Raw genomic sequence first — 56,005 nt, forward strand, 5'->3', positions numbered from 1 at the left:
GCGCGGACCGTGCCGAACGGCGCCTGCCCGTCGCCGAGAGTCGTTGAGCCGGAATGGTTCTCGTAGCCGACGACGTCGCCGAAATCGGTGCTGAGGACCACCGGGCCGATCATCCGCTTGGCGTTGCCCTGGGTGGTCACGTCGAGGATGCCGAGGCCGGGGAGCCGCTTGCCCTCCACGGTGATGAACGCGTTGCCGAAGAGCTGGTACATGCCGCAGATCATGAGCATGGGTGTGCCCGCGTCGGCCATCGAGCGCAGCCGGTCGGCGATGCGCTCGAGGTCGTCCTCGACCCGCACCTGGCCGGAGTCCTGGCCGCCACCGCCAAGGATGAGGTGCGCCTGCTCGGGGAACTCGCCACCGGGGTGGTGCTGGTGCACGACGGGCACGTAGCCGTGGCGGCGGATGCGGGCGGCGATGGCCCGGGTGTTGCCGAGGTCGCCGTAGATGCTCATCTCGCGCGGGTAGAGGTGGACGACGTGGATGACCCCCTTGCCCTCGTGGTCCGCGTCTGGGACGCGGGCGGAGGTCGCCGGTTCGCCGGGGATGGGGACGTCGCCCGGTATGCCGCCAGGCTGGGTCTCGTCGTGGGCGGTCACTTGGCCTCCTCCCCGATGTCGGGCAGGTCGTAGCGGGCGGCGAGGGTGCGGCGCAGGGCCATCATCGCCGTGTAGGTGCAGAAGATCCGCTTGGGCTCGTCCGGGTGCCGGGCGAGGAAGGCGTCCAGTGCGCGGTCGAGGTCGGTCTCGACCGCGTCGACCGTCACGTCGTCGTAGCTGAGCCGCAGCGCCATGTCATAGCCGCGGACGCCGGAGGTCACCGAGACGCCGCGATCGCGCAGCGACTCGAAGCTGACGTCGTAGAGCCACGACACGTCGCGCCCGTCGGCGTAGTTGTCGTTGATCGCGACCATCGTGGCGACAGGTGTCGACCCGTAGGTGCCGAGGGCGACGGTGAAGCCAGCGGGGTTCTTCACGAGCACCAGCTCGAGCGGCTGCCCGTCCACCATCACGACCTCGCCACGCCCGAACGGTGGGGTGACCGCGGCCAGCGCCTCGGCAGCCACGCGCGGGTCGAAGCAGGTGCCGAGGAGCGAGCGCGCCGTCGTCGTCGCAGCGGTCGCGTTGATCATCGCGGCCAGCCCGCGCTGCTGGAGCTCGAGTGGCCCGACCGCAGCAGATCCGTTCTCCCCGAACAGGATCGAGAACGAGCGCTCGTCGTGAGGCTTGAGCAGGCCGTCATCCGGACCGGCGGTCGGCGGCGTGAAGTCGTCCTCGAACCGGACGTCCTGCTCCTGCAGCTCCGGCAGCCGGTCGGCGATCGACTCGTCCACACCGAACCACGTCACGGACACCCCGCTGGCGACCCGGTCGCGGATGCGGGAGATGAACGAGTCGTCGAGGTTGAGCACCACCCCCTGAGTCGTCTGCTCGGCCAGCGACGCCAGCAGCCCTGCCGTGTGGTCGATCTCGGCGAACCGGTCGAGCTGGTCACGGGCGACGTTGAGCAGCAACGCGTGGGTGGGCTTGACGGTCGCGGCGAACTTCAGCGCGTGGGCCTCGTCGAGCTCGAGGACGGCCAGGTCGGCGCGCAGCCGGCCGTGCAGCGGCAGCTCACCGAGCATCGAGGAGATGACGCCGCGGGTGAAGTTGGAGCCGGTGGGGTTGGTGAAGACGGTGCGGCCGTGCGCGCGCAGCACCGCGACGAGCATCTTGGTCGTCGTCGTCTTGCCGTTGGTGCCGCTCACCACAACGATGCCGTCGCTCACCCGCGACAGCGCGTGGGCCAGGAAACCGGGGTCGACCCGCTCGGCCACCAGCCCGGGCAGCGCCGAACCGCCACCACGCAGCCGCGACGCCATCCGCGCCGCCTTGCCTGCGACCACCGCCGCTCTCGTCCGCACCACGCCCCAAACCCTAACCGGACGGGGCCGCCCTGCCCGTGCACGGCATACCCCGACCCTTGCGCACGGAGGCAATAGGGTCGACGGGTGACCACGAGCGACGCCGTTGCCCCCTTCTCCCCTGACGCCGACTGGCTCGCTGCCGAGCGCACGCGGCTGTGGGAGTTCGCCCGCGGCGCGGTCCACCCGAACGGCGGCTTCGCCTGGCTCGATGACCACGGCCAGCCCGAGCTAGACCGCCCCGTCGAGGCCTGGATCACCTGCCGCATGACCCACGTCGCGGCGCTGGAAGTGTTGCAGGGCAACGAATCCGCGCGCACCGAGCTCGACCACGGCGTCCGCGCCCTGCGCGAGGTCCTGCACGACGACGAGCACGGCGGCTGGTTCTCGGCCGTCGACGCGAAGACGCACGCGCCCGTCACCGGCGACAAGACGGCATACGAGCACGCCTTTGTCCTGCTCGCCGCCGCGAGCGCGACCGCCGCCGGCCACCCCGATGGGCAGGCGCTGCTCGACGACGCGCGCGCCATCTTCGAGACCCACTTCTGGAACGACCGCGACGGCCTCGTCGTCGAGAGCTGGGAGCGCGGCTGGACCACGCTGGAGGACTACCGGGGCATCAACGCCAACATGCACAGTGTCGAGGCGCTGCTCGCGGTCTACGAGGTGACCGGGGACCTCGCCGCACGCTCGCACGCCGCCCGCATCATCGAGCGCGTCGTGCACGGGTTCGCCCGCCGCAACGACTGGCACCTGCCCGAGCACTTCACGCCGGACTGGACGCCGCTGTTCGACTACAACCGCGACAACCCGGCCGACCCGTTCCGGCCCTACGGCGTGACGATCGGGCACCTGCTCGAGTGGTCGCGGCTGGCGCTGCACCTGCGCACCGCCCTCGGTGACGACGCCCCCGACTGGCTGCTCGAGGACGCCGTGGCGCTGTTCGAGCGTGCGGTCGGCGACGGCTGGCACGCCGACGACGCCGACGGGTTCGTCTACACGACCGACTTCGACGGGGTGCCGGTCGTGCGCAACCGCCTGCACTGGGTCGTCGCCGAGGGCATCGCGACCGCGTGGGCGCTCGGCCGTGAGACCGGCGAGCAGGGCTACACCGACTGGTATGCCGCGTGGTGGGCCTACGCGCAGCGTCACCTCATCGACCGTGAGGGTGGGTCGTGGCGACACGAGCTGGACGCGTCGAACCAGCCGGCGTCGACCGTCTGGGCGGGCAAGCCCGACGTCTACCACGCCTACCAGGCGGCACTGCTCCCGTCGCTTCGGCCGTCGGCCTCGTTCGCCGGAGCGCTCCTGCACCGGTAGCCACCCCGCTACGCTCCGAGGGTGCCAGCGATCGAGGTCACGACACCGGGCCGCCAGCCGGTGCGGCTCCCGGCGGTCTGCGTCAAGACCGGCGAGCCCACCGAAGAGCTGGTGCGGCTGCGCGGGTCGGCCGCGCCCGGCTGGGTGCTCGTGACGCTGCTGTTCGGCGTCATCCCCTACTTCTTCGTCCACGCCATGACGTCCCAGCGGTACGAGCTGGTCGTGCCGCTGCGCGACGAGGTGATCCGAGCCCGCCGCAGGTGGCGACGACGGGGCGCCGCCGTGGTGCTCGGCAGCATCGTCGCGTGGGTCGTGGCCGCCATGGCGAACCTGCCCGCCTGGGCTGGGTGGGTGTTCGTCGTGACCTTGGTCGGGCTGGGCCTGCTCGTGTTCGCCGAGTGGCGGTATGCCGTGGGCGTGCGGTTGGCGCCCAGCGGCGCCTTCGAGCTCACCCGGGTGGATGCCCGTTTCGCCGACGGCGTCCGGTCGACGATGGAGCCGGCCCGGCGCTGAGGTCGCCACAGCGGTCGCCGCCGCGATCGGCGCCGATGCGGCCGGTGTCGGTGGTCGTCGGCAGGCTGCCGCCATGACGAACCCGACCCTCGAGCAGGTGGCCGCTGCCATCAGGGCCAGCTGGTCTGCCGACACCTGCGACCCCACCGACCGGCCGACCTGGTCCGCGGCCAACCCGTCTCGCGGGCAGTGCGGCACCACGGCGTTGGTGCTGCACGACTACTTCGGTGGCGACCTGATGTTCGCGGACGTGTTGTACGCCGACGGCACCAAGCAGGGGCACCACTACTGGAACGTGTTTCCCGACGGCAGCGAGCTGGACCTCGCCGGAGACCAGTTCCTGCCCCACGAGGTGCTCCAGACCGGTCGCGTGGTGGTGCGACCACCGGGGCCCCCGAAGCGCTGCGTTGAGGAGTATGCACTCCTGAGCCGACGCGTCACGGCCGAGCTGAAGCTCGTCACGGCAGCGACAAGGTGACCACGTCTGGCAGGGCCATCGCCTCCCAGAAGCGGGCCGCCGGCTGACCACCCTCGACGTGGCCGACCGACACGAGCCACGCGGTCAGCACCATGCCGTGAGTGGCCATCACCATGGTGTCCGAGCGGTGTTCGGCGATGGCCGCCGCGAAGCGGGCGGCCGCATCCGACGGTGACTCCCAGCCGCGGTGACGCTGGTCGAGACGACCGGCCACCCAGTCTCGCCGCACGCCACGGAAACTCGCATCGACCGGTTCGGGAGGGCGGCATACCTCGCCCAACCGGGCATCGACCATCGCGGGGCCCGGGCACGCGAGCGCGAGGGTCTCGCGAGCCTTGGGCTCGGGTGACGTGAGTCGTATGCCGTCGCGAGGCAGCGCGCGCCCGATCGCCTCTGCGGCGGTGCGGCCCTGCGCACTCAGGGGCCAGTCGGCCGACGGGGCGGTCTCGTCGAGGACGGGCATGGCGTGCCGCAGCAGGTAGATCCGGCTCACGACGCCACGGCTCTGGATCAGGCCTGGGCGGTGGCCTCGGCTTGAGCCTTGAAGTCGGAGGCGTAGATGTCGGCGCGCTCCTGGCCGGACAGGGCGGCGATGCCGTCCATGGTGGCGTCGGTGATGGCGCGCAGCAGGGCGGCCTTCTGGAACTCCTGCGAGAGCCCTGCAACGTCCACCGGCGTCCCGAACTTCACCGTCACCTTGCCGGGGCGGAACCCGTTCGAGCCGGGCGGCTGCACCTTGTCGGTGCCGATGACCGCCGCCGGCAGCAGCGTCGCACCGGTGGCGACGGCCATCCGCGCGACCCCCGTGCGGCCCTTGTAGAGGCGGCCGTCCGGTGACCGCGTCCCCTCGGGGTAGACGCCGAACGCCTCACCACGGCGCAGGACCTCCTCGCCGAGCTCGAGCGACTTCATCGCGGCGCGCGGGTCGCGGCGGTCGACCGGGATGGTGCCCGCAGTGGAGTGGAACCACCGCACCGCGCCACCGCGCAGGCCGGTCCCCTCGAAGTACTCGGACTTGCCGAGGAAGTGCACCTGCCGGCCGCTGGCCAGCGGGATGACGATCGAGTCGATGAACGACAGGTGGTTGGAGGCCACGATCAGCGCGCCGGTCTTCGGCACGTTGCGCAGCCCCACCACGGTGAGCCCGGTCGCGAGCGCGAGCGGCGGGCCGATGAGGACGTGCCGCATCACCCAGCGGCTCGTGGCGTCCTGGACGCCGGCCCGCGTCAGCTGGTGGCGCGCCGGCAGCCGGCCCGGCAGCCCGTCCGGCAGCTTCATCGCCGGCTCACTCCCACTCGATCGTGCCCGGCGGTTTGCTGGTCACGTCGAGGACGACGCGGTTGACCTCGCGCACCTCGTTGGTGATGCGGGTGGAGATCTTGGCGAGCACGTCGTAGGGCACGCGGGTCCAGTCGGCGGTCATGGCGTCCTCGGACGACACGGGGCGCAACACGATCGGGTGGCCGTAGGTGCGTCCGTCGCCCTGCACACCCACCGAGCGGACGTCGCCGAGCAGCACCACCGGGCACTGCCAGATGTCGCGGTCGAGACCGGCCGCGGTCAGCTCGTGCCGCGCGATGGCGTCCGCCGCGCGGAGCACCTCGAGCCGCTCGGCCGTCACCTCGCCGACGATGCGGATGCCGAGGCCGGGCCCGGGGAACGGCTGACGCCACACGATCGCCTCGGGCACGCCGAGCTCGAGCCCGACCTGGCGCACCTCGTCCTTGAAGAGCGAGCGCAGCGGCTCGACCAGCTTGAACTGGAGGTCGTCCGGCAGCCCGCCCACGTTGTGGTGGGACTTGATGTTGGCCGCGCCGGTGCCCCCACCGGACTCGACGACATCGGGGTAGAGCGTGCCCTGCACGAGGAACTCGACCGGGTGCTCGTCGTCGCCACGCGAGCCGACGACATCGCGCGCCGCCTGCTCGAAGACGCGGATGAACTCGCGGCCGATGATCTTGCGCTTCTCCTCCGGGTCGCTCACCCCGGCCAGCGCCGACAGGAAGCGCTCCTTCGCGTCGACGACGACCAGGTCGACCCCGGTCGCGGCGACGAAGTCCTTCTCCACCTGCTCGGCCTCGTTCGCCCGCAGCAGGCCGTGGTCGACGAAGACACAGGTCAGCTGGTCACCGACGGCCTTCTGCACGAGGGCCGCCGCCACCGAGGAGTCGACCCCGCCGGACAGCGCGCACAGCACGCGCGACTCCCCGACCTGCTCGCGGATCGCGCCCACGAGCTCCTCGACCACGTTGGCCGCGGTCCAGTCGCCGGTGATGCCGGCACCCTTGTAGAGGAAGTTCTCCAGGACCCGCTGGCCGAAGGTCGAGTGCATCACCTCGGGGTGCCACTGCACGCCGTAGAGCCGGCGCTCGTCGTCCTCGAACGCGGCCACTGGCGCGCCGGCGGTCGATGCCGTCACCTGCATGCCCTCGGGCGCCTCGGTGACGGAGTCGCCGTGGCTCATCCACACCGACTGCTCGTGCGGCTGCCCGTTGAACAGCGTCGAGGTGGCGTCGGAGACGGTGGCCGGCGTCGAGCCGTACTCGCCGAGACCCGTGTGCGCGACCGTGCCGCCGAGCGCCTGCACCATCGCCTGGAATCCGTAGCACATGCCGAACACCGGCACGCCTGCCTCGAGCACGGCCCGGTCGAGCTCGGGCGCGCCCTCCTCGTAGACCGACGACGGCCCGCCGGACAGCACGATGGCGGCGGGGTCCTTGGCGAGCAGCTCGTCGACCGACGCCGTGTGCGGCACGACCTCGCTGTAGATGTTCGCCTCGCGCACCCGGCGCGCGATGAGCTGGGCGTACTGGGCGCCGAAGTCGACGACGAGGACCGGCTTGCCCTGCAGCGGCGTGGCCGGGGCCTCGACCCGGTCACCCTCCGGCGCCTCGACGCGGTCGTCGTCCTGCGCCTGGGTGATGTCGGAGGTCACGGCGTCGGGGGGCGTGCCGTCGGAGGCAGCGGTGCTGGCGTCGCTCACACGGCAAGGCTACCGGGCGAGCTGGGGCTCCACTTCCGCCGCCACCTTGCGCTCGATGACGAACGCGACGAGCGGGATGCAGGCACCGATGACGATGGCGACCATCTTCCCGAAGCCCCAGCGCGCCTTGAGGCCGAGGTTCCACACGGTGAAGACGAAGACCATGAAGATGACGCCGTGCACGGGGCTCCACCAGGAGAGGACGTCGTTCTCGAAGCCGTACTTCAGCACCATCTCCGCGATCAGCACGAACATGGCCAGACCGGCCACGATCGCCATCACCTTGAACCACGACAGCGCGCGCGCCGTACCGGCCTTGTCCCTGATCTCACTCGTCGTCACGCTGGGCATCATCCCTCACCATCCTGAACCACATGAACAGGGCGAACCCCGCGAAGACCCACCACTGGAGCGCGTATGCCGCGTTGCGCCACTTGAGCCCGCCCGTCACCTCGGGCGGGGGCACCCGCCGCAGGCCCTCAAGTGCCTGGATGCCCGCGCCCGTCGCGGACTTCTCGGCCTGGGCGAAGACGAACGCGTTGTAGAGCTGGCCGGTCCACTGGTTGACGAGGAGCGCGGTGTCGATCGAGCCCATCGCCGGCTTGGGCCACCCGGGCGCACCGCTCGGTGCAGCTGCCGGCGACTCCCCCGGGGCGAGGGTGCCGTCGACCGAGACGCTCCCGGCCGGTGGCGTGATCGGCGCGACGGCCGGTTTGCCACCGGACTCCGTGACGAACCCTCGCACCACGGCGATCCGTGCGCCCGTCTCCTTGACCACGATCGGCGTCACCACCCAGTAGCCCGACGTCCCCCCGAGCCGGCGCGGACCGACGAGGAACTGGTCGTCCGCGGCATACTCGCCGACGGCTGTCACGGCCCGGTTGGACTGCTCGTTCGGGAAGGACTGGTGCGGGCGGATCACGGTGTCCAGCAACACCGGTCGCGCTTCGTGCGCCTTGCGCAACGCCTCCGCGAGCCCCTTGTCGCGCGCGACGTTGAGCTGCCAGAAACCGAGCTGGACGCAGACGATGCCGGCCGCGATGACCACTGCGAGCAGGCCGAGCCACTTGGGCTTGAGGGCGGTCCGCAGCACCCGGTCAGGTTACGGGAAGCCTCGAGTCGTCGAACACGAGGATGCTGCCGCCGTAGCAGGCGACCCACACGGCCTTCTTCGTCGGCTCGTAGGTGATGCCGATCGGGTGCTGGTCGGTCCTGACCTCATCCACCACCGCGAGGTCGGACGTGCGCAGCTTGGTGACCGACGACGACGAGTAGTTCACCGTGTAGATCGCGGCGCCGTCGGGCGAGATGGTCATCGACCGGGGCTCCTTGCCGACCCGCACCACCTTGAGGATCTGCCCGGACTCCCGGTCGAGCTTGGACACCGTGTTGTCGTTGTTGTTGGTGACGTACAGGTACTTGCCGTCGGGGCTCTCGACGATGTGCCGCGGGCCGTCACCGGTCCGGGCGTAGTCGTAGACCTTGCGCGCGTCGAGGTCGACCCGGACGACGCGGTCCGAACCCATGACGGCGACATAGGCCTGACGGCTGTCGGGCGAGACGGCGATGCCGCGAGGGTTGTCTCCCCCCAACGGAATTCGCGCCGTCTCCTCACCCGATGACGCGTCGATGACCGAGAGGTCCATGCTGCACCAGTTGGTGACGAGCACCCGCTTGCCGTCCCGCGTCACGGCCACGTACTTCGGCACGGCACCCACGGGGGTGACCTTGTCGATCTTGTGGGTGGTCGTGTCGACGCGGTAGACGGTGCTCGGCGAGGTGCCGTCGCCCTTGGTGCAGCTGTCGAGCCCTTCCGGCCCGAATCCCTTGCCGTACATCGAGTAGTTGGAGACCCACGCGTAGCGGCCGTCGGGGGTGAACGCCACCTCCACCGGAGAGCCCTTCGACACCCCGGGGTGCCCCTCGATGCCGAACTTCGACAGGTCGACCGAGTCGCCGATCGTCGCCAAGCGGGCACCGTCCGCCCGGAACGCCACCATCGTGTGCGTGTACATCATGTTCTGCGCGAACACCTGACCCGTCGACGAGGCGACCACCGACTTGGGGGTGAGCCCGCCGGTGAGCCGCAGGACCTGCACCATGGCGGTCTTCTCCGACGGCCCCGGATCTCCTTGTGCCTCAGCCGGACTCGGCTTGGGAGCCGGAATGGTCGGCTTGGCCTTGGTGGGCGTGGGCTTGGCCGCCGGGGCGGGTTTCGGTGCGGGTGCAGCCTCGGCGGGCTCGCCGCCGACCAGGCCGAACACCTTGGTCGACCCCAGCACCACCACGGTGAGGATGCCCACGACCGCAAGCAGCGCGATGCGCCGCCGGCGCACGAACACCGCGTCCTGACGGACGACCAGACGATGCTTCCCTCCAGTCCGCACACCATGACCGTATGCCGCGTGGCCGCGCCGTGGGCGGAAGCCACACCGATGAGCCCCCGATCCGTCGGCGACCGCGGGCCCGCGCGCCGAAAACCGGTGTCGGGGAGGCACGCCCGCGGCATACCGTGAGGACCCTCATGCAACAGATGCCCTTTGCCGACCCGGGCCGCCCGGACACCCGAAGCGTCCCCCGGTTCATGCTCTGGATCGCGGGGCAGCAGTGGCGCAGCCAGACGCTCGGGATGATCGCCGGCGCGGCCTGGATGCTCGCGATCGCGCTCATCCCGGCGGCCGTCGGCAAGGGCGTGGACGAGGGCATCGTCCCCGGCAACCCGCGGGGGCTGTTCACGTGGGCGGCCGTGCTGCTCGGCCTCGGCGCGATCTGCGCCGGAACCGCTGCCATCCGCCACTACTTCGCCGTCTCCAACTGGCTCTACGCGTCCTACCGCGGCGCCCAGCTCGTGGCCGAGAGCAGCGAGAAGGCCGGCCCCGCCGTCACCCGCACGATCCCCTCGGGCGAGGTGGTCGCGGTCTTCGCCAACGACGTCATGCGTCTCGGGGGCCTGTACGACGTCATGGGGCGGCTCACGGGGGCTGTGGTCAGCTACGTCGCAGTCGGCATCATCCTGCTCACGGCGTCACCGGCGCTGGGCTGGCTGGTGCTGCTCGGCGGCCCGGTCATGCTCGCGAGCCTGACCCTCATCGTGCGCCCGCTCCAGCGACGCCAGGCCCGCCAGCGCGAGGAGGCCGGGCGGCTGACCACGCTCGGGGCGGACACCGTCGCGGGTCTGCGGGTGCTGCGTGGCATCGGCGGCGAGCAGACGTTCCTGCGTCGCTACGAGGCGCAGTCGGCCCGGGTGCGTGAGCGCGGGTTCCGGGTGGCGGGCATCCAGGCGGCGCTGGACTCGGCGCAGGTGCTGATCCCGGGCGTCTTCGTCGTGCTCGTCACCTGGCTCGGTGCGCGGCAGGCGGTGGACGGCACCATCACGGCCGGCCAGCTCGTGGCGTTCTATGGCTACACCGCCTTCCTCACCATGCCGCTGCAGACGGCCGTCGAGGTCGTGGACCGCGCGGTGCGCGCGCACATCGCGGCGGGAAAGATGTTGCGGGTCATGGCAATTCGCCCCGACCACGACCCTGACGCCGCTCCGCGGGCGCCCCTTCCCGACCCGGCATCCGACCTCGTCGACCCGATCTCCGGCACAGTCGCTCGCGGTGGCCGGCTCACCGCGATCGTGTCGGCCCGGCCGGAGGAGTCGGCCGCGGTGGCCGACCGCATGGGACGCCACGGTCCGGGGCCACACCAGACCACCTGGGGTGGGGTGCGGCTCGACGACCTGGGCATCGCCGACGTCCGACGCAGCATCGTGGTCAGCGAGCCCGACCCGCGGTTGTTCACCGGGGTGCTGCGCGACCAGCTGCTCGGTGCGCATGCAGGTGCAGGGACCTCCGACGCTGCCGTCCTCGAGACCATCGAGACGGCCAGCGCGGCGGACGTGCTGGACGCGATTCCCGAGGGCCTCGACGGCACGGTCGAGGAGCGTGGGCGGTCCTACTCCGGTGGCCAGCGGCAGCGTCTCGCGCTGGCCCGCGCGCTGCTCACCGACGCGCCGGTCCTCGTCCTCGTCGAACCCACCAGCGCCGTCGACGCCCACACCGAGGCCCGCATCGCCGAGCGCCTCGCGACCCACCGCCGCGGCCGCACCACGGTCGTGACGACCGTCAGCCCGCTGCTCCTAAGCCAGGCCGACGAGGTCGTGCTGCTCGAGGACGGCCTCGCCACCCGCTCGGGCACCCACCACGACCTCCTGGCCGACCCGGCATACCGACACGTCGTGCTCCGCGGTGAGGATGAGGACCAGTGATCACCGACCACGCCCGCCGGACCCTGCCGATCGCCGACATGCGCACGGTCGGGGCGCAGACCCGCACCCTCGTGCGCGAGCACCGTGGCCTCGTGAGCTGGGTCCTCGGGTTGCACGCGCTGGCCGCGCTCGCCGCCCTGGCCGGGCCGTGGCTCGTCGGCCGGCTCGTCGACGTCGTCAGCGGGAGCCGGGACACCGGCTCGGTCGACCGGATCGCCCTCGGCCTCGCGGGCGCGATCGTCGTCCAGACCGCCCTGACGTGGGGCGCCCGCCGCATGTCGTTCATCCTCGGCGAGACGGTGTTCGCGCAGCTGCGCGAACAGTTCGTCGGGCGAGCGGTCAACCTGCCGCTGTCGACCGTCGAGCGCGCCGGCACCGGCGACCTGGTCGCCCGCACCACCAATGACGTCGAGGCGCTGTCGCACGTCGTGCGGTTCGGCATCCCGTCGCTGTTCGTGGCGGCGATGACGGTGCTCATGACGATCGTCGCGGCCCTGCTCACGTCGCCGTTGGCGACGCTGCCGATCCTGCTCGGGGTGCCGTTCTACTGGTTCTCGACCCGTCGCTACCTCAGGTATGCCGCGGACGGTTACCTCTGGGAGCGCGCGACCTACGCCCAGCTCAACGGTGTCATCGCCGAGACGGTCGACGGTGCGCGCACCGTGGACGCGCTGTCGCTGACGGGCATGCGGCGCAAGGAGTTTCGCAAGGCGCTGCACGAGTGCTACCGCGCGGAGCGGTACACCCTCGGGCTGCGGCTGCACTGGTTCCCCTCGGTCGTCTTCGGCTACTACGTGCCCACCGCCGGAGCGATCGTGTGGGGTGGCTGGCTTGCGATCAACGGCCACATCACGGCCGGCGCGGCGACCGCGGTCACGCTCTACATCCAGCAGATGACGAACCCGCTCGACGAGGTGCTGAGCTGGCTCGACGAGATCCAGGTCGGTGCCACGTCGCTGGCCCGCGTCATCGGCGTCGGCGACGTGCCGCCGGACCGGCGTGCCACGGGCGAGCACCCCGACGGGTCCGAGCTGGTCGTCGACGACGTCCGCTACGCCTACCGCCTCGGTCACGACGTCCTGCGTGGGGTTTCGCTGGACCTCCAGCCGGGCGAGCGCCTCGCCATCGTCGGTCCGTCCGGTGCGGGCAAGTCGACCCTCGGCCGGCTCATGGCCGGCATCGACGGCCCGCGCGAGGGACGCGTCGACGTGGGCGGGGTCCCCTTGGTGGACCTCGAGCTCGGCGAGCTGCGCGGAGAGGTCGCGCTCGTCACCCAGGAGCACCACGTCTTCGTCGGCACGCTCGCGGACAACCTGCTGCTCGCCCGGCCGGCCGCGAGCCGCGACGACCTCGAAGCCGCGCTGGCCGCCGTGGACGCCCTCGCGTGGGCGCGGGGGCTGCCCGACGGGCTCGACACCATCGTCGGCAGCGGCGGCTACGTCCTCACCGAGGCGCAGTCGCAGCAGGTCGCGCTCGCCCGGCTCGTCCTCGCCGACCCGCACACCCTGGTGCTCGACGAAGCCACCTCGCTGCTCGACCCGCGCGCCGCGCGGCACCTCGAGCGGTCCCTGGCAGCGGTGGTCGACGGGCGCACCGTGGTCGCGATCGCCCACCGCCTGCACACCGCCCACGACGCCGACCGGGTGGCCGTCGTCGAGGACGGACAGGTCAGCGAGATCGGCACCCACGACGAGCTGGTCGCCGCAGACGGCGCGTATGCCGCGTTGTGGGCCTCCTGGCGCGACGAACCCTCGCGCGACACGGCGTCGGCCACCGAAGGCTGACCCGCCGGCCGCGTCCCCGGTTCAGCGGCTTACCGAAAAAGTTGGGAGAAAAGTTTCAGGCGGCGCGTAACCCCCGCCATGAAGCGTCGTTGTTCCGGATGGTGTGACCGGGGACCCACCCCCGGCTCGTCCCCGGTCACACCATCACAAACGCCAGCGGCTGGCGAGGCGCAGGGGTCCTCGCCAGCCGCTGTCTTTTGTCCTCGCGCCGTCGCGGCTGCTCCTCGGTGCCGACCCGGCACTCAGGCGGTCACGGCCCCGAAGCGTTGCACGACCGGCATACCCGCCGGCACCGGCTCGAGCCGCGCGTAGGCCTCGCCCTGCGCGGGTCGCCCATCGACATCGCCGCGGTTCGGCCAGAGCGACATCGCCCGCTCGGCCTGGGCGGTGATGGTCAGCGAGGGGTTGACGCCGAGGTTGGCCGACACGGCCGAGCCGTCGACGACGTGCAGGTCGGGGTAGCCCCAGACCCGGTGGTAGGGGTCGACCACGCCGCGCGACGGGTCCGCGCCAATGACGACACCGCCGAGGAAGTGCGCGGTGAGCGGGATGTTCGCGATCTCGCCCAGCGACCCGCCGGGGAACGCCCGCAGCCCGGTCGCCTCACCGAGCCGGCGCGCGATCGCCTTCATCGCCTCCTGCCCGGCCGGGATGTACGCCGGGTTCGGCTCGCCGTGCCCCTGGCGCGAGGTGAGCGAGCGCCCGCCGAAGCGTCCGCGCCGGCCTCGCACCTGCAGCGAGTTGTCGCGGCTCTGCATCACCAGCCCGATGATGGTGCGCTCGCTCCACCTGTACTGCGACAGCGACCGGACGAAGACCAGCGGGTGCCTGGCCGCCTCGACGACGAACTGCACGGGCCTCGGCAGTCGCCCGCCCGGCACGAGGATCGTGGCGAGCGCACCCATCGCGTTCGAGCCCTTGCCGTACCGCACGTTCTCGACGTGGGTGTCCTCGTCGGGGTGGAACGAGGAGGTGATGGCCACACCGTGGGAGAGGTCGACGTTGCTCGGCACGCGTTCGACCATCGACCCGCCGAGCGCCTCGGAGTTGGTGCGGGTCAGCCGCCCCAGCGTCGCCGACAGCCGCGGCAGCACCCCCTCGTCGCGCATCGCGTGGAGCAGCTTCTGGGTGCCCCAGGTGCCGGCGGCGAAGACGACCTGCTCCGCGCTGACGGTATGCCGGTCACGCCGGACCCAGGCGCCCGTCGCCTCGTGCGTCACGGCATACCCGCCGCCCGGTCGCGGCTCGACCCGCACCACGGTCCGCATCGGCTGGATGGTGACGCCGAGCTTCTCGGCGAGGGCGAGGTAGTTCTTGACGAGGGTGTTCTTGGCACCGACCCGGCACCCGACCATGCAGTTGCCGCACTGGGTGCAGCCCGTGCGTTCTGGCCCCGCTCCGCCGAAGTACGGGTCGGGGACACGGCGCCCGGGCATGCCGTAGAAGACACCGGTGGGCGTCTTGCGGAACGTGTCACCGACGCCCATGTCGTGGGCCGCCGCCCGCATGACGTCCTCGACGACGCCTTCGCACGGGTTCTCGACGACCCCGAGCATGCGGCTCGCCGTCTCGTAGTGGGGCGCCAGCTCCGCCTGCCAGTCGGTGATGTCGGCCCACTGCCGGTCACGGAAGAACGGCTCGGGCGGCACGTAGAGGGTGTTCGCGTAGTTGAGGGACCCGCCTCCGACTCCCGCCCCGGCGAGGATCATGACGTCCGGCAGCTTGTGCACCCGCTGCACCCCGAAGCAGCCGAGCCGCGGCGCCCACAGGTAGTTGCGCACGTCCCACGACGTCTTGGCGAAGTCCTCGTCGGCGAACCGGCGGCCGGACTCGACGACGTGGACGCGGTAGCCCTTCTCGGCCAGCCGCAGCGCCGCGACCGAGCCACCGAACCCCGACCCGATGACCAGGACGTCGTGGTCGAACGCGCTCATCGGCGACCGAGCGACTTCAGCGCACGCAGCGCACCGGTCATCACGCGGGCGTAGGTCTGCTGGTCCATGCCGAACGACGGGGCGATCGGCACGACGTACTGCGCTGTGACGTTCTGCGACTCGGTGTACTTGAGGATGCCTTCCGAGCCGTGTCGCCGCCCGACGCCCGACGCCTTCATCCCACCCATGGGGGCGGCCACGCTCCCCCACGCCGCGGCATACGCCTCGTTGACGTTGACCGTGCCAGCCTGGATGGCGGTGGCGATGCGGCGCCCACGCGCGACATCGCGGGTCCAGACGGAGGCGTTGAGGCCGTAGTCGGTGTCGTTGGCGAAGCGGATGGCCTCGTCGTCGGTGTGCACCCGGTAGATCGACACGACCGGCCCGAACGTCTCGTCGTCGCGCAGGTCCATCGCCGCCGTGACGCCCTCCAGCACGGTCGGCTCGTAGAAGTAGGGGCCGAGGTCCGGGCGCGGCCGGCCACCGGTGAGCACGCGAGCGCCCTTGGCGCGGGCGTCGTCGACGTGGGCGGTGACTCGGTCGAGCTGCGGCTTCCCGACGAGTGAGCCCATGTCGGGCCCGAAGGTCAGGTCGGCGGACAGGCGCATCGCCCGCACCGCCTCGACGAACCGGCGGGTGAACTCGTCGGCCACCCGGTCGTGCACGAGCAGCCGCTCGATCGAGATGCACAGCTGCCCGGCCGAGGAGAAGCACGCCCGCACGGCACCCTCGACCGCCTTGTCGAGATCGGCGTCCTCGGCGACGTACATCGCGTTCTTGCCGCCCAGCTCGAGCGAGTAGCCCACGAGGCGCGGGGCGACGGACGCGGCCACCGACCGCCCGGTCGCGGTCGAGCCGGTGTAGCAGACGTAGTCGGTGAGGTCGACGACCGCCTGCCCCACCGTCGGGCCGTCACCGAGCACGACCTGGAGCACCGACTCGGGCAGCCCCGCCTCGGTGAGCAGCTCGACCGCCATGAGGGCCGTCAGCGACGACTGGAGGTCGGGACGCAGCACCACCGCGTTGCCGGCCATGAGCGCGGGGATCGCGTCGGTGATTGCCAGGCTGAGCGGGTAGTTCCACGGGCTGACGATGCCGACGACCCCGCGCGGGTGGTGGTACTCGGTGCTCTGCGTGAGGACGGGGAAGAGCCCCGCCCTGCGGCGGGGACGCAGGTATGCCGCCGCGGAGCGGGCATAGTGCCGCGCCACGATGGCGACGTCGGCGACCTCTTCGAACGCCTGGGCCCGGGTCTTGCCCGACTCCAGCTGGACGAGGTCGAGCAGCTGCACCTGCCGCTGGAGGACGAGGTCGTGGTAGCGCAGGAAGATGCGCTCGCGCAGCTCCATCGGCGTGCGCGACCACGCCCGCTGGGCGGCACGGGCGGCGTCAACGGCGACCGCGACGTCCTCGCGGGTCGACAACGGCAGCGTCGCGAGGGGTGCGCCCGTGAGCGGAGTGGAGCTCCGGTGCTGCTCGGCCCGCGGCGCGCTCACGACGCGGCGGGCGAGGCGGCGCACCGTCCCCGGGTCCACGGCATACGTGGCGGTCGGGTCGGTCTCGGGATCGGCGATGGTCTCCGGAGCCATGGACCAACACTAGGCGCCGACCCAAATCCTTACCAGAGGTAACTTAGGCGACCCGCGCCACATCACCTCGTGCCGCGCCACACTGGGGTATGCCGCGTGCGCGCCTGGTGTGGGGGACGGCCCTGGTTGCCGTCGTGGTCGCCGTTGCGGTTGGGGTGTTCCTCGTGGTGCGGCCGACGGCGGATGTGGCCGATCCCGGACCGAGCGCGACTCCCGAGCAGGTGGTTCGCGCCTACGTCGATGCGGTCAACGCGCGTGACTTCGCCACCGCCAACCGGATCGCCGGGGTCGAGCACATGCGATACAGCCGGTTCGACCGGGCCGGGCGGTTCGACGACCTGACGATCACGGGGGCGGACCGCATCACGCGGGCGTCCGACGGCTCCCGAAGCTCCGGTGACGACTACGCCCAGGCCTGGCACGTGCGGTTCACCGCGCGGCAGTCGGGCCACGACATCTCGATGGGTCCCGAGGGCACGATCCAGTGGGGCTACGTCGTCGTGCGCAACTCAGGCGCCCAGCCTTGGCGCATCATCGACGCCGGCCACGCCTGACGCTTGATCTCTGGCAGCCCAGTACTGCCCCTGGCCCGGCTCAGCCGGGCTCAGCTCTGCGCGTAGGGGGCGACGACGACCTCGACCCGCTGGAACTCCTTGAGGTCGGAGTAGCCGGTCGTCGCCATGGCCCGTCGCAGCGCGCCGACGAGGTTCGTCGTGCCGTCGGCCAGGCGACCCGGCCCGAAGAGGATCTGCTCGAGCGACGCGACCGCGCCGACCTCGACCCGCTCACCGCGCGGCAGCTCGGGGTGGTGCGCCTCGGAGCCCCAGTGCAGCCCGCGCCCGGGCGCCTCGGTGGCCCGCGCGAGCGCCGCCCCGAGCATCACGGCGTCGGCGCCGCAGGCCACGGCCTTGACGATGTCACCGCTCGTACCCATGCCGCCGTCGGCGATGACGTGGACGTAGCGGCCACCGGACTCGTCGAGGTAGTCGCGGCGCGCGGCCGCGACGTCGGCGATGGCCGAGGCCATCGGTGCGTGGATGCCCAGGGTGCGGCGGGTCGTGTGGGCCGCGCCGCCACCGAAGCCGACGAGGACACCGGCCGCACCGGTGCGCATCAGGTGCAGCGCCGCCGTGTAGGACGCGGCGCCACCGACGATGACCGGCACGTCGAGCTCGTAGATGAACCGCTTGAGGTTGAGCGGCTCCGCGCGCCCCGACACGTGCTCGGCCGAGACGGTGGTGCCGCGGATGACGAAGAGGTCGACCCCGGCGTCGACGACGGTCTTCCACAGCTGCTGGGTGCGCTGCGGGCTCAGGGCACCCGCGACCGTGACGCCGGCCTCGCGCACCTCGTGCAGCCGCTGCGCGACCAGCTCGGGCTGGATGTCCTCGGCGTAGATCTCCTGCATCCGCGCGGTCGCGGTGGCCGGGTCGAGCGTGGCGATCTCGGCCAGCAGCGGCGACGGGTCGGCATACCGCGTCCACAGTCCCTCGAGGTCGAGGACGGGCAGCCCACCGAGGCGACCGAGCGCGATCGCGGATTCCGGCGACATGACCGAGTCCATCGGTGCGGCGATGACCGGGATGTCGAAGTGGTAGGCGTCGATCTGCCAGCCGACGGAGACCTCCTCGGGGTCGCGGGTGCGCCGCGAGGGCACGACCGCGATGTCGTCGAAGGAGTAGGCCCGTCGTCCGCGCTTGCCGCGGCCGATCTCGATCTCAGTCACCGCGCAAGGCTATCGGCCCGCCAGGCATGAGGACGCCCCGCCGTCGGGTGAGGGGGCTGCCGACGGCGGGGCGTCAGGGGGCGTCGCTGCGCCATACGGCTTCAGCCGACGGTTCGTGTGGCGTCCCCTACCCGGCCATAAGACCGTGAACCGCAGGCTATGCGCGAAGGGCGCCCCAGCAACTCCGGCAGATGGCGTATGCCGCGCCGGACGGCCGGCGTCGGCCGTCACCGACCGCCGTAGTTGGGGGCCTCGACGGTCATCTGGATGTCGTGGGGGTGCGACTCCTTGAGCCCGGCCGAGGTGATCCGGACGAACTGGCCGCGCGCCTTGAGCTCGGGGATGGTGCGCGAGCCGACGTAGAACATCGACTGGTGCAGGCCACCGACGAGCTGGTGGACGACGTTGCCGAGCGGGCCGCGGTAGGCGACCTGGCCCTCGATGCCCTCGGGGACGATCTTGTCGTCGCTGCTGACGTCGGCCTGGAAGTAGCGGTCCTTGGAGTAGGACTTCTTGCCGCGCGAGGCCATCGCGCCGAGCGAGCCCATGCCGCGGTAGGCCTTGAACTGCTTGCCGTTGACGAAGATGAGGTCACCGGGCGACTCCTCGCACCCGGCGAGCAGCGAGCCCAGCATGACGCTGTCGGCGCCCGCCACGAGGGCCTTGGCGATGTCGCCGGAGTACTGCAGGCCGCCGTCGCCGATGACCGGGACCCCGGCCGGGCGGCAGGCCAGGGAGGCGTCGTGGATGGCGGTCACCTGCGGCACCCCGACCCCGGCCACCACGCGGGTCGTGCAGATCGAGCCCGGACCGACGCCGACCTTGACCGCGTCGACACCGGCGTCGACGAGCGCCTGTGCACCGGCACGGGTGGCGACGTTGCCGCCGATGACCTGCACGTGCCGGGTGGCGGGGTCGGACTTGAGGCGGCGCACCATGTCGAGCAGCAGCCGCGCGTGGCCGTTGGCGGTGTCGGCGACGAGCACGTCGACGCCGGCCTCGACCAGCGTGGTCGCGCGCTCCCACGCGTCACCGAAGAACCCGATGGCGGCGCCGACGAGCAGCCGGCCGTGGTCGTCCTTGCTGGCGTCGGGGAACTGCTCGGACTTCACGAAGTCCTTGACCGTGATGAGCCCGGCGAGGCGCCCCTGGTCGTCGACCAGCGGAAGGCGCTCGCGCTTGTGCTGGCGCAGCAGTGCCGTCGCTTCGTCCCGGGAGATGCCGACCCGGCCGGTCACGAGCGGCATCGGCGTCATCACGTCGCGCACGCGGGTGGTCGCCCACTCGGCCACCGGCGTGAACCGCAGGTCGCGGTTGGTGATCATGCCGATGAGCTCGCCATCGCCGCCGACCACGGGGAAGCCTGAGATGCGGTACTCGCCGGCGAGCTTGTCGAGCTCCTCGAGGCTGGCGTCGGGGCCGATCGTCACAGGGTTGCTGATGAGCCCGGTCTGGGTCCGCTTCACCAGGTCGACCTGGTAGGCCTGGTCCTCGATCGAGAGGTTGCGGTGCAGGATGCCGATCCCGCCCTGCCGGGCCATCGCGATCGCCATCCGGGACTCGGTCACCGTGTCCATCGCCGCGGACACCAGCGGGATCCGCAGGGTGATCTCGCGCGTCAGCCGGGCGCTCGTGTCGACCTCCGACGGGATCACGTCGGTCTCGCCCGGCAGCAGCAGGACGTCGTCGTACGTGAGCCCCAGCTTGCCGAAGGGGTCGGGCTCGGCGGCCGCCTCCGGGGCCGGCGCGGTGGGCGCGGCGGGTGCCGCCTGGGCGGTGAGGTCGGGCAGTCGGTCGTCCACACCAAGGCTCATGCACCAATGGTAGACCGGCCGGTCACGACGCCCGAACCGGGCGTTCGCGCTCACCTGAGCGGGCGGCATACCAAAATGTGGACAGCCGCGCGAAACGCTGTCCGCGCTTGAACAAGTCCTTACTTCCGCATGGATGTTTCGCAGGAAGCCCGGCGCTAGCGTCCCGAACGTGCGGCAAGGTGCCGCGGGGAGCAGAGGGACGACATGGCTGAGTTGTCACGGCTGCCAGGACCGGTCGCGGACCGGTGGGATTGGCAGCTCCAGGGGTCTTGCCGACAGATCAACCCCGAGGTCTTCTTCCACCCTGAGGGCGAGCGCGGCCCGGCCCGTCGCTCGCGCGACTCGAAGGCCAAGGAGGTGTGCCTCGCCTGCCCCGTGCTGGAGCAGTGCCGCGAGCACGCCTTGCGGGTCCGTGAGCCCTACGGCGTCTGGGGCGCCATGACCGAGGACGAGCGCGAGCGCCACTACGCCGGAACGGGAGTGCGGGCAGCCAGCTGACCGCGCGATACTCGAGGGCGTGAGCACCCTCGAGATCCCCATCCGGGACGAGTCGATCCGGCTCGGCCAGCTGCTCAAGCTCGCCGGTGTCGTCGACGACGGGGCGATGGCCCGCGCCGTCATCGAGAACGGCGAGGTGCGGGTCGACGGCGACGTCGTCGCGCGTCGCGGCAGCCAGGTGCGCCCCGGCCAGTCCGTGGAGTATGCCGGCGAGACGATTCTCGTCGTCACCGGCACCTGAGTGCCGAGTCACCTTCTGCCGCTGAGGGATTCGAGGTAATCCCCCACGCATCCCGGTCGGCCATCACCTCGACCGAGCGGGCGCGGGCACGCGAAAGGGGCGCCCCTTGTGGAGGCGCCCCTTTCGGTCAGGCGCGAGGTATGCCGGGTGGCTCAGTGGCCGTGGCCATGCCCGTGACCGGCGGCGGCCTCGGGCTCCTCTTCCTTCTTCTCCACGACGAGCGTGTCGGTGGTGAGGACCATCGACGCGATCGAGGCGGCGTTGGTCAGCGCCGAGCGGGTGACCTTGACCGGGTCGATGACGCCGGCCTTGACCAGGTCGCCGTACTCGCCGGTGGCGGCGTTCAGGCCCTGGCCGGGCTCGAGGTCCTGCACCTTGGAGACCGCGACGTAGCCCTGCAGGCCCGCGTTCTCGGCGATCCAGCGCAGCGGCTCGGCAGCGGCCTTCTTGACGATCGTCGCGCCGACCTCCTCGTCGCCCTGGAGCGACAGCGAGTCGATGACCGACGCGGCGTGGACGAGGGCGGAGCCGCCGCCGGCGACGATGCCCTCCTCGATAGCCGCGCGGGTCGCGCTGATGGCGTCCTCGATGCGGTGCTTCTTCTCCTTGAGCTCCACCTCGGTGTGGGCACCGACCTTGATGACGCAGACGCCACCGGCGAGCTTGGCGAGGCGCTCCTGGAGCTTCTCGCGGTCCCAGTCGGAGTCCGTGCGCTCGATCTCGGCCTTGATCTGGTTGACCCGGCCGGTGACGTCGTCGGCCGCGCCGGCGCCGTCGATGATCGTGGTGGTGTCCTTGGTGACGACGACGCGGCGGGCCTGGCCCAGCACGTCGAGGTCGGCCTGGTCGAGCTTGAGCCCGACCTCCTCGGAGATGACCTGGCCACCGGTGAGCACCGCGATGTCCTGGAGCATCGCCTTGCGACGGTCACCGAAGCCCGGCGCCTTCACCGCGACGACGTTGAAGGTGCCGCGGATCTTGTTGACCACCAGGGTCGACAGCGCCTCGCCGTCGACGTCCTCGGCGATGATCAGCAGCGGCTTGCCGCTCTTGACGACCTTCTCCAGCACCGGCAGGACGTCGGCGATCGCGGAGATCTTGCCCTGGTTGATGAGGATGTAGGCGTCGTCGAGGACGGCCTCCATGCGCTCCGGGTCGCTGACGAAGTAGGGCGAGATGTAGCCCTTGTCGAACTGCATGCCCTCGGTGAACTCGAGCTCGGTCGACGCGGTCGAGGACTCCTCGACGGTGATGACGCCGTCCTTGCCGACCTTGTCGAACGCGTCGGCGATGATGCCGCCGATCTCCTGGTCCTGCGCGGACAGCGCGGCGACCTGGGCGATCTCGTCCTTGCCCTCGACCTCGCGGGCGGTCTCGAGCAGCTTGTCCGAGACGGCCTTGACGGCCTGGTCGATGCCTCGCTTGAGCCCGGCGGGGCCGGCGCCCGCGGCGACGTTGCGCAGGCCCTCCTTGACCATGGCCTGGGCGAGCACGGTGGCGGTGGTGGTGCCGTCACCCGCGACGTCGTTGGTCTTGGTCGCGACCTCCTTGGCGAGCTGGGCGCCGAGGTTCTCGTACGGGTCCTCGAGCTCGACCTCGCGAGCGATAGTGACACCGTCGTTGGTGATCGTGGGGGCGCCCCACTTCTTGTCGAGGACGACGTTGCGGCCCTTGGGGCCGAGCGTCACCTTGACGGCGTTGGCGAGCGCGTCGACACCGCGCTCGAGCGACTTGCGAGCGGAGTCGTTGAACTCCAGCGTCTTGGCCATGAAAGTCCTTCTCTACCAATTGGTTTCAGCAGGGGTGGGAACAGGTATGCCGTGAGGTCACCACACGGGTGAGCTCACGGCATACCGGATCCGTTGTCAGCCGCAGGTGGGTCAGCCGACGATGGCGAGCACGTCGCGCGCCGACAGGATGAGCAGCTCATCCCCGCCGTGCTTGACCTCGGTGCCGCCGTACTTGCTGTAGATCACGCGGTCGCCGACCTTGACGTCGAGCGGGACGCGGTTGCCGTTGTCGTCGATGCGACCCGGGCCGATCGCGAGGACCTCGCCCTCCTGGGGCTTCTCCTTCGCGGTGTCCGGGATGACGAGGCCGGACGCGGTGGTCTGCTCGGCCTCGACGGACTTGACGACGATGCGGTCTTCGAGCGGCTTGATGGAAACCGACACGATGGTGACCTCCCCTTCGGGAATGTCGGAGTGGACAGGTTGGGGTGGAACTGGTGCACCCGTCCGGTCGCCGTCGCGGGGGTCGACCGAAGTGGCTGCGGGTTAGCACTCGGCGAACCGGAGTGCCAACACGAAATCTAGGCGCCAGTTAGCACTCGGTCAACTCGAGTGCCAAGGTTCCGTCGGCGTTCGCCGAGGGCCGACGGAGAAACCCACTTGTATGCCGCGTGGTCACCGCGCGAGGCTCGCTCCCGTGACCGACTCCTCCCCCGACGCCGACCCCACGGCTGGCCCCGCGGCAGACCCGGCGGCCAACCCCGCAGCCCTCCTTGCGGCCTACGACGAGCAGCTGCGCGAGGAGCTCTCGTCGGCGCTCACCGCCCCGCGGCTCGGCCCGCTGGTGCTCGCGACCTACCTCGGTGGGCGCGGCTTCGTCACCTACAAGAACCTCGAGGTGGACGGGCAGCCCGCCGACGAGGGGTCGGTGCGCGGGCTCGTCGAGGAGACACTCGCGCACTACCGGGCCATGCCCGACATCGTCCGCGTCGAGTGGAAGACCCGCGGCCACGACCACGCGCCAGGACTGCACGAGGCGTTGGTGCAGAACGGGTTCCAGCCCGACGAGCCCGAGTCGGTGATGGTCGGCGAGGCGCGCCTGCTCGCCTACGACGTGGCGCTGCCGGACGGCGTCGTGGTGCGTGAGGTCACCCACGACGACGAAGCCGTCCGCCGGATGCTGGCGATGCAGGCCAAGGTCTTCAACGACACCCCGGAGTTCGCCGCCGAGATGGAGGCGCAGATCTTCCACCGCCTGCGCACGCGCAACGACATGGAGATGTGGGTCGCCGAGGCCGACGGCGAGGTCGTGTCGGCGGGCCGGCTCGAACCGGTCGAGGGCACCGAGTTCGCCGGGGTGTGGGGCGGCGCCACGCTGCCCGAGTGGCGGGGCCGCGGCGTCTACCGCGCCCTCACCTCCGCCCGCGCCCGGTCCGCGATCGGGCACGGCAAGAAGTACATGCACAGCGACTCCACCGAGTTCTCGCGCCCGATCCTCGAGCGCTCGGGCCTGGTCAAGGTGACGACGACGACCCCCTACGAGTGGCGCCGCGACCGCGAAAGCTGACCACCCGGCATACGCCCAAGCTTGCGTCCAGCGCCGCCTCGGCGGGCCCTGACCGGCGGCTGCCACAATGCCGGGCATGGACCTGGCCCTGCTGCGACGGCTCACCACCGGCGAGGGCTGGGGCCTCCTCCAGTCACTGCCGCCCTACGACGAGTCGCAGGCACTCGGCTTGCAGGACCGGTTGCGGGCCGCGGGTTTCGACCCGGACCTGGTCGCGGCCGCGCTCAACCAGAGCCGCCTGCGGGCCAAGGCCGTCGACAAGTTCGGCGAGTTCGCTCGCGGCATGGTCTTCACCTCCGACGGGCTGGAGCAGGCCACCCGGCTCGCCGTCGCGGCCCGCCACGCCCAGCGGTTCCGTGCGGCGGGTGTCTCGACGGTGCACGACCTCGGCTGCGGCATCGGGGCCGACGCCATGGCGATGGCCGGGCTCGACCTGCGGGTGCGGGCGATCGACGCCGACGAGGTGACCGCGGCGGTCGCGGCGGTCAACCTGCGTCACTGGCCCGAGTCGGGCGCGCAGGCCGGCCGGGTCGAGGACTTCACGCCACCCGCCGGTGAGGGTGCCCGCGATGCCGGCGCCTGGCTCGACCCTGCGCGGCGCACACCCGGCGTCGCCGACGTACGCGGTCGCACGCGCCGGGTCTTCGACCTCGACTCGATCTCGCCCTCGTGGCAACAGGTGCAGGACATCGCCCGCCGCCTGCCCGCCACCGGAGCCAAGCTCGCTCCCGCCTTTCCCCATGCCGCGATCCCGGCCGGCGCGGAGGCCCAGTGGACCTCGCTCGACGGTGAGGTCCTGGAGTGCGCCGTCTGGTTCGGACCGCTCGCCCAGACCGCGGGCCGGACCGCCGCTGTCCTGCGCGACGGGGGTGCCGTGCTGGTGACCGAGGCGGGGGCCGACCCCGACCACGCGCGGGTCAACTCACTCGGGGAGATCGGCGCCTGGCTCTACGAACCGGACCGGGCCGTCATCCGGGCCGGGCTCGTGGGCGCGGTGACGGCGGCGGTCGACGGGCACGAGCTGGACGACGGCGTCGGCTACGTGTCCAGCGACGCCGCCCACGACGTGCCCTTTGCCCGCCGGTTCGTCGTCGTCGAGGCGATGCCGTTCAACGTCAAGGCGTTGCGCGGGTGGCTGCGCGACCACGGGTTCGACCGGCTCACCATCAAGAAGCGCGGCGTCAGCGTCGACCCCGACCTCCTGCGCCGCCAGCTGCGCCTGCCCGCCAAGGGGCGCACCGAGGCGACCGTCGTCCTCACCAGGGTGCGCAGCAACCAGGTGGCGCTGGTCGTGCGCCCGGCCTGACGGCACACCCGTCAAACCCCCTTCCCCTCCCACGTCGGTCGTGGCCATGCGGGGGTATGCCGCCGTGCCCGGCGGGGCGTGAGCCTCGCCACGCGCCCCGTGACCTGTTTGTGACCTCGGCGGCCCAGCCGGTACCGTGACCGCTTGGCCCTCGGCCGTCCGCTTGCCAGCTCACCCAGGACTCCCTCCCTCATGACCCAGCCCCCCACGTCCTCAGGTCGTCACCGCGTCCAGCTCCGCCGCAGCCCTGCGCTGCGCGCCGAGCTGACTGCGATGGTGCGTCGACCCAGCCACCGCGGCCTGGTCAAGACGGCGGGGTGCCTGCTGGCGGCCGTGGGGTTCGTGAGCGCCTGGTCGGCCCCCATCGCCAGCCCCGCACTCGCCCTGGTCGACTCGCCGCGTGAGGCTGCCCCGACCACCACGGTGACCGCGCCGGCGGCGGCCGTGGCCCAGCCCGAGACGTTCGGGCAGATCGGGTTCTCGGCAGTCGCCAAGCCCAAGCCGAAGCCGAAGGCCAAGCCCAAGGCGTCCGCCCCGAAGAAGGACACCTCCGCGGCAGGGGCCCTCGCCGACCGCACGCAGGACTCCGTGTCGCGTGGTGGCATCCGGCGCTCCGGCCTGCGCAACGAGCTCGGCCTGACGCCCAACGGCCTGGTCGTGCTCAACGCGATCCGCGACAACTTCCCGCAGGTGACGTCCTTCGGCGGGTTCCGTGCGGGCGACATGGACCACGGCACCGGCACCGCGGTCGACGCGATGGTGTCGAGCCGGGCGACCGGCGACCAGGTGGCGTCCTACGTCATCGCCAACGCGTCCCAGCTCAACGTGAAGTACATCATCTGGTACCAGCGGATCTGGTACCCGAGCACCGGCACGTGGAAGTACATGTCGGACCGCGGCAGCGTCACCCAGAACCACATGGACCACGTCCACGTCTCGGTGAACTGACCCCCTCCGGGCCGGCGTCAGGCCAGCTGCGGCGTGCAGACCCAGTAGTCGAACCGCTGCCTGCCCCGGGTGGTCCCGATCTCGACGGACAACGACCGGGTGACGCCCCGGCGCACGAGGACCGGCTCGCTGAAGATCGGGCCGTCGTGGACGAACGTGTGGTACTCGCCGAGCTCACCGCAGGGGTCGACGTCCGCCGGAAGCGACTCCACGAACTCGCGGTCGACGGGCACCCCGACGCGCTCCGGTCCGAGCACGGCGGCGTCGACGACGACCGTGACGGCTCGCATCCCGGTTGCGAGGAAGCGGTCGATGCATTCGCGAGAGGTCCACTGCCACAACGGTTCCAGGACCTGCAGCCCCAGCGGCCCGAACAGGTCGTCGCGGTGCACCCGGGCTCCCGAGACGGACAGGTCGCCGAACGCGACGGCATCGAAGCCTGCCTCGCGCAGCCGTGCCCCCACCGCGCCGATGCGCTCGGCATACCCCTCAAGCTCAGGCCCGGCCATGGGCACGACCTCCAGCGGTATGCCGATGGACTCCGCCTGCGCTCGCAGCAGGGCCGAGGGCACGTGGTGGACCGTAGCCACCGACTCGTCGGGCGCGACTGTCGTGACCAGCCGCTCGACGCTGATGTCGTCACGGGCCAGGAGGAGGCTCAGCGCCAGGGCCGAGTCCTTGCCACCACTCCACTGGAAGGCGACACGCAGCGGCCGAGTCACAACGACGGATCCGCTTGCGCCCCAACGCGGGTGACCGCCTCGGCACCCGCAGCAGCGGCACGTCGCACGGCCTCACCACGGGTGGACCCCGCCGCGAGCGAGGCTGCCAGTGCGCCGCAGAAGGCGTCCCCCGCGCCCGTGGTGTCGACGACCCGGTCGGCCGGCACCTCCTCGACCGCGAACGGCTCACCGTCCCACGTGCACCCGGCCGCACCGAACGTCACGAGCAGCGACCCCGGCACCACATCACCATCCGCGAGCTGGGCGGCCTCGTGCTCGTTGACGACCACGGGGTCGGCGAGCGCGGCCACGTCGTGCGGGAGGGCGGCATACGGTGCGGCGTTGACGACGACCCTCATGCCGCGACGGTGCGCGTCCCGCGCGGTCTCGGCCACGACGTCGAGGGGCACCTCCAGCTGCACGAGCAGCACGTCACCCTCACCCCAACCCGTCAGATCGGGCTGTGTGGCAACGGAGTTCGCACCCGGCACCACGACGATCGTGTTCTCACCCTCGTCGTCGACCGCAATCCACGCCTGACCCGTCGGCAGGTCGGGCGCCACCCGCACGCGGGTGACGTCGACGCCTCGAGACTCGAGCCGACGCAGGTATGCCGTGCCGTCACCGTCGTCTCCCACCGCACCGGCCATGGCGACATCGGCGCCCGCCGCGACTGCGGCGACGGCCTGGTTGGCGCCCTTGCCTCCCGCGTTGCGGATGAGACCGGGCTCGGCGAGCACGGTCTCGCCAGGGCGCGGATGGTGGCCGACCTGGGCCACGAGGTCGACGTTGAGCGACCCGAGGACGAGCACGCGACCCATCAGCGCAGTCCTCCGGTGACCGTCTGGAACCACAGGGATGCGTACCGTTGCGCGTCGACGTCGAGACAGACGTCGATCGTCGACCGGGCCCGCCCATGCGGGTCGTGGGTGAGGTCGCCGCTCCAGTCGCGACGGTCGACGATGGTGCGGCCCCGGGACCAGGTGCCGGCGAGCTCGACCCGGACCGGGAGGTTCTCGCGACGCACGCCCGCCGGCTCGATGACGGCGCAGACCGCACCGGCGTCGCCGATGGTGGCCGACGAGTCGCCGAATCGCTTGCACTGAAAGGCGATCAGCTGTGCAGCGAGGTCAGCGGCGTCACCCTTTCCCGCGGCAAGCAACGGCTCGATGCTGGCCCGGGTGACGCGCGGCCGGTAGAAGACGTCGAGCCCGTACATCGTGACCGCGATGCCCAGGTCGGCGCACGCGTCGAGGACGATGGCCGCCGCCTCGGGGTCGTGGAAGACGTTGAACTCGGCGGAGGCCGTGGCGTTGCCGTCGGCCGCTGCGCCGCCCATGAACACGACCTCGCGGATGCCTTCGGCGACCTCGGGGTAGGTGCGCAGGAGCAACGCGATGTTGGTCAGGGGTGCGAGCGGGATGAGCGTGACCTTGCGGCCACGGTCCCCAGTGGCGGCGGCTTCGAGCAGCACGTCGCGCAGCAGCTCGACGGCGTTGCGCGAGTCGGGGTCTCGGGTCGACTTGACCCAGTCGAGGTCGCCCATGCCGTCCTGGCCGTGGACGTGCCGGGCATCGACCGGGTCCTCCAGGAGGGGGAGCTCGGCGCCCCGCGCGACGGGCACGTCCTGGCGCTCGGCGGCGTCGAGGACGGTGAGCGTGTTGGTGACCACGGCGTCGACCGGGGCGTTGCCGCCGACGCAGGTGACGGCGCGCAGGTCGAGCGCGGGGTGCAGGGCGGCGAGCAGGATCGCGCAGGCATCGTCGACACCGGTGTCGACGTCGAGGACCACGGGAAGGGCGCCGTTCGCGGCATACGTCCGCACCATGCTCGCGATCCTGCCAGAGCGGGGCTTCAGCCCTCGGAGTCGACCCCGCAGGCCAGGTAGACGAGGTGCTTCACGCCGGAACTGACGTTGTCGTCGAGGCGAGTCTCGACCGTCCCCCAGACGCGCTTGGCCTCCACCTCGACCCGCGGCCCCTCTTCGGTGGTGCGAACCGCGGCGAGGGTCCTTGCGCAGTCGGACACGGTGAGCTGCAGGCGCAGCGGTGCCGAGCTGCCAGGACCGAGCCGCAGCGGTGCCGGTGTCGTCCGCGCCCCGGTGATACCGGGGGCGGCGATGGACACCGAGTCGATCGTCACGGGGACCAGCCCCCGGTTGACCAGGGTCGCCTCGAAGACCACCACCCGCGTGGCGGTGTCTGCCTGTCCCTGCGAGCTGCCATCGGTGGCGACGTGCGGGACCAGGAGACCGGACCACCAGCCCAGGACGGCGAGCGCGATCAGAACCGTGATGCCGATCGCGGTGCGGCGCAACACGATTCGTTCACGTCGGTCGATCGAGTCCGCAGCCGGGGCGATCTCCTGCCAGACCTCGGTCGACACCCACCCCACGCCGCGCCCCTTCGCGCTCAGCTCGCTCATGGTCATGAATGTATCACTGTATTGACACATTGACACAAGCCCTGTGTGTGGTCCACAGTGACGTCCATGGCACAGCTGATGGTGATGGGACTGGTGGTGGCGGTTGCCGTGGCGGTCTGCCTCTACGCAGCCGTCGCAGCCTTCAAGCAACCGGTCAGCCGACCACGGTTGGAAAAGTTTGCCGCGCGTCAACGGCTCAGGGTGACCGCCGACAACGGCCCACTGGTGCTCCACGCCCTGGGGATCACGCAGCGCTGGCGAACCCTCGGGCTGTGGACCGGCATCGCGTGCGGCGTCCTGTGGTCGCTCCGGGAGGGTCGACTCACCCTGGACTTCGCGGCCGCCTTCATCGGGTGGTTTGCCGGCGCCGTCGTGGCCGAGTGGCGGATCGCGGGCATACCGCGGGGTGAGGGTCGACGGGCGGCGTCGCTGGCGCCGCGCACGCTGTCGAGCTACCTGCGTCGCGGCCCCCTTGTGACACTCGCGGTGGCGCTGGCCATCTGGCTCGGCGCCACGATCGCGGCCGCCCTCAGGACCGGGGGCCTTGCGCCCTGGGCCTGGGCCGCGGTCACCCTGAGCGGTCTCGCGCTGCTCGTGCTCACGCTGCGCCGCGTGGTCGACCGTCCCCAGCCACCGGCCGGGGACGACCTTGTCGCGGCTGACGACGCGCTCAGGGCCAGGGCTGCCGCGGTCCTGACGGGTTCGGCGATCGCGGCCCTGGGGCTTCCGACCGCGGCCGTGTTCGAGGTCGCGGGGCGCTCCGAGGCGGTCTACGGAAACGCCTCGTGGGCCGCGATCGGGCTGCTGCTCATGCTGCTCGAGCTCGGAGTCGGTTGGCGGCTCGCCACGGATGCCAGCCCTGCCCGCACCGGCCGAGCTCGACCGGCACCGGCGGCAACCCAGTCGTGATCATCGACATCGACCCCGACGGCGCCGTCCCGGCATACGAGCAGCTGCGCACCCAGGTGACCGAGCTGGTTGCGAGCGGCACCCTGGCCGCCGGCACCCGGCTGCCCAGCATCCGCCAGCTCGCGTCGGACCTCGGTCTCGCGCCAGGCACGGTGGCCCGCGCCTTCCGCGAGCTGGAGGCCGACGGGCTGGTCACCAGCCGGGTCCGCCACGGCACCGTCGTGACCGGGCCGGCCGGCGGGGTGCAGGCCGCCGACCAGGCTGCGGCCGAACGCATGCTGCACGACGCCGCGCGCACCTTCGCGCTGGCGGCCCGCCGGCTCGGCATGAGCGACGACGGCGCCGTCCGGGCCGTCCGCGCCCAGCTCGAGACGCTGCCACACCAGGGCTAGCGCGAGTTTCGCCCTGCTCGGCCGCGCGGGATAGGTTCGGCCGCGTGACCTCGACCCGACTGCTGCGACCGGCCCGCGCCCTCGGCGCGCTCGCCGTGGTGTCCGCACTGGGCGTCGTCACCGCCTGTTCGACCGGCGAACCGGGAGCCTCGCCCACCACCTCGGCCGGCGCGTCGTCCACGACGTCGACGTCCACCACGTCGACGTCGACCGCTTCGGGTACGACGAGCGCTGCGCCGACGACGAGCCCGAGCACGACTGTCACCGCGAGCAGCACCCCCGTCCCGCCGTCCTCGTGCGGGCAGCGGCTCGCCTCGGCGATGACACCGGCTCAGCGGGCCGGGCAGCTGTTGATGGTGGGCATGCAGTCGAGCGGGAGCTCGCGGGCCCTGGCCGCCCAGGTGAAGAAGCAGGGCCTCGGTTCCGTGATCTTCCTCGGCGGGTGGAACGACGGATCCGCTTCCGTGGCAACAGTTTCCAAGCGCCTCCAGGCTGCGGCGGGTGGCGACCTGCTGATCGCAGCCGACCAGGAGGGCGGCCAGGTGCAGCAGCTGCGAGGAGCGGGCTTCACGCGCTTCGCCTCGGCACGCACGCAGGCCCAGTCCTCCCCCGGCGCCGAGGAACGCAACGTCACCGCGTGGTCGCGAGAGCTGCGCAAGGCTGGCATCAACGTCAACCTGGCCCCCGTTGCCGACACCGTCCCCACCGCGCTCGGCGCCGGCAACGCGCCCATCGGGCGCTTCCGCCGCGACTTCGCGCCGGGATCACCCAGGACCAATGCCACGTATGCCGCGGCGTTCGTCCGCGGGTCCCTCGCCGCCGACGTCGCACCCACCGTGAAGCACTTCCCCGGCCTCGGCCGGGTCACCGGCAACACCGACGTCACTGCGAGCGGCATCACCGACTCGACCACGGCGGCAGGCGACCCCTACCTCGCACCCTTCGAGGCCGGCATACGAGCCGGTGCACCGCTGGTGATGATCTCCTCGGCAAGGTATCCGCGGATCGACCCCGACAACCAGGCCGTCTTCTCCAAGGCCGTCATCACCGATCTCCTGCGGGGCGACCTCGGTTTCGACGGCGTCGTCATCACCGACGACGTGGGTGCCGCCAAGGCGGTGGCGGCGGTGTCGCCCGGGGCGCGGGCAACACGGTTCATCGCGGCGGGCGGCGACATCGTCCTCATCGCCCAGCCCGGCCTGGCGGCACCGATGCTGTCGGCGATCGCGCAGAAGCGCGTCTCGAGCAAGGCGTTCGCGGCGCAGGTGGATGCTGCGGCCGCGCGGGTGCTCGACCTCAAGGTCGACCTCGGTCTGGTGCGCTGCTAGGAACTGCCTCACGGCACCGCGTCGACACCACGCGTCAGCGAGTGCGCGGGTGAGCGACCTGCCGGACTTCTACCGCATCCGGGTCCAAGACACCGCGACCGCCAAAACCCTGGCCGACGCCTTCAGCCTGCTCGGGTTTCCACCTGCGGCCTGCCGCCCGGACGAGCACCAGGGGTCTCATGACAGTGGGCGCAGGCACAAGGCAGTTACGAAATTCGTTGTGCTGAAACGAAATTCGTGTGCACAAACAGTTGCATCACTGTTCGAACAACTGTACGATACGGGTATGACAACGACCGCCCCGGGCCGCAGCGCCGTGCAGCAGGTGCAGGACCTGCTGCGCGCCCTGGCCCGGGTGGACGGTGCCGGGATGGATGACGCAGCCCGGGTCGACCTGATCACCGCGATGGAGCAGCTCAAGGGTGCGGCAGCGGCGGCGCAGGCGAGAGTCACGGTCGCCTTCGCCGACTCCCAGCTCGCCGACACGGCGGACGGAACCCTGCGCGAACGGGCGCAGGCCCGTCGGTCCGTGCACGCCCAGGTCGCACTCGCCCGCCGGGTCTCACCCTCGCTGGGTGACCGGTACGTCGGCGCCGCCCGCGCGCTGGTGGCCGAGATGCCTGCCACCATGACCCTGCTCACCGCAGGCACCATCGGCGAGGACGCCGCGGTCGAGCTCGTCACTGCCACCGCCGCCACGACCGTGGAGGTGCGCCGTGAAACCGACCGGCGCCTCGCCGGACCCGGCGGTCCCGCCGGGCAGGTCAGTCCACGCCGCCTTGGACAGCTCGGCCGGGCCGTGGTCGCCGAGCTCGACGCCGCCGGTGTCGTCGCCAGGAACGAGCGCGCGGTGGCGTCCCGTCGGGTCACCTGTCGGCCCGCCCCGGACGGAATGGCCTACCTCACCGTGCTCGGGCCGATGCACGAGACCGTCGGCGCGTTCGCCGCGTTGAAGAAGCACGCCGCGACCGTCATGGCCGGCCGCGACCCCGCGGGCGAACTACCCCAGGGCAGGCACGATGGCGCCATCATGGCCGACACCGCGCTGCGCCAGCTGTCCGGCCGCCGTCTCGGTCAGGTGCAGCCCGTCGCGGTCCAGCTCGTCATGACCGACCGCGCCCTGACCGGTATCGGCAACCCGGACCGGTCCGTCATGGAGCCCGCCCGCATGGTCGGCCACGGACCCGTCCCCGCCCCCACCGCCCGAGCCTGGCTACGCCAGCACGCTCCCACCACGACCAGCAGCCGCGCCCACGACGGGCCTTCCACCGTGCCGGGGACGACCCAAGCGGACGGGGATGCCGACGAAGCGACCGATGTGGCTCAGCTGGCGCACGTCTGGGTGCGGCGCCTGTTCACCGAGCCCACCGGGCGCGACCTGGTCGCTCTCGAGTCCACCGCCAGCCTGTTCCCACCCAAGCTCGTCGACTACCTCGTGCTGCGCGACGATGCCTGTCGCACGCCCTGGTGCGGCGCCCCGATCGCCCACGCCGATCACGTCAACCCGCGCCACGCTGGCGGAAGGTCCGCCGCGGCCAACGGCCAAGGGCTGTGCGCCCACTGCAACCTGACCAAGGAAGCACCCGGCTGGCACCACGAGGTCACCGCCACCGAAGTCCACCACCCCCACGAGGGGCCCCACACGGTCCGGATCACCACCCCCACAGGGCACACCTACCACTCGAGCGCACCACCGCTGCTCGGCCGGAATTGGCACCCGCCCTCCCAGGACCTGGATCAACGACCCGACTGGTGCGACTCTGACTCCGGAGCACCCCTGGACACCGACTGGGCCGAGATCGCACGCATCCAGTACGACCTCTACGGACCATGGGACCGCGTCGCCTGACGGTGCTACCCAGCGAGCTTGGCCCTTAGGCCTGGACCTCGGTCACGGGCATCGAGGAGTCCGCCGGGATGTCGAGCGGCGACGCGTCGCGCCCCTTGAGCACCATCTGCGCACCCAGGGCGGCGACCATGGCGCCGTTGTCGGTGCACAGCCCCGGCCGCGGCACCCGCAGGGTGATGCCGGCGGCGTCGCATCGTTCCTGGGCCATGGCCCGCAGCCGCGAGTTCGCGGCGACGCCGCCGCCGATCTGGAGGTTCTCGACGCCGTTGCTGCGGCACGCGTCGATGGCCTTGCGGGTCAGCACGTCGGTGACGGCTTCCTGGAACGACGCGGCCACGTCAGCCACCGGCACGGGCTCACCGGCCGCCTCCCGGGCCTGCACCCACCGGGATACGGCGGTCTTGAGGCCGGAGAACGAGAAGTCGAACCGGTGCCGCTCCACGTCACGTCCGGTCGTCAGCCCGCGGGGGAAGTCGATCGCGACCGCGTTGCCGTCACGGGCCGCCCGGTCGATGTGCGGACCGCCGGGGAACGGCAGGCCCAGCACTCGCGCCACCTTGTCGAACGCCTCCCCCGCGGCGTCGTCGATGGTCGCGCCGAGCGAGGTGATCTCGTGCGTGACGTCGGGCACCAGCAACAGCGACGAGTGGCCGCCGGACACGAGCATCGCCATCGTGGGCTCGGGCAACGGGCCGTGCTCGACGATGTCGACGGCGACGTGGCTGGCCAGGTGGTTGACGCCGTAGAGCGGCTTGCCGAGGGCCACGGCGAGCGACTTGGCGGCGGCGACTCCCACCATGAGCGCACCGGCCAACCCGGGCCCGGACGTCACGGCGACCGCGTCGATGTCGGCCAGCTTCACCCCGGCATCCCTGGTCGCCCGCTCGATCGTCGGGACCATCGCCTCCAGGTGGGCGCGGCTGGCGACTTCGGGCACCACCCCGCCAAACCTCGCATGCTCGTCCACGCTGCTCGCGATCGCATCGACGAGCAAGGTCTCGCCGCGCACGATGCCGACACCAGTCTCGTCGCATGACGTCTCGAAGCCGATGACAAGGGGTTCGTCCTTGCTCATGCGGTCACCTCCCGGGTCAGGTCGCGGCGCATCACCAGGGCGTCGACGTCACCCGGCTGGTAGTACCGGCGCCGCACCGACAGCACCTCAAAACCGTTGCGGTCATAGAGCTTTCGCGCCGCGTCGTTGTCTGCGCGCACCTCGAGCATGAGGCATGCCGCGTGGTCCGCGCGAGCGCGTGCCACCAGCTCGCCCAGCAGGGCGCGGCCGACTCCAAGGCCCTGGGCGGCCGGCCCCACCGCCACGGTCATCACGTCGGCCACCTCGCCCCCGAGGTCGAGTCCGGCGTACCCGAGGACATCGCCGTCGGGTGACTCATGGACGACGTAGGACCGGCGAGGGCGGCCTGCGAGCTCGGCCCACCAGGTCTGCTCGCTCCAGGCGTCGTCGGCGAAGAGCTCGGCCTCGAGCCGAACCAGTGCCGGGATGTCGGGCCAGGCCATGTCACGCAGGGCGAGGTCGATCATCGTGATGCCCGCTCGGCGGTCGTGAGTGCATCGGGGCGACGCAGGTAGAGCGGCTCCACGGGCATCGGCCGTCCCGCCGCAATGCCCTCGATGCCTTGTGCCGCAAGGGCGCTCGCGTCGACATCCAACACGTCGACCGCTTGCGGAAACAGCTCCGGGTAGAGGACAGGGCCACGCCCCGCTGTCGGCAGCGCCCGCACATCGGCCGGCAGGTCGGCGGGTCGGTCGACGGCCGGGTCGGTGACGCGGGTCGCACGACCGCCATCGACGGCATACCTCGCCCAGTAGACCTCCTTGCGCCGCGCGTCGGTGGCCACGAGCAGGTCACCCTCGACTCCCGCATCCGCCGCCTGCCGGGCGAGCGCATCGAGGCTCACCACGCCGTGCACCGGTATGCCGCGTGCGTGGGCGAACACGAGACCGCTGACGATGCCGACGCGCAGGCCGGTGAAGGGACCCGGCCCGGTGCCGACCACCACGTCGGTGACGTCGGCCGGTGTGTGACCGGTCTCGGCAAGCACCCGCTCGATCAGTGGAGCAACGTGTTCGGCATGGGCTCGGGCGTCGAGCACCGTTGCACTCACAGGATTTTCGCCATCATGGAGGCAGACGGTGATCGCCGAGGTGGAGGTGTCGATCGCCAGCACCAACATCAGCGCACTCCCTCTTCCAGCCCGGACAGGTCGACGTCGTCCCAGCGCGCACCGTGGCTGGCCCACGAGACGGTGCGGGCGTCCTCGCCCTCGAGCACGAGCTCGAGCCGGTCATCGGAGAGTCCCTCGGCCAGGCCGTGGCCCCACTCGACCACAGTCACCGACTCCTCGAGCGAGGTGTCCAGGTCGAGGTCGTCGAGCTCGGCGAGGCCGCCGAGGCGGTAGGCATCGACGTGCACGAGCGCCGGTCCACCGACGAGCGACGGGTGCACCCGCGCGATGACGAAGGTCGGTGACGTGATGGGACCACGCACCCCGAGGCCCTCGGCGATGCCCTGGGTGAGGGTCGTCTTGCCAGCACCCAGACCGCCGGTGAGCACCACGAGGTCGCCAGCACGCAGCAACTGGCCCAGGCGGATCCCCCACGCACGGGTCTCCTCAGCCGTCGGCAGTATCCCCCGCAGGCGTCCCTCAGCCACGGCGTCGGGACTTCCTCGCCTTGGCGACCTCCCGCCGCTTGGCGAGGTCGGTCACCGTGCGCCGCACCCGCGGCTTGCGCGAGACGGCGATGCCCTCGGCAGCCGCTCGTTCCGCACGCTCGACGAGCGACAGGAGCTGCTCGTTCACCACGTCGGGATGCTCGAGCATGATGATGTGCCCGGCCTCCTCCACCACGACGTGCTCGGCGCCGGGCACGATCTGCACGATGGCCTCGGAGTGGTCGGGAGGCGTCAACAGGTCACCAGATCCGTTGAGCACCAAGGTCTCCACGCCGTTGAACTGCTTGAGCGCGGCCCGCTTGTCGTGCACGTTGATGCTCGGCAGGAACTCCGACATCACCGCCAGCGGGGTGCCCATGATCATGTCTGCGGTGTAGCGAATCGTGTTGCGCGACACCGGCGAAGCGAAGCTGTAGTGGTCGACGATGAGGTCCTCGATGTCGCGCCCGACCCGGCGCGCGGTGTCGACGAGCTGCTGGCGCGTGCCGAGGCGCGCGAGGAACCGCGGCCCGAGCCGACCCAGCAGCCGCCCGAGGAACTGGCCGAACCCGAGCGTCACCATGTTCTGCCCACCCGCGCTCGTGGCGACGAACGCCGCCGCGACCACCCGGTCACGCACCAGCTCGGGGAACTGCTCGGCCAGCGACATCATCGTCATGCCACCCATCGAGTGGCCGACCAGCACGAGCGGGCCCTCCGGCGCGACCTCGTCGATGACGCTGTGGAGGTCACGACCGAGCTGGTCGATGGTGGCCGTGTCCGCCGGGGCCCGCTCCGACTCGCCGTGGCTGCGCTGGTCCCACAGGACGACTCGGTAGCCCGCCTCAACCAGCGCCTTGCGCTGGAGCACCCAGCTGCGCAGGCTCAGCGTGTAGCCGTGGGAGAACACGATGGTCGGCTTGCCCGGGTCGGCGCCACCGGTGGGCTCGTCGACCTCGACGTGCAGGGGTGTCCCGTCGTCGGCGACCACGACGAGTTCCTTACCCGGCACGACCGCGTAGACGCCCTCGGGCGCCAACGCGGCATACCGGGCCACGCGGTCGCGGTTGACGCGGCCGGCTGCGACGCCAGCGGCGGTGGCCACACCGGCAGCAGCGAGTCCGACACCGAGCCCGATCAGCCCGCGGTTCGCAGGGCTCACGCGTCCGCCCCGACGTAGACGCGCGGGACCCGTGCACCAAGCCTGGTCACGACCTCGTAGTTGATCGTGTCGGCGGCGACGGCCCAGTCCTGCGCGGTCGGTTCCCCTTCGGCGCCGACTCCGAACAGGACCGCCTCGTCACCGGCTGCCGCCGGCGACTGTGCCCCGAGGTCGAGGACGAACTGGTCCATGCAGACGCGTCCCGCCACGGAGTACCGCTGACCGGCAACCTGCACCGGACCGGCGTTCGAGGCATGCCTGGGTATGCCGTCGGCGTATCCCATGGGGACCAGGCCGAGTCGCGTGTCGGTGGACGTCGTGTACGTGTGGCCGTACGAAATCCCTTGTCCCGCAGGGGCATCCTTGACCAGGGACAGGTTCGCCACGAGGCGCATGGCCTCGCGCAGGCCGAAGTCCTCGGGTGCACCGAGGTCGGGCACCGGCGACAGGCCGTAGACGGAGACACCGGGCCGGACGAGGTCGTAGTGCGCCGAGGGGTTGGTCAGGGTGGCCGCCGAGTTGGCCAGGTGACGCACCTGCGGCCGCACCCCGGCCCGCTCGAACTGGGCGATGATGCCGTCGAACCGCTCCTGCTGTCCCCGCACCGTCGGGTGCTGCGGCGCGTCGGCGTACGCGAAGTGGGAGAAGAGGCCGACGACCTCGACCGCGCCCTCGGCCTGCGCCTTCGCGACGCCCGCGAGCAGCGCCTCGAGGTCGGCGTCCCAGGCGCCGTTGCGCCCCAGGCCCGTGTCGACCTTGACGTGGATGCGTGCCGTCGAGCCGGTCGCGGCAGCCGCCGCGAGCACCTCGTCCAGCGCCCACGTCGAGGCCACCCCGAGGTCGACGCCCTCGCTCACGGCAGGTCCGAAGTCCTGTCCCGGCACGTGCAGCCAGCTGAGCACCGGCACCTCGACACCGGCGCCCCGCAGGGCGCGGCGCAGCTCGAGCGCCTCGGGCAGTTGCGCCACGCCGAGCCAGGTCGCACCGCCCCGCACCGCCGCCAGTGCGCTCGGCACCAGCCCGTGGCCATACGCGTCGGCCTTGACCACGGCCATCACCTCGGCCGAACCGGCGCGTTCCGCCAGGGCGCTCACGTTGCCGCGGATCGCGCCGAGGTCGACCTCGGCGCGTGCGGGAAGGGCCTGTGTGCTCATGGTGCGGAGCAGTCTTTCATGCAGCGCCGGCTCAGCGACGCAGGAGGGCAGCGACCGTGGCCGGCACCGCCATCGCCACGGCCAGCGCGCGCACGGGACCGCCGGGGTTGGCGCGGTCGGCCGCGACACCGTGCACCAGCGCGGCGAGGCTGCCCGCGTCCAGCGGCGAGAGCCCGGCCGCCAGCAACGTCCCGGCGATGCCCGACAGCACGTCGCCGGCGCCCGCTGTCGCCAGCCACGGCGGCGCGTCGTCCTGCGAGCGGACTGGCAGGCCGGAGTCCGAGGGCGGCACGACGAGCGTGATGGCCCCCTTGAGCAGCACGGTCGCGCCGGTGTGGTCGGCCACCGTGCGCGCGTGCCGCAGCGGGGCGGCGGTGACGTCCGTGCGGCTGACGTCGTCGCCGGTGAGCCGGCTGACCAGTGTGGCGAGCTCGCCGGCGTGCGGCGTGAGGAGGGTCGGTGCGTCCCGACGGCCCGCGACGAGCGCGAGCCCGCCGGCGTCGACGAGGAGCGGCAGGTCGCTGTCGATCGCCTCGCGCGCGACCCGGAGCTGTGCGTGCGCGTCGGACCCCTCCGCCTCGACGTCGAGCCCCGGCCCGACGACCCATGCCTGCACGCGTCCCGGACCGTGCACCGCTTCCGGCACCGCTGCGCGCACCAACCTGGTCGGGGTCGGCGGGCCCACGTACCGCACCATCCCGACGCCCGACTCCACGGCCGCCGTACAGCTCAGGACCGCCGCACCCGTGTACGCCTCTCCCCCGGCCACGATCCCGAGCACCCCGCGGGAGTACTTGTCGTCGGCGGCCCCCGGGACGGGCCACAGGGCGGCCACGTCGTCGAAGTCGAGCCGCTCGACGTCGGGTCCGCCCTCGACGTCGAGGCCGATGTCGATGAGCGTCAGCTGCCCCACCGCCGCCTCCGTGGCGGGCAGCAGGTGCACCGGCTTGGCGACCCCGAAAGTCACCGTCTCGTCGGCGAAAACCCCTGTGTCCGTGCCGATCTCACCGGCGGGGTCCTGCCCCGAGGGCAGGTCGACGCTGACGACGTATGCCGTGTCCGGCACCTCGTCGAGCCAGCGCCGGGCCGCGTCGGGCAGCCCCGGTCGGCCACCGATACCGAGGATTCCGTCGATGACGACGTCGGCATCGCCTAGCGCCTCGCGCACCGCCGCCTGGTCACTGCCGTCGACGATGCGCACGCCGGCAGCTTCCCAGGAGTCCTTGTCCCCCAACGGAACTCCGCGCTCGCCCACGACTGCCGACGCGGCATACCCGGCATCGGCGAGGTGCGCCAATGCATAGAGAGCGTCCCCACCGTTGTTGCCCGAGCCGACCAGGCCGACCACCGTGGCGCCACCACGCTCGGCCAATCGGGCGCGACACACCTCGGCGAGGCCGCGCGCCGCACGCGCCATGAGCTCTCCCTCCGGCAGTCCCGCCATCACGGACTCCTCGGCGGCACGGACCCGGTCCGCGGCATACGCCCTCAGCATGGTGACCTCATCCTTCGGCGACGACGACAGCGGAGGCGATACCCGCGTCGTGCGACAACGACACGTGCCAGGCGTGCACCCCGAGCGCCTCGGCCCGCGCGGCGACCGTGCCGCCGATGACGAGGTGGGGCCGGCCGCCCTCGTCCTTGCGCACGGTGGCGTCGTGCCACTCCAGCCCGGCCGGTGCGCCGAGGGCCTTGGCCAGTGCCTCCTTGGCGGCGAACCGGGCGGCGAGCGAGTTGAGCGGCAGCGCCCGCTCCTCCTCGGTGAAGAGCCGGTCGCGCAGGGCCGGGGTGCGCTCGAGCGTCTGCCCGAACCGCTCGACATCGACCACGTCGATCCCGACCCCGACGATCACCGGCGCACCAGGCTCACTCGACCGTGACGCTCTTGGCCAGGTTTCGAGGCTGGTCGACGTCGAGGCCCTTGGCGGTCGACAGCTGGAGCGCGAAGACCTGCAGCGGCACCACGCTCAGCAACGGCGCGAGCAGCGGCGCGGTCTTCGGCACCCGGATCACCTCGTCGGCGAAGGGCACGACGTCCTCGTCGCCGTCCTCGGCGATGACGAGCGTCCGCGCGCCTCGGGCCCGGATCTCCTGGATGTTGGAGACGACCTTCTTGTGCAGCTCGTGCGGGGTGCCCGGCCCGGGGACCACGATGAAGACGGGCTGACCGGGCTCGATCAGGGCGATCGGCCCGTGCTTGAGCTCACCGGCCGCAAAGCCCTCGGCGTGGATGTACGCGAGCTCCTTGAGCTTGAGCGCACCCTCGAGCGCGACGGGGAAACCGACGTTGCGCCCGAGGAAGAGCACCGAGCGGGTGTCGGCCATGAACCGCGCGATCTCGCTGACGCGGTCCATGTTGCCCAGCAGCTCCTCGAGCTTGGCCGGGATCTCGTGCAGCTCCTTCATGACCGCCTGGGCGTCGTCGGCGAAGGTGCCGCCGCGCAGCTGGGCGAGGTAGAGGCCGAGGATGTAGCAGGCGGTGATCTGGGCGAGGAACGCCTTGGTGGACGCGACCGCGATCTCCGGGCCCGCGTGGGTGTAGAGGACGGCGTCGGACTCGCGCGGGATGGTCGAGCCGTGGGTGTTGCAGATCGACAGGGTCATGGCGCCCAGCTCGTGCGCGTGCTTGACCGCCATGAGGGTGTCCATGGTCTCGCCGGACTGGCTGATCGAGACGACGAGGGTGCGCTCGGACGCGATGGGGTCGGAGTAGCGGAACTCGTGCGCGAGCGAGACCTCGACCGGGATGCGGGTCCAGTGCTCGATCGCATACTTGGCCACCATGCCCGCGTATGCCGCGGTGCCGCAGGCCACGATGATGATTCGGTCGACGTCGCGCAGCTGCTCCTCGCTGATCGACATGTCGTCGAGCACGAGGCGCCCGGTGTCGTCGGTGCGCCCGAGAAGGGTGTCGCCGACGGCGTGCGGCTGCTCGTAGATCTCCTTCTCCATGAAGGTCGAGTAGCCGCCCTTCTCGGCCGCAGCGGCGTCCCAGGTGACCTCGTACTCCTTGCCCTGGGCGGGCGTGCCGTCGAAGTTGATGACCTCGTAGGAGTCCGGGGTGATCGTGACGATCTGGTCCTGCCCGAGCTCGAGCGCGTGGCGGGTGTAGCCGATGAACGCGGCCACGTCGGAGCCGAGGAAGTTCTCGCCGTCACCGAGGCCGACGACCAGCGGGCTGTTGCGGCGGGCGCCGACGACGACGCCGGGGCTGTCGGCGTGCACCGCCAGCAGCGTGAACGCGCCCTCGAGCCGGTTGACGACGTTCTTCATCGCCTCGGTGAGGTCACCGGTCGCGGCATACTCCCGCGCCACCAGCTGCGCGGCGACCTCGGTGTCGGTCTCGCTCTGGAAGTGGACGCCGTCGGCCAGCAGCTCGTTCTTGAGCGCGTGGAAGTTCTCGATGATGCCGTTGTGGATCAGGGCCAGCTTGCCGTCCTCACCGGCGCGGTGCGGGTGGGCGTTCTGGTCGGTGGGGCCGCCGTGGGTGGCCCAGCGCGTGTGGCCGATGCCGGTCGTCGAGGGCGGCACGTCGTCCGCCTCGAGGGCCGCCTCGAGGTTGGCCAGCTTGCCGGCCCGCTTCTCGCTGAAGATGCCGTCGGCCGTGTCGAGCGCCACACCCGCGGAGTCGTACCCCCGGTACTCGAGCCGCGCGAGCCCCTCCATGACGACGCCGAGCGCCCGGTCATCGGCGTTCGGGCCGACGTATCCCACGATTCCGCACATGGGCAGCAGGGTAACGGGCGGACGCCCCGATCACGGCATCGCGCCGGTGGGACACAATGGCGCCCGTGAGCCATCCCACCCACGGCCACGGGACGCTGCCGTCGCCGTACGTCGAGCTCGACCGTGACGCGTGGGCGCGGCTGCGCGAGAACCAGCCACTCAGCCTGGGCGTCGCCGACCTGGCCAAGCTGCGCGGTCTCGGCGACCGGATCGACCTGGTCGAGGTCGAGGAGGTCTACCTCCCGCTCTCCCGGCTGCTCAGCTTCTACGTCGACGCGACGGCCGGGCTGCACCGCATCACCTCGAACTTCCTGGGCGAACGGCCGGCCCGCACGCCGTTCGTCATCGGCGTCGCCGGCTCGGTGGCCGTCGGCAAGTCGACCACGGCCCGCCTGCTCAAGGAGCTCCTCGCGCGCTGGCCCAACACCCCCGAGGTAGAGCTCGTCACCACCGACGGGTTCCTCTACCCCAACGCCGAGCTCGAGAGGCGAAACCTGCTGCAACGCAAGGGTTTCCCCGAGTCCTACGACCGGCGGGCGCTGCTGCGGTTCGTCGCCGAGGTGAAGGCCGGCAAGGCGGAAGTCGCCGCGCCCGTCTACTCCCACCTCACGTACGACATCGTCCCCGGCGAGCAGATCGTGGTCCGTCGCCCCGACGTGCTCATCGTCGAGGGCCTCAACGTCCTCCAGGCCCCGCGGGTGCAGGAGGACGGCCGCACCGGCATGGCCGTGAGCGACTTCTTCGACTTCTCCGTCTACGTCGACGCCCACCTCGAGGACATCCGCGAGTGGTACGTCGACCGCTTCCTGCGCCTGCGCGAGACCGCGTTCGCCGACCCCGACTCCTACTTCCACCGGTATGCCGCGTTGTCCGACGACGAGGCCCGCGCCACCGCCCTGCGCATCTGGACCGAGATCAACGAGGTCAACCTGCGCGAGAACGTCCTGCCCACGCGCAGCCGGGCGAGCCTGGTCCTCGCCAAGGGCCGCGACCACGGCGTGCGCCGCGTCCGCCTGCGCAAGCTCTGACGCCGGCGTCGAGCCCCCACGACGGTGAGGTATGCCGCCAGGGCGACCCCGCGGCATACGTCTCCTTGCGCACGAGCGCATGATTGAGACATGAGCGAGCAGGCAGCGAAGCAGGCGACCCGCACCGAGCACGACTCGATGGGCGAGGTGGAGGTGCCCGCGGATGCCCTCTGGGGCGCGCAGACAGCCCGTGCCGTGGAGAACTTCCCCATCTCCGGCCAGGGCGTGCCGCCGGGCGTGGTGCACGCGCTCGCCCTGCTCAAGGCTGCGGCCGCAGAGGTCAACGCCGACCTCGACGTGCTCGACGCAGACCGAGCCGGCGCGATCGCCGCGGCCGCCCGTGAGGTGGCGGCGGGTCGGCACGACGACCAGTTCCCCATCGACGTCTTCCAGACCGGGTCGGGCACCTCGACCAACATGAACGTCAACGAGGTCGTGGCCCGCATCGCCCACCTCGCGAGTGGCTCCGACGTCCACCCCAACGACCACGTCAACGCCGGGCAGTCGAGCAACGACACCTTCCCCAGCGCACTGCGCATCGCGGCCACCCTCGCCGTGCACCAGCAGCTCGCGCCCGCCCTGCTCCATCTCGCAAAGGCGTTGCGCGCCAAGGAGACCGAGTTCGCCGACGTCGTCAAGGCCGGACGCACGCACCTCATGGACGCGGTGCCCGTCACGCTCGGGCAGGAGTTCGGCGGCTATGCCCGGCAGGTCGAGCTCGGCACCGAGCGCGTGCTGGTCGCAGCGCAGGCAACGGCCGAGCTGCCCCTCGGTGGCACGGCCGCGGGCACAGGTCTCAACGCCGCCCCGGGCTTCGCCGCCGCCGTGATCGCCAAGGTGTCCGAGGCCACCGGGGTGGACTTCCGCGAGGCGCAGGACCACTTCGAGGCGCAGTCCGCGCAGGACGCGGTCGTCGAGCTGAGCGGCGCCCTGAAGGTCGTCGCGGTCAGCCTCACCAAGATCTGCAACGACCTTCGGTGGATGTCCTCCGGCCCGCGCAGCGGCCTGGGCGAGATCCACCTGCCGGACCTGCAGCCGGGGTCGAGCATCATGCCCGGCAAGGTCAACCCCGTCATTCCCGAGGCCACGCTCATGGCGTGCGCCCAGGTGATCGGCAACGACACGACGATCACCATCGCCGGCGCCTCGGGCAACTTCGAGCTGAACGTCATGCTGCCGGTCATGGCCCGCGACATCCTCGAGTCGGCCCAGCTGCTCTCGGCGACGACGCGGCTGCTCGCCGACCGCACCATCGACGGCATCACCGCCGACCGCGAGCGCGCCCGGGAGCTGGCGGAGGGGTCACCGTCGATCGTGACGCCGCTCAACAAGTACATCGGTTACGAGGCGGCCGCTGCGGTGGCCAAGCAGTCCATCAAGGAGCGCCGCCCCATCCGCGACGTCGTGATCGAGCGCGGGCACGTCGAGAAGGGTGAGCTCACCGAGGCGCAGCTCGACGAGGCGCTCGACGTCCTCGGGATGGCCCGTCCGCCGCGCTGACGCGGGGCGAGGCGTCCCTGCCCGGCTCAGTACCAGTGCGGGGAGTTGCTCTGCCAGAAGTTCCAGGCGCCGCACGGGGTGCCGTAGGACGACTTGATGTACTGCAGGCCCCACTTGATCTGGGTGACCGGGTTGGTGCGGTAGTCCGGGCCGACGCTGGCCATCTTCGAGGCCGGCAGCGACTGCGGGATGCCGTAGGCACCGGACGAGGAGTTCTCGGCGGTGTGGCGCCAGCCGGACTCGCCGTTCCACAGGTTGTCCAGGCAGCTCCACTGGCTGTCGTCGAAGCCGTAGTCACCGAGCAGCGCGCGGGCCGCGGCGCGGGGGTCCTTCTGGGCGCCGGCGATCAGGGCCTTCTTCTTGGCCTCGAGGGCCTTGCGCGCCTTGTCGCGAGCGACCTTCTCGGCCGCGTCCTTGCGCGCCTTCTCGATCGCCTTCTTGGCGGCGACGGCGGCGAGGCGGTCCTTCTCCTGGACCGCGGCGATGCTGGCGTTGGTGTCGTTGCGGTCGGCGGCGAGCCGGGCCGAGTCCTCGATCTGGGCGTCGGCGAGCTCGTTGGCCTGGTCGATCGCCTCGGTGCTCACCGTGAACGCGGCGGCACCGGTCTGGCGGTTGTCCGCGGCCTGGTAGCCGGCGGCGGTCGTCGCGACGACGGCGAGCAGCAGGCTGGAGGTGACGGCGGGGCGCCGCACGGCCCGGACGAGGGAGGAGGACTTGGAGACCTGCCTACGGTGGCGCGCGCGGTGGCGGCCCTGGTAGGGCTGACTCATTCGTTCCTCCAAGAGAAAGGCCACCGTGGTGGTGGCCTCGTGGGTGCCGGGGGGATGCACCGCCTGGGCGTCGAGCCAGCCCCGGCGTTACCGAACCGAGACTTTAACCGAAGCCGACGGTCGATCTCCAATCCGTCCACCGGGAATGTGACCAATGTGACGGATGAGGCGCCAAATTCGTCCTTTTGGCCTAGGCGAGGTGGGCGCTTGCGCCGCTGACGCGGCATACGTCCGGTATGCCGCGGGGCCGGGTCGGGCGACCCGGCCCCGCGGTCGTGCCCTGACCGGACTCAGACCTCCAGACCCTCGAGCAGGTCGGTGACCAGCGCGGCGATCGGGCTGCGCTCGCTGCGGGTGAGCGTCACGTGCGCGAACAGCGGGTGACCCTTGAGCGCCTCGATCACGGCCGCGACGCCGTCGTGCCGGCCGACCCGCAGGTTGTCGCGCTGGGCGACGTCGTGGGTGAGCACGACCCGCGAGTTCTGCCCGACGCGCGACAGCACGGTGAGCAGCACGTTGCGCTCGAGGCTCTGCGCCTCGTCGACGATGACGAACGCGTCGTGCAGCGAGCGCCCGCGGATGTGCGTCAGCGGCAGCACCTCGAGCATGCCCCGGTCGAGCACCTCCTCGACCACCTCGTGCGAGACGAGCGCGCCGAGGGTGTCGAAGACCGCCTGCGCCCAGGGACCCATCTTCTCGGACTCGCTGCCCGGCAGGTAGCCCAGCTCCTGGCCGCCCACGGCATACAACGGCCGGAAGACCACGACCTTGCGCTGCTGGCGACGCTCCATGACGGCCTCGAGACCGGCACACAGGGCAAGCGCCGACTTCCCGGTGCCGGCGCGGCCGCCGAGGCTGATGATGCCGACGTCGGGGTCGAGCAGGAGGTCGAGGGCGATCCGCTGCTCGGCGCTGCGACCGTGCAGCCCGAAGGCGTCGCGGTCGCCGCGCACCAGCCGCACCTGCTTGTCGGGCCCGACGCGCCCGAGCCCGGAGCCGCGGGGCGACAGCAGGACGAGCCCGGTGTGGCAGGGCAGCTCGGCCGCCGCGGCGTTCTCGACCCGGCCGTGCTCGTAGAGGTGGTCCATCTCCTCGACGGTCACGTCGAGCTCGGTCATGCCGGTCCAGCCGGAGTCGACGGCGAGCTCGGCGCGGTACTCCTCGGCGGCCAGCCCGACCGCGGACGCCTTGACCCGCATGGGCAGGTCCTTGCTGACGACCGTGACGTCGTTGCCCTCGAGCGAGAGGTTCTTGGCGACCGACAGGATGCGGGTGTCGTTGTCCCCCAACCGGAAACCGGCCGGCAGGCTCGTCGGGTCGGTGTGGTTGAGCTCGACCCGCAGGGTGCCGCCGTCGTCGCCGACCCTGACCGGGGCGTCGAGGCGCCCCTCGCGCACGCGCAGGTCGTCGAGCAGCCGCAACGCCTTGCGGGCGAAGTAGCCGAGCTCCGGGTGGTGTCGTTTGGCCTCCAGCTCGGTCACGACGACGACGGGCAGGACGACCTCGTGCTCGGCGAACCGCAGCATGGCGCGCGGGTCGGAGAGCAGGACCGAGGTGTCGAGCACGAACGTGCGGTGCGCTGGTTTCCGGCTGCCGCGGGCCGTTTTCGACCTGGTCCTCGCGGACGTGGTCGGGCGGGACGTGGCAGGGGTCGAGGCGTTAGAGGCCAATGTCTCTCCTCGGCACAGCGCGCCGTGCGGCGCAGTGCGCCTACTCGCGAACCAGGTGCCGGGACCGGGACCACCACGGGCGGTGGAGCCGGGACCGGCCCCCCGTCTCGAGTCGAGCTCGACCCATGTGGTGGACCTCCCGGACGTGGGACGGGTGCCCCGCGTCACTGCCGACGCTACGACTCACCCGGCCGCGCGGGACGCACCGACGCGGTGTGTCGCGCAGGTGTTCACGCGCTGGTCACGAACCTGCCCGAACGGATGAGGCGGGTGTATGCCGCGTGGTCGCCTTCGCGACCGTCGGCAACCGTCAGCGGCCGAAGCGGCGCTCGCGCTCGGCGTACGACCGCAGCGCCCGCAGGAAGTCGACGTGGCGGAAGTCGGGCCAGTAGGCCTCGCAGAAGTAGAACTCGCTCTTGGCGCTCTGCCACAGCAGGAACCCGCCGAGCCGCTGCTCCCCCGAGGTGCGGATGACGAGGTCGGGGTCGGGCTGCCCCTTGGTGTAGAGGTGGGCCTCGATCTCCTCGACGCTGACGTTCTCGGCGATGGTCTCGACCGGCATGCCGAGGGCGCTCTGCTCGAGCAGCATGGCGCGAACCGCGTCCGCGATCTCGCGCCGCCCGCCGTAGCCGACGGCGACGTTGACGTGCAGGCCCTGCACGTCGCGGGTGGCCTCGGCAGACGCCTTGAGGCTGCGGGCGGTCTCGACGGGCAGCAGGTCGAGCGCGCCGATCGGGTTGAGCCGCCACCGGTGCTCGGCGGCGAGGTCGGCCACCGCGGTCTCGATGATCTGCAGGAGGGGGACGATCTCCTTGGGGCTGCGGGCGAGGTTGTCGGTCGAGAGCAGCCACAGGGTGACGACCTCGACGCCGGCGTCCTCGCACCAGTGCAGCAGGTCCTTGATCTTGTCGGCGCCGGCCTGGTGGCCGTCGTGGGTCTCGAACCCGTTCGCCTTGGCCCACCGGCGGTTGCCGTCGAGCATGACGCCGACGTGGCGCGGGGTGGACTCGGGCCGCAGCCGCTTGGCGAGCCGACGCTCGTACGCGGCATACAGGACGTCCGACAACGCCACCGCCCAGCTCCTCTCCCGTGCCGACCCTCGCGGTGGTCACGCTACTCGCCCCTTGCGTGTCGACGCCGGACGTGGGGCCCGGGTTGGGGGGCGCGGCTGGTGGGCTCACGCGGTGCGGCCCGGCTCACAGCGACTTCACGGCCCTACGGGCGAGTAACCTACGGTCCCGTAGGTTATGGTGGTGTCATGACCGAGCACACCACGGCGCAGACCGCGCGCGACGCGAGCCCCGACCAGGGCGCGGTGAAGTCCGTCATGGCGGCCGTCAAGCCCCGGCTGCGCGGCTGGCTGCACGCCGGCATGACCCCGCTGGCCGTCGCCGCGGGGATCGTCCTCATCGTGCTGGCCCCCAACACCACGGCCCGCATCGCGGCGGCCGTCTTCTCGGTCACCGCGTGGCTGCTCTTCGGCACCTCCGCCGTCTACCACCGCGGCAACTGGTCGCCCAGGGTGGCCGCGGTCCTCAAGCGGATGGACCACTCGAACATCTTCCTCATCATCGCCGGCACCTACACGCCGTTCGCGCTGCTGCTCCCCCGCGCACAGGCCGTGCAGATGCTGCTGATCGTGTGGATCGGCGCCATCGCCGGCGTGCTGTTCCGCGTGTTCTGGGTGGGCGCGCCGCGCTGGCTCTACACGCCGATCTACGTCGCGCTCGGCTGGGTCGCCGTGTTCTACATGGGGCCGCTGCTGCACTTCGGCGGGCCGGCCATCGTCACCCTGATCGCCGTCGGCGGCGTCCTCTACACGCTGGGCGCGCTGGTCTACGGCATCAAGCGCCCGAACCCCTCACCGCGCTGGTTCGGGTTCCACGAGATCTTCCACACCCTGACCGTGGCGGCGTTCGTGGTCCACTACATCGCCGCCTCGATGTCGGTCTACGGCGCGACCAGCTAGCTCGCGTCGCCGTTACCGGAGGCCTTGTCCTGCTTGGCCTTTCGCCGCGCGTCCTGCTCGGCCTCGGCCTCCTTGCGCAGCTCCTCCGAGCGGTAGGACATGCGCCGCATGCGGGCGTTCATGTTGCGCATCAGCAGGTAGAGCACCAGGGCCAGCACGAAGAACGCGAGGAAGCCCCAGATCCCAGGGCTCACCGCCGTCGACGGGGTGTTCATACCGTGGCCTCCTTGCGGTTGTCGTAGACCAGCTCGAGGTCGCCCTTGGTCGCGAGCGCGTCCGCGTCGGCGACGTCACCCAGCCCGGCGAACAGGTCGTCCTCGACCGGCACGACGGGCACGTAGGACACCGCCGCCTCGAAGTCCTCGGTCGGCCACACCCGCACCTGCAGGTCACGCGGCACCTGGAACCACGCGCCGTCGGGGTCGATCTGGGTCGCGTGCGCGAGCAGCGCCTGGTCACGCTGGTCGAAGTAGTCGGAGCACTCGACCCGGGTGGTGATGGTCCGGGCCTTGTCCTTGTCCCAGTTCTTCAGCCAGTCGGCATACGGGTTGTCCAGACCCTGCGCCTCCATCGCCTCACCGAACGCGACGTACTTCTCGCGGTTGTGGGCGTTGTAGTAGAGCTTGAGCGGCTGCCAGGGCTCACCCGCGTGGGGGTATGCCGTCGGGTCGCCGGCCGCGAGGAAGGCTGCCATGGAGACCTTGTGGGTCATGATGTGGTCGGGGTGGGGGTAGCCGCCGTTCTCGTCGTACGTGGTCATGACGTGCGGGCGGAACCGGCGGATCTCGCGCACCAGCGCCTCGGTGGTCACGTCGAGCGGCTCGAGCGCGAAGCACCCGTCGGGCAGCGGCGGCAACGGGTCACCCTCGGGCAGCCCGGAGTCGACGAAGCCGAGCCACGTGTGCTGCACCCCGAGGATCTCCTGCGCCCGCTTCATCTCCTCGCGCCGCACCTGGGAGAGGTCGCGCTCGATGTGCGGGTCGCCCTTGAGGTTCGGGTTGAGCACGTCGCCACGCTCACCACCGGTACAGGAGACGACGAGCACGTCGGCGTTCGTCGCGGCATACCGCGCGGTCGTCGCTGCGCCCTTGCTCGACTCGTCGTCGGGGTGCGCGTGCACCGCCATGAGCCGCCACCGCTCAGCCACTGCTCAACCACTCCTGCTTCATCACTGGGTCCAGCCATCACGGACAATGGGGAGCCGTCTCCTGCGGAGACGACCCACGAACCATCCTCTCACCGCTGCGTCAACACCCGGAAAGGTCCTCCTATGCCACTGCCCCGCCCCGCCCCCGGCACCGGTCGCTGGTGGGTCGTCGGCATCGTCGGCGTCGGGCTGGCAACGGCGGTGGCCGTGTGGCTGGCGCTGGCCAACTCGGTCGGCAAGGTGACCTGGACCGACACCGGCTACAAGGTGGTCGACGACCGCAGCGTGCAGGTGCAGTTTGACGTCACGCGACCTGCGAACACGCCCGTCACGTGCCGGGTGGAGGCGCTGGACAAGACCTTCGGTGTCGTGGGCGCGATCGAGGTCAAGGTGCCCGGCACCACGCAGACCACGGTGGGTCGCCGAGAGGTCATCCGCACCGCCGCCCGGGCCGTCACCGGCACGGTCAAGAGCTGCACCAAGGACTGACCGCGGGCGTGTCCACCACACGCAACCAAATGGACCGGGTGCGTACCGGGCGTTAGACTCGACCTTTCACCGAGCGGTCTGGACCTGCACGCCCGATGGGCGGGGGTCCGGACCGCATTGCGTAACACCCCTTGTGCGGCGCTGGGACGCCGGCACGAGACCACAGCCAAGGAGTATCACCGTGAGCGAGACCGCGACCCCCACCGCGAGCTACCTGATCCAGGACGCCTTCGACCGACTGAAGGCCGAGCTGGACCAGCTCTCCGGCGAAGGCCGCACCGAGATCGCCAAGCGCATCGAGGCGGCACGCGAGGAGGGTGACCTCAAGGAGAACGGCGGCTACCACGCGGCCAAGGAGGAGCAGGGCAAGATGGAGGCCCGCATCCGCCAGCTGACGCAGCTCCTGGAGAACGCCGTCGTGGGCGCGACCCCGAAGGACGACGGTGTCGTCGAGCCCGGCATGGTCGTGACCGTCGACATGTTCGGCGACGACGTGACGTTCCTGCTCGGCTCGCGCGAGATCGAGGACTCCGACCTCGAGGTCTACAGCGAGAAGTCGCCGCTGGGTGCCGCGATCAACGGCAAGAAGGTCGGCGACACCGCCTCCTACGAGGCCCCCAACGGCAAGACCATCAAGGTCAAGGTCAAGGACGCCAAGCCCTACACCGGCTGACGCCCCCGCACCTCACCTCGCAAACGGCGGTTGCGCGCCGTCCCCACCAGCAATTGCTGAGGGGTATGCCGCGCAACCGCCGTTTGTCGTGTCGGCTCAGCCGAAGCGCAGCTCGTAGCCCTTGCCGCGCAGCGTCCGCAGCACCTCTTCGCAGTGCTGCTGGCCCCGGGTCTCGAGCTGGAGGCCGATCTCGACCTCGTCGACGGTGATCGTCGTGCCGGTGCGGATGTGCTCGACCTCGAGGACGTTGGCGTCGACAGCGGCGCAGTCGGCGAGCAGCTTGGCGAGGTGGCCGGGCTTGTCGGAGACGCGCACCCGGAACTGCAGGTAGCGCCCCGCCGCGGCCATGCCGTGCCGGATGATCCGCAGCAGCAGCAGCGGGTCGATGTTGCCGCCGGTGAGGACGGCGACGACCGGTCCGTCCATCGGGCGCCCGGCGTGCTTGAGCAGGTCGGCGACCGCGGCCGCTCCGGCGGGCTCGACGACGAGCTTGGCGCGCTCGAGGACGAACAGCAGCGCCCGCGACAGCTCCTCCTCGCTCACCGTCTCGATCGAGTCGACGAGGTCGCGCACGAGCGCATAGGGGACGTCGCCCGGCATACCGACGGCGATGCCGTCCGCCATGGTCGCCATGTTCTCGAAGGCGACCGGCTTCCCCGCCGCCAACGACAGGGGGTATGCCGCGGCCTGCTCGGCCTGCACGCCCACCAGCCGCACGTCGGGGCGTTGGCTCTTCACGGCCACCGCGATCCCGGCGAGGATGCCGCCACCGCCGGCGCTGCAGACAATCGTCTTGACCTCGGGCAGCTGGTCGAGGATCTCCAGCCCCGCCGTGCCCTGCCCGGCGACGATGTCGCGGTGGTCGAACGGGTGGATCAGGACCGCCCCGGTCTCGGCCTCCCACTCCTTGGCCCGCACCAGGCACTCGTCGATGGTCGTGCCGACCTGCTCGACCGTGGCGCCATAGGCCCGGGTGGCGATGAGCTTGGGCATCGGGGCGCCGTGCGGCATGTAGACCTTGACGTCGATGCCGAGCAGCTGGCCGGCGAGGGCGACGCCCTGGGCGTGGTTGCCGGCGCTGGCCGCGACGACGCCGCGCGCCTTCTCCTCGTCGGTGAGGCGCGACATCCGCGTGTAGGCGCCGCGGATCTTGAACGACCCGGCGCGCTGGAGGTTCTCGCACTTGAGGTAGACCTCGCACCCGACCCGGTCGGAGAGGGCGCGGCTGTACTCCAGCGGAGTCGGTCGGACGACGCCGCTGAGCAGGTCCTGCGCAGCGCGGACGTCGTCCAGGGTGACGGACAGCAACGGTGATGCCATGGAGCGCAGGCTAGCGCCCGGTGGCGCGCTCTCCCGCACGCCCCGGTCAGGCGCCCGCGGTCACTTCGTCGGACGGCCGATGAGGCAGAACGGGTGGCCCACCGGGTCGGTGTAGACCCGAAAGCTGCCCTGGTCCGACGGCTGGTGCTCGTGCCGGGTCGCGCCGGCCGCCAGCACTGCCTGCTCGTGGTGGTCGATGTCGCCGGCCCACAGGTCGAGGTGGGACTGCTGCGGGTGCTCTCCGCCGGGCCAGGTCGGTGCGACGTAGTCATCGATCCGCTGGAATGCCAACGACGTCCGGCCCTCGGGGTTGTCCGGGCTGAGCCCGCCGCCCGGGGGCACGAGGGTCGCCCACCGCTCGTCGGAGCCATCCTCGAGCTCCCAGCCGAGCACTTGGGCGTAGAACTGCGCGAGGGCAAGGGCGTCGGGACAGTCGATGACGACCAGGTCGAGCTGGGGGTGGGGCGGTACGGGGAACTTCTCGTCGTCAGCCATCACTCCACGCTAGGACCGACCACCGACCACTGTCGCGGCGAGCTCGCGGGCGGCGTCCGGGTGCGCCTCGCGCAGCAGCCCGACGGCCGCGAGGAGGTATGCCGTGTCCGTCACCACGCGCGCGTCGCGGGGCACCTTCCAGCCGCCGGCGTGGTCGGCGGTGACTGCCGCCAGGACCGCGTCGCGGTCGGTGGGGGCTCCGTGTCGCAGCACGCCGCCGGACCCCACGACGACGCTGACGTCGGCCAGGGGCCGCGGGCTCGACCCGGGCTGGGGCGGTCTGGCGTGGCGCCGCACGGCCACCACGGCAGCGGTCCGCGCCAGGTCAAGGTCGAGCTCCACCTCGTCTCGCCCGGCAGGGAGGTGAGCCGGGTCGGCAGCCAGCCGCGCGGCATACGGGGCAAGGGTTTTCGGCACGTCGAGGTGTTCGCGGGCAGCGGCCTCGACCACTCCTTCGGCGTTCCAGCGCATGCCGAGGTCGGCCTCGACCGTGCGCGCGTGCCACAGCGGCGCGACGACGTCCTTGGCCAGCCCGGCGTCCTCGCCCTGGGGGTTGATGACGGAGTAGACGTCGGTGGTGGCGCCGCCGACGTCGACGACCAGCACGTCACCGTCGACCGCCTCGGCGAGCACCTCGACGCCGGCGAGCACCGCGTCAGGTGTCGCGGCCTGCACCAGCCGAGCGAACTCGGGACCGCGGGACAGGCCCTTGCCGCCGATGACGTGGTGCAGGAAAGCCTGCCGGATCGCAGCCCGCGCGGCATCGGGCGCGATGACGCCGATGCGTGGCAGCACGTTGTCGGTGACGGTGAAGGTGCGGCCCGTGCTCGCGAGGATGGCGGCCACCTCGTCGGCCGCGTCGGCGTTGCCCGCCACGACGATGGGTGCGGTGATCCGCACGTTGGCGAGTCGGGTTGCATTGTGCAGCAACACTTCTGCGTTGCCGCCATCTGTGCCGCCGACGAGCAGCACGATGTCGGGGCGGCTCGCGCGCAGGGCCTTCACCCCGGCGCCGTCGAGCCTCCCGCTCGCGACGTGCTCGACCCGCGCACCCGCCGACAGCCCGACGCGGTGCCCCGCCTCCGCTGTGACCTCGCGCTCGTACCCCACGACCGCGAGCCGCAGGCCACCGCCCGCGCTCGAGCAGGCGACGACCTCGGCCGCGTCGCCGTGGCCCGCCAGCTCGGCGCGGATGCTGCGGTAGCCGTCGAGCACGTCGGTGTCGATCGTCGTCCGGTGGGACGCCGTTGCGACCAGGCCACCACTGCCGACGTCAACGAGGGCAGCCTTGGTGAAGGTCGACCCGAAGTCGACCGCGAGCGCGAGACTCATGGCGGTGTCAGGAGATTCGACTCAGCCGAGCCGGTCCAGCGCCTGCCGCAGGTCGTCGATGAGGTCGTCGACGTCCTCGATGCCGACCGACAGCCGGATGAGGTCGGATGGCACCTCGAGCTCGGTGCCGGCGACCGACGCGTGGGTCATGCGGCCCGGGTGCTCGATCAGCGACTCGACGCCCCCCAGCGACTCGCCCAGCGTCCACAGCTGGGTCTCACCGCAGACCTTGGCGGCAACATCCTCGCCGGCCTTGACCTGGAACGAGATCATGCCGCCAAACCGCTTCATCTGCTTGGCCGCCACCTCGTGGCCGGGGTGGCTCTCCAGCCCCGGGTAGTGGACCGCCGAGACGGCAGGGTGCCCGGTGAGGAACTCGACGACGCGCTCGGCGTTGTCGCAGTGCCGCTCCATGCGCACGGCGAGCGTCTTGAGCCCGCGCTGCACGAGCCAGGAGTCCATGGGCCCGGCAACGCCACCCATCGAGTTCTGGTGGAACGCAACGCGATCCGCCGCGTCGGCATACTCCGGCACGGCGATGTCCTTGCCCACGACGACCATGCCACCGACGACGTCGGAGTGGCCGCCGGCGTACTTCGTGGTCGAGTGCGTGACGATGTCGGCGCCGAGCGACAGGGGCTGCTGGAGGTAGGGCGAGGCGAAGGTGTTGTCGACGACGAGGAGCG

56 protein-coding genes (2 of these 56 only partly in view) are annotated in these 56,005 nt (G+C 71.4%); 20 read left to right on the forward strand and 36 right to left on the reverse strand.

Annotated features, from left to right (window positions below; translation table 11 throughout):
• Positions 1-599: the 5' portion of a type 1 glutamine amidotransferase gene (locus tag HJG52_RS11245; protein WP_346767693.1), read on the reverse strand. The gene continues 229 nt to the left of window position 1, outside the view; 599 of the gene's 828 nt are visible here — the first part of the coding sequence; it begins with the start codon at positions 597-599; its stop codon lies off the left edge, out of view.
• A complete protein-coding gene (locus HJG52_RS11250; RefSeq protein ID WP_346767694.1) occupies positions 596-1,906 on the reverse strand; it encodes a MurT ligase domain-containing protein in 1,311 nt (436 codons plus the stop codon). The genes HJG52_RS11245 and HJG52_RS11250 overlap by 4 nt, the downstream gene beginning before the upstream one ends.
• 84 nt (positions 1,907-1,990) lie before the next feature.
• On the opposite strand from HJG52_RS11250, the gene HJG52_RS11255 reads away from it, so the two are divergent.
• From HJG52_RS11255 to HJG52_RS11265, 3 genes are all read left to right on the forward strand, one after another.
• Entirely contained in the window at positions 1,991-3,223 is a 1,233-nt protein-coding gene (locus HJG52_RS11255) for an AGE family epimerase/isomerase (RefSeq protein ID WP_171243670.1), read from the forward strand.
• Positions 3,224-3,244: 21 nt separating this feature from the next.
• On the forward strand, positions 3,245-3,736 hold the full coding sequence (locus tag HJG52_RS11260; RefSeq protein WP_171243671.1) for a hypothetical protein: 492 nt from the start codon (positions 3,245-3,247) through the stop codon (positions 3,734-3,736).
• A gap of 73 nt (positions 3,737-3,809) precedes the next feature.
• The gene (locus tag HJG52_RS11265) at positions 3,810-4,214 is read left to right on the forward strand and encodes a YunG family protein (protein ID WP_171243672.1); all 405 of its coding nucleotides are present in this window, start codon (positions 3,810-3,812) and stop codon (positions 4,212-4,214) included.
• On the opposite strand, the gene HJG52_RS11270 is transcribed toward HJG52_RS11265, so the two are convergent.
• The 6 genes from HJG52_RS11270 to HJG52_RS21645 form a co-directional block, all read right to left on the reverse strand.
• The gene (locus HJG52_RS11270; RefSeq protein WP_171243673.1) at positions 4,195-4,707 is read right to left on the reverse strand and encodes a histidine phosphatase family protein; all 513 of its coding nucleotides are present in this window, start codon (positions 4,705-4,707) and stop codon (positions 4,195-4,197) included. The two genes, HJG52_RS11265 and HJG52_RS11270, sit on opposite strands and share 20 nt — an antisense overlap.
• Positions 4,708-4,724: 17 nt before the next feature.
• A complete protein-coding gene (locus HJG52_RS11275; RefSeq protein ID WP_206070523.1) occupies positions 4,725-5,492 on the reverse strand; it encodes a lysophospholipid acyltransferase family protein in 768 nt (255 codons plus the stop codon).
• 7 nt (positions 5,493-5,499) lie between these two features.
• Complete coding sequence (gene guaA, locus HJG52_RS11280) at positions 5,500-7,065, reverse strand: glutamine-hydrolyzing GMP synthase (protein ID WP_171244125.1); 1,566 nt, start codon at positions 7,063-7,065, stop codon at positions 5,500-5,502.
• 141 nt (positions 7,066-7,206) lie between these two features.
• Positions 7,207-7,539 (reverse strand): DUF3817 domain-containing protein, encoded by a 333-nt coding sequence (locus tag HJG52_RS11285; protein ID WP_346767695.1) that lies wholly within the window; start codon positions 7,537-7,539, stop codon positions 7,207-7,209.
• A complete protein-coding gene (locus HJG52_RS11290) occupies positions 7,526-8,290 on the reverse strand; it encodes an SURF1 family cytochrome oxidase biogenesis protein (protein WP_171243675.1) in 765 nt (254 codons plus the stop codon). The genes HJG52_RS11285 and HJG52_RS11290 overlap by 14 nt, the downstream gene beginning before the upstream one ends.
• Before the next feature lie 4 nt (positions 8,291-8,294).
• Complete coding sequence (locus tag HJG52_RS21645; protein ID WP_171243676.1) at positions 8,295-9,584, reverse strand: beta-propeller fold lactonase family protein; 1,290 nt, start codon at positions 9,582-9,584, stop codon at positions 8,295-8,297.
• A 137-nt stretch (positions 9,585-9,721) separates the two neighbouring features.
• On the opposite strand from HJG52_RS21645, the gene HJG52_RS11300 reads away from it, so the two are divergent.
• The gene (locus tag HJG52_RS11300) at positions 9,722-11,449 is read left to right on the forward strand and encodes an ABC transporter ATP-binding protein (RefSeq protein WP_171243677.1); all 1,728 of its coding nucleotides are present in this window, start codon (positions 9,722-9,724) and stop codon (positions 11,447-11,449) included.
• A 38-nt stretch (positions 11,450-11,487) separates the two neighbouring features.
• Entirely contained in the window at positions 11,488-13,233 is a 1,746-nt protein-coding gene (locus tag HJG52_RS11305) for an ABC transporter ATP-binding protein (protein ID WP_171244126.1), read from the forward strand.
• Positions 13,234-13,475: 242 nt separating this feature from the next.
• Here the strand turns inward: HJG52_RS11305 and HJG52_RS11310 are convergent, their stop codons facing one another.
• Entirely contained in the window at positions 13,476-15,167 is a 1,692-nt protein-coding gene (locus HJG52_RS11310) for a GMC oxidoreductase (protein ID WP_171243678.1), read from the reverse strand.
• Positions 15,164-16,756, reverse strand: a complete 1,593-nt coding sequence (locus HJG52_RS11315) for a succinic semialdehyde dehydrogenase (protein WP_171243679.1) — start codon at positions 16,754-16,756, stop codon at positions 15,164-15,166. The genes HJG52_RS11310 and HJG52_RS11315 overlap by 4 nt, the downstream gene beginning before the upstream one ends.
• An 89-nt stretch (positions 16,757-16,845) precedes the next feature.
• Here HJG52_RS11315 and HJG52_RS11320 point away from each other — a divergent pair, with 89 nt between their 5' ends.
• A complete protein-coding gene (locus tag HJG52_RS11320; RefSeq protein ID WP_171243680.1) occupies positions 16,846-17,310 on the forward strand; it encodes a hypothetical protein in 465 nt (154 codons plus the stop codon).
• Between the two features lie 50 nt (positions 17,311-17,360).
• Here the strand turns inward: HJG52_RS11320 and HJG52_RS11325 are convergent, their stop codons facing one another.
• Complete coding sequence (locus HJG52_RS11325) at positions 17,361-18,482, reverse strand: GuaB3 family IMP dehydrogenase-related protein (RefSeq protein WP_171243681.1); 1,122 nt, start codon at positions 18,480-18,482, stop codon at positions 17,361-17,363.
• Between the two features lie 227 nt (positions 18,483-18,709).
• Entirely contained in the window at positions 18,710-20,296 is a 1,587-nt protein-coding gene (gene guaB / locus HJG52_RS11330) for an IMP dehydrogenase (protein ID WP_171243682.1), read from the reverse strand.
• A 204-nt stretch (positions 20,297-20,500) separates the two neighbouring features.
• Between guaB and HJG52_RS11335 the strand changes: the two genes are divergently transcribed.
• Together HJG52_RS11335 and HJG52_RS11340 are read left to right on the forward strand one after the other, a co-directional pair.
• On the forward strand, positions 20,501-20,794 hold the full coding sequence (locus tag HJG52_RS11335; protein WP_171243683.1) for a WhiB family transcriptional regulator: 294 nt from the start codon (positions 20,501-20,503) through the stop codon (positions 20,792-20,794).
• Positions 20,795-20,813: 19 nt separating this feature from the next.
• Entirely contained in the window at positions 20,814-21,035 is a 222-nt protein-coding gene (locus HJG52_RS11340; protein WP_171243684.1) for an RNA-binding S4 domain-containing protein, read from the forward strand.
• Between the two features lie 152 nt (positions 21,036-21,187).
• Here HJG52_RS11340 and groL read toward each other — a convergent pair whose 3' ends face one another.
• Both groL and groES read right to left on the reverse strand, forming a co-directional pair.
• Entirely contained in the window at positions 21,188-22,804 is a 1,617-nt protein-coding gene (gene groL / locus HJG52_RS11345) for a chaperonin GroEL (protein ID WP_171243685.1), read from the reverse strand.
• A gap of 111 nt (positions 22,805-22,915) precedes the next feature.
• Positions 22,916-23,209, reverse strand: a complete 294-nt coding sequence (gene groES / locus HJG52_RS11350; RefSeq protein WP_171243686.1) for a co-chaperone GroES — start codon at positions 23,207-23,209, stop codon at positions 22,916-22,918.
• Between the two features lie 253 nt (positions 23,210-23,462).
• On the opposite strand from groES, the gene HJG52_RS11355 reads away from it, so the two are divergent.
• The 3 genes from HJG52_RS11355 to HJG52_RS20810 all read left to right on the forward strand — a co-directional run bounded on the left by HJG52_RS11355 (position 23,463) and on the right by HJG52_RS20810 (position 26,586).
• The gene (locus tag HJG52_RS11355; protein WP_346767696.1) at positions 23,463-24,332 is read left to right on the forward strand and encodes a GNAT family N-acetyltransferase; all 870 of its coding nucleotides are present in this window, start codon (positions 23,463-23,465) and stop codon (positions 24,330-24,332) included.
• 76 nt (positions 24,333-24,408) lie between these two features.
• Positions 24,409-25,638: a class I SAM-dependent methyltransferase gene (locus HJG52_RS11360; protein ID WP_171243687.1), complete on the forward strand. Its 1,230-nt coding sequence runs from the start codon at positions 24,409-24,411 to the stop codon at positions 25,636-25,638.
• Between the two features lie 192 nt (positions 25,639-25,830).
• Complete coding sequence (locus tag HJG52_RS20810) at positions 25,831-26,586, forward strand: VldE C-terminal domain-containing protein (RefSeq protein ID WP_171243688.1); 756 nt, start codon at positions 25,831-25,833, stop codon at positions 26,584-26,586.
• A 17-nt stretch (positions 26,587-26,603) separates the two neighbouring features.
• Here HJG52_RS20810 and HJG52_RS11370 read toward each other — a convergent pair whose 3' ends face one another.
• The 4 genes from HJG52_RS11370 to HJG52_RS11385 are packed head-to-tail and all read right to left on the reverse strand — an operon-like array spanning position 26,604 to position 29,732.
• Complete coding sequence (locus HJG52_RS11370) at positions 26,604-27,308, reverse strand: Dph6-related ATP pyrophosphatase (RefSeq protein ID WP_171243689.1); 705 nt, start codon at positions 27,306-27,308, stop codon at positions 26,604-26,606.
• Positions 27,305-28,129: a PfkB family carbohydrate kinase gene (locus tag HJG52_RS11375; protein WP_171243690.1), complete on the reverse strand. Its 825-nt coding sequence runs from the start codon at positions 28,127-28,129 to the stop codon at positions 27,305-27,307. Before HJG52_RS11375 ends, HJG52_RS11370 begins: the two co-directional genes overlap by 4 nt.
• Entirely contained in the window at positions 28,129-29,136 is a 1,008-nt protein-coding gene (locus HJG52_RS11380) for a nucleoside hydrolase (protein ID WP_171243691.1), read from the reverse strand. The genes HJG52_RS11375 and HJG52_RS11380 overlap by 1 nt, the downstream gene beginning before the upstream one ends.
• Before the next feature lie 26 nt (positions 29,137-29,162).
• Positions 29,163-29,732: a hypothetical protein gene (locus HJG52_RS11385; RefSeq protein ID WP_171243692.1), complete on the reverse strand. Its 570-nt coding sequence runs from the start codon at positions 29,730-29,732 to the stop codon at positions 29,163-29,165.
• Positions 29,733-29,798: 66 nt separating this feature from the next.
• Between HJG52_RS11385 and HJG52_RS11390 the strand changes: the two genes are divergently transcribed.
• The 4 genes from HJG52_RS11390 to HJG52_RS11405 all read left to right on the forward strand — a co-directional run bounded on the left by HJG52_RS11390 (position 29,799) and on the right by HJG52_RS11405 (position 34,210).
• On the forward strand, positions 29,799-30,641 hold the full coding sequence (locus HJG52_RS11390; RefSeq protein ID WP_171243693.1) for a hypothetical protein: 843 nt from the start codon (positions 29,799-29,801) through the stop codon (positions 30,639-30,641).
• Positions 30,638-31,033 carry a GntR family transcriptional regulator gene (locus HJG52_RS11395; protein ID WP_346767697.1) on the forward strand — a complete coding sequence of 132 codons (396 nt, stop codon included), beginning with the start codon at positions 30,638-30,640 and terminating at the stop codon, positions 31,031-31,033. The genes HJG52_RS11390 and HJG52_RS11395 overlap by 4 nt, the downstream gene beginning before the upstream one ends.
• Positions 31,034-31,077: 44 nt before the next feature.
• Complete coding sequence (locus tag HJG52_RS11400; RefSeq protein WP_346767698.1) at positions 31,078-32,361, forward strand: glycoside hydrolase family 3 N-terminal domain-containing protein; 1,284 nt, start codon at positions 31,078-31,080, stop codon at positions 32,359-32,361.
• Between the two features lie 286 nt (positions 32,362-32,647).
• Positions 32,648-34,210 (forward strand): HNH endonuclease, encoded by a 1,563-nt coding sequence (locus HJG52_RS11405; protein WP_171243694.1) that lies wholly within the window; start codon positions 32,648-32,650, stop codon positions 34,208-34,210.
• A 25-nt stretch (positions 34,211-34,235) separates the two neighbouring features.
• Here the strand turns inward: HJG52_RS11405 and tsaD are convergent, their stop codons facing one another.
• From tsaD to glmS, 9 genes are read right to left on the reverse strand one after another with little or no spacing between them, the layout of a single operon-like run.
• On the reverse strand, positions 34,236-35,285 hold the full coding sequence (tsaD, locus tag HJG52_RS11410; RefSeq protein WP_171243695.1) for a tRNA (adenosine(37)-N6)-threonylcarbamoyltransferase complex transferase subunit TsaD: 1,050 nt from the start codon (positions 35,283-35,285) through the stop codon (positions 34,236-34,238).
• On the reverse strand, positions 35,282-35,752 hold the full coding sequence (gene rimI / locus HJG52_RS11415) for a ribosomal protein S18-alanine N-acetyltransferase (protein WP_240977792.1): 471 nt from the start codon (positions 35,750-35,752) through the stop codon (positions 35,282-35,284). The genes tsaD and rimI overlap by 4 nt, the downstream gene beginning before the upstream one ends.
• On the reverse strand, positions 35,749-36,405 hold the full coding sequence (tsaB, locus tag HJG52_RS11420) for a tRNA (adenosine(37)-N6)-threonylcarbamoyltransferase complex dimerization subunit type 1 TsaB (protein WP_171243696.1): 657 nt from the start codon (positions 36,403-36,405) through the stop codon (positions 35,749-35,751). Before tsaB ends, rimI begins: the two co-directional genes overlap by 4 nt.
• Complete coding sequence (tsaE, locus tag HJG52_RS11425) at positions 36,405-36,884, reverse strand: tRNA (adenosine(37)-N6)-threonylcarbamoyltransferase complex ATPase subunit type 1 TsaE (protein ID WP_346767699.1); 480 nt, start codon at positions 36,882-36,884, stop codon at positions 36,405-36,407. Before tsaE ends, tsaB begins: the two co-directional genes overlap by 1 nt.
• The gene (locus HJG52_RS11430; protein ID WP_346767700.1) at positions 36,877-38,046 is read right to left on the reverse strand and encodes an alpha/beta fold hydrolase; all 1,170 of its coding nucleotides are present in this window, start codon (positions 38,044-38,046) and stop codon (positions 36,877-36,879) included. Before HJG52_RS11430 ends, tsaE begins: the two co-directional genes overlap by 8 nt.
• A complete protein-coding gene (gene alr / locus HJG52_RS11435; protein ID WP_171243697.1) occupies positions 38,043-39,200 on the reverse strand; it encodes an alanine racemase in 1,158 nt (385 codons plus the stop codon). Before alr ends, HJG52_RS11430 begins: the two co-directional genes overlap by 4 nt.
• Before the next feature lie 31 nt (positions 39,201-39,231).
• Positions 39,232-40,695, reverse strand: coding sequence for a bifunctional ADP-dependent NAD(P)H-hydrate dehydratase/NAD(P)H-hydrate epimerase (locus HJG52_RS11440; protein WP_171243698.1), 1,464 nt, complete (start codon positions 40,693-40,695; stop codon positions 39,232-39,234).
• A 7-nt stretch (positions 40,696-40,702) separates the two neighbouring features.
• Complete coding sequence (locus HJG52_RS11445; protein ID WP_171243699.1) at positions 40,703-41,053, reverse strand: holo-ACP synthase; 351 nt, start codon at positions 41,051-41,053, stop codon at positions 40,703-40,705.
• A gap of 13 nt (positions 41,054-41,066) precedes the next feature.
• Positions 41,067-42,926, reverse strand: a complete 1,860-nt coding sequence (gene glmS / locus HJG52_RS11450) for a glutamine--fructose-6-phosphate transaminase (isomerizing) (RefSeq protein ID WP_171243700.1) — start codon at positions 42,924-42,926, stop codon at positions 41,067-41,069.
• 56 nt (positions 42,927-42,982) lie between these two features.
• Here glmS and coaA point away from each other — a divergent pair, with 56 nt between their 5' ends.
• Together coaA and HJG52_RS11460 are read left to right on the forward strand one after the other, a co-directional pair.
• Complete coding sequence (gene coaA / locus HJG52_RS11455) at positions 42,983-43,954, forward strand: type I pantothenate kinase (protein WP_171243701.1); 972 nt, start codon at positions 42,983-42,985, stop codon at positions 43,952-43,954.
• A 90-nt stretch (positions 43,955-44,044) separates the two neighbouring features.
• Complete coding sequence (locus HJG52_RS11460) at positions 44,045-45,454, forward strand: class II fumarate hydratase (protein WP_171243702.1); 1,410 nt, start codon at positions 44,045-44,047, stop codon at positions 45,452-45,454.
• Between the two features lie 26 nt (positions 45,455-45,480).
• Here HJG52_RS11460 and HJG52_RS11465 read toward each other — a convergent pair whose 3' ends face one another.
• From HJG52_RS11465 to HJG52_RS11475, 3 genes are all read right to left on the reverse strand, one after another.
• Positions 45,481-46,224: an aggregation-promoting factor C-terminal-like domain-containing protein gene (locus HJG52_RS11465; protein WP_171243703.1), complete on the reverse strand. Its 744-nt coding sequence runs from the start codon at positions 46,222-46,224 to the stop codon at positions 45,481-45,483.
• A 290-nt stretch (positions 46,225-46,514) separates the two neighbouring features.
• A complete protein-coding gene (gene phoH2, locus HJG52_RS11470; RefSeq protein WP_240977982.1) occupies positions 46,515-47,750 on the reverse strand; it encodes an RNA 5'-3' helicase PhoH2 in 1,236 nt (411 codons plus the stop codon).
• Between the two features lie 454 nt (positions 47,751-48,204).
• Positions 48,205-48,966 carry an isoprenyl transferase gene (locus tag HJG52_RS11475; protein ID WP_171243704.1) on the reverse strand — a complete coding sequence of 254 codons (762 nt, stop codon included), beginning with the start codon at positions 48,964-48,966 and terminating at the stop codon, positions 48,205-48,207.
• Positions 48,967-49,152: 186 nt separating this feature from the next.
• Here HJG52_RS11475 and trhA point away from each other — a divergent pair, with 186 nt between their 5' ends.
• Positions 49,153-49,863: a PAQR family membrane homeostasis protein TrhA gene (trhA, locus tag HJG52_RS11480; protein WP_171243705.1), complete on the forward strand. Its 711-nt coding sequence runs from the start codon at positions 49,153-49,155 to the stop codon at positions 49,861-49,863.
• On the opposite strand, the gene HJG52_RS11485 is transcribed toward trhA, so the two are convergent.
• On the reverse strand, positions 49,860-50,078 hold the full coding sequence (locus HJG52_RS11485; RefSeq protein WP_171243706.1) for a hypothetical protein: 219 nt from the start codon (positions 50,076-50,078) through the stop codon (positions 49,860-49,862). The two genes, trhA and HJG52_RS11485, sit on opposite strands and share 4 nt — an antisense overlap.
• Complete coding sequence (mca, locus tag HJG52_RS11490; protein ID WP_346767702.1) at positions 50,075-51,010, reverse strand: mycothiol conjugate amidase Mca; 936 nt, start codon at positions 51,008-51,010, stop codon at positions 50,075-50,077. Before mca ends, HJG52_RS11485 begins: the two co-directional genes overlap by 4 nt.
• 123 nt (positions 51,011-51,133) lie before the next feature.
• Between mca and HJG52_RS11495 the strand changes: the two genes are divergently transcribed.
• Both HJG52_RS11495 and greA read left to right on the forward strand, forming a co-directional pair.
• Positions 51,134-51,499 (forward strand): DUF4307 domain-containing protein, encoded by a 366-nt coding sequence (locus HJG52_RS11495; protein ID WP_171243707.1) that lies wholly within the window; start codon positions 51,134-51,136, stop codon positions 51,497-51,499.
• 181 nt (positions 51,500-51,680) lie between these two features.
• The gene (gene greA, locus HJG52_RS11500; protein WP_171243708.1) at positions 51,681-52,172 is read left to right on the forward strand and encodes a transcription elongation factor GreA; all 492 of its coding nucleotides are present in this window, start codon (positions 51,681-51,683) and stop codon (positions 52,170-52,172) included.
• A gap of 96 nt (positions 52,173-52,268) precedes the next feature.
• Here the strand turns inward: greA and ilvA are convergent, their stop codons facing one another.
• The 4 genes in view from ilvA to HJG52_RS11520 are tightly spaced (at most 60 nt apart) and all read right to left on the reverse strand, a layout consistent with a single transcriptional unit that may run on beyond the window.
• Positions 52,269-53,492 (reverse strand): threonine ammonia-lyase, encoded by a 1,224-nt coding sequence (ilvA, locus tag HJG52_RS11505; protein WP_171243709.1) that lies wholly within the window; start codon positions 53,490-53,492, stop codon positions 52,269-52,271.
• A gap of 60 nt (positions 53,493-53,552) precedes the next feature.
• Positions 53,553-53,987 carry a VOC family protein gene (locus HJG52_RS11510; protein WP_171243710.1) on the reverse strand — a complete coding sequence of 145 codons (435 nt, stop codon included), beginning with the start codon at positions 53,985-53,987 and terminating at the stop codon, positions 53,553-53,555.
• A 9-nt stretch (positions 53,988-53,996) separates the two neighbouring features.
• Positions 53,997-55,319 carry a glutamate mutase L gene (locus HJG52_RS11515; RefSeq protein WP_171243711.1) on the reverse strand — a complete coding sequence of 441 codons (1,323 nt, stop codon included), beginning with the start codon at positions 55,317-55,319 and terminating at the stop codon, positions 53,997-53,999.
• A gap of 21 nt (positions 55,320-55,340) precedes the next feature.
• On the reverse strand, positions 55,341-56,005 hold the 3' portion of the coding sequence (locus HJG52_RS11520) for a cystathionine gamma-synthase (RefSeq protein WP_171243712.1). 544 nt of this gene lie beyond the right edge of the window; only the last 665 of its 1,209 coding nucleotides appear in the window; the start codon falls outside the window, past its right edge; it ends in the stop codon at positions 55,341-55,343.

It is taken from the genome of Knoellia koreensis (genome assembly GCF_013041615.1).
In the GTDB taxonomy this organism is placed as follows: domain Bacteria; phylum Actinomycetota; class Actinomycetes; order Actinomycetales; family Dermatophilaceae; genus Pedococcus; species Pedococcus koreensis.

What these genes read in the sequence shown, in the direction of transcription:
- HJG52_RS11265 (WP_171243672.1), top strand. Translation starts at nt 3,810, where the DNA reads ATGACGAACCCGACCCTCGAGCAGGTGGCCGCTGCCATCAGGGCCAGC.
- HJG52_RS11275 (WP_206070523.1), bottom strand. Translation starts at nt 5,492, where the DNA reads ATGAAGCTGCCGGACGGGCTGCCGGGCCGGCTGCCGGCGCGCCACCAG.
- HJG52_RS11300 (WP_171243677.1), top strand. Translation starts at nt 9,722, where the DNA reads ATGCAACAGATGCCCTTTGCCGACCCGGGCCGCCCGGACACCCGAAGC.
- HJG52_RS11305 (WP_171244126.1), top strand. Translation starts at nt 11,488, where the DNA reads ATGCGCACGGTCGGGGCGCAGACCCGCACCCTCGTGCGCGAGCACCGT.
- HJG52_RS11310 (WP_171243678.1), bottom strand. Translation starts at nt 15,167, where the DNA reads ATGAGCGCGTTCGACCACGACGTCCTGGTCATCGGGTCGGGGTTCGGT.
- HJG52_RS11315 (WP_171243679.1), bottom strand. Translation starts at nt 16,756, where the DNA reads ATGGCTCCGGAGACCATCGCCGATCCCGAGACCGACCCGACCGCCACG.
- HJG52_RS11320 (WP_171243680.1), top strand. Translation starts at nt 16,846, where the DNA reads ATGCCGCGTGCGCGCCTGGTGTGGGGGACGGCCCTGGTTGCCGTCGTG.
- guaB (WP_171243682.1), bottom strand. Translation starts at nt 20,296, where the DNA reads ATGAGCCTTGGTGTGGACGACCGACTGCCCGACCTCACCGCCCAGGCG.
- HJG52_RS11335 (WP_171243683.1), top strand. Translation starts at nt 20,501, where the DNA reads ATGGCTGAGTTGTCACGGCTGCCAGGACCGGTCGCGGACCGGTGGGAT.
- groL (WP_171243685.1), bottom strand. Translation starts at nt 22,804, where the DNA reads ATGGCCAAGACGCTGGAGTTCAACGACTCCGCTCGCAAGTCGCTCGAG.
- HJG52_RS11360 (WP_171243687.1), top strand. Translation starts at nt 24,409, where the DNA reads ATGGACCTGGCCCTGCTGCGACGGCTCACCACCGGCGAGGGCTGGGGC.
- HJG52_RS20810 (WP_171243688.1), top strand. Translation starts at nt 25,831, where the DNA reads ATGACCCAGCCCCCCACGTCCTCAGGTCGTCACCGCGTCCAGCTCCGC.
- HJG52_RS11375 (WP_171243690.1), bottom strand. Translation starts at nt 28,129, where the DNA reads ATGGGTCGCGTGCTCGTCCTCGGGTCGCTCAACGTCGACCTCGTGGCC.
- HJG52_RS11380 (WP_171243691.1), bottom strand. Translation starts at nt 29,136, where the DNA reads ATGGTGCGGACGTATGCCGCGAACGGCGCCCTTCCCGTGGTCCTCGAC.
- HJG52_RS11385 (WP_171243692.1), bottom strand. Translation starts at nt 29,732, where the DNA reads ATGAGCGAGCTGAGCGCGAAGGGGCGCGGCGTGGGGTGGGTGTCGACC.
- HJG52_RS11390 (WP_171243693.1), top strand. Translation starts at nt 29,799, where the DNA reads ATGGCACAGCTGATGGTGATGGGACTGGTGGTGGCGGTTGCCGTGGCG.
- HJG52_RS11405 (WP_171243694.1), top strand. Translation starts at nt 32,648, where the DNA reads ATGACAACGACCGCCCCGGGCCGCAGCGCCGTGCAGCAGGTGCAGGAC.
- tsaD (WP_171243695.1), bottom strand. Translation starts at nt 35,285, where the DNA reads ATGAGCAAGGACGAACCCCTTGTCATCGGCTTCGAGACGTCATGCGAC.
- rimI (WP_240977792.1), bottom strand. Translation starts at nt 35,752, where the DNA reads ATGATCGACCTCGCCCTGCGTGACATGGCCTGGCCCGACATCCCGGCA.
- tsaB (WP_171243696.1), bottom strand. Translation starts at nt 36,405, where the DNA reads ATGTTGGTGCTGGCGATCGACACCTCCACCTCGGCGATCACCGTCTGC.
- alr (WP_171243697.1), bottom strand. Translation starts at nt 39,200, where the DNA reads ATGAGCACACAGGCCCTTCCCGCACGCGCCGAGGTCGACCTCGGCGCG.
- HJG52_RS11440 (WP_171243698.1), bottom strand. Translation starts at nt 40,695, where the DNA reads ATGCTGAGGGCGTATGCCGCGGACCGGGTCCGTGCCGCCGAGGAGTCC.
- glmS (WP_171243700.1), bottom strand. Translation starts at nt 42,926, where the DNA reads ATGTGCGGAATCGTGGGATACGTCGGCCCGAACGCCGATGACCGGGCG.
- coaA (WP_171243701.1), top strand. Translation starts at nt 42,983, where the DNA reads ATGGCGCCCGTGAGCCATCCCACCCACGGCCACGGGACGCTGCCGTCG.
- HJG52_RS11460 (WP_171243702.1), top strand. Translation starts at nt 44,045, where the DNA reads ATGAGCGAGCAGGCAGCGAAGCAGGCGACCCGCACCGAGCACGACTCG.
- HJG52_RS11465 (WP_171243703.1), bottom strand. Translation starts at nt 46,224, where the DNA reads ATGAGTCAGCCCTACCAGGGCCGCCACCGCGCGCGCCACCGTAGGCAG.
- phoH2 (WP_240977982.1), bottom strand. Translation starts at nt 47,750, where the DNA reads ATGCTGCGGTTCGCCGAGCACGAGGTCGTCCTGCCCGTCGTCGTCGTG.
- trhA (WP_171243705.1), top strand. Translation starts at nt 49,153, where the DNA reads ATGACCGAGCACACCACGGCGCAGACCGCGCGCGACGCGAGCCCCGAC.
- HJG52_RS11485 (WP_171243706.1), bottom strand. Translation starts at nt 50,078, where the DNA reads ATGAACACCCCGTCGACGGCGGTGAGCCCTGGGATCTGGGGCTTCCTC.
- HJG52_RS11495 (WP_171243707.1), top strand. Translation starts at nt 51,134, where the DNA reads ATGCCACTGCCCCGCCCCGCCCCCGGCACCGGTCGCTGGTGGGTCGTC.
- ilvA (WP_171243709.1), bottom strand. Translation starts at nt 53,492, where the DNA reads ATGGCATCACCGTTGCTGTCCGTCACCCTGGACGACGTCCGCGCTGCG.
- HJG52_RS11510 (WP_171243710.1), bottom strand. Translation starts at nt 53,987, where the DNA reads ATGGCTGACGACGAGAAGTTCCCCGTACCGCCCCACCCCCAGCTCGAC.
- HJG52_RS11515 (WP_171243711.1), bottom strand. Translation starts at nt 55,319, where the DNA reads ATGAGTCTCGCGCTCGCGGTCGACTTCGGGTCGACCTTCACCAAGGCT.